Below are 57012 nucleotides of genomic sequence, written 5' to 3' on the forward strand. Positions count from 1 at the left end.
CGTGAACAGCTAGATGCCGTTATTAAGGCCTATGACGTCCGTGGCGTCGTGGGCGAAGATATTGATGAGAACTTCGTTCGTGACACCGGTGCTGCCTATGCCGCTATTTTGCGCGGTGAAGGGGAGACCAAGGTGGCGGTGGGGCACGACATGCGTCCTTCTTCACCGGCGTTGTCTGACGCTTTTGCGCAGGGCGTGGCTTCTCAGGGCTTGGATGTCATCAAGTTGAACCTGACTTCGACTGATGAATTGTATTTTGCGGCTGGTTCTTTGGATTGTGCGGGTGCGATGTTTACTGCCTCGCATAATCCGGCGAAGTACAACGGCATCAAGCTGTGCCGTGCGGGTGCTGTGCCGGTGGGGCAGGAGACTGGCCTGGAGGCTATCAAGGGCATGCTGATTGAGGGCGTGCCGGCCTTTGACGGCGAGCCTGGCTCTGTCAGCGAGCGCGAGGTGCTCCCGGACTATGCGGACTTCCTGCGTTCTTTGGTGCCGCTGGAGTCTTCACGTCCATTGGTTGTGGCGGTAGACGCTGCTAACGGCATGGGTGGCCATACGGTTCCGGCTGTGTTTGAGGGCCTGCCGTTTGATGTCCGTGATTTGTACTTCGAGCTGGATGGCACGTTCCCGAACCACGAGGCTAATCCGCTGGATCCGAAGAACCTCGTAGATCTGCAGAAGTTTGTCACTGAGCAGAAGGCTGATATTGGCCTTGCCTTCGATGGTGATGCGGACCGTTGCTTTGTGGTCGATGAGAATGGTGATGCTGTTTCGCCGTCAGCTATTTGTGCGTTGGTGGCGCAGCGTTACTTGCAGAAGTTCCCAGGTTCGACGATCATCCATAACCTGATCACGTCGAAGACGGTGCCGGAGCTGATTGCCGAAAATGGTGGCAGGGCTGTGCGTACCCGGGTGGGCCACTCGTTCATTAAGGCGCAGATGGCCAAGGAGAAGGCTGCTTTTGGCGGCGAGCACTCCGCACACTACTACTTCCAGGAGTTCTGGAATGCGGACTCCGGCATGTTGGCTGCGATGCACGTGCTGGCTGCTTTGGGGGAGACCGATAAGCCGTTGAGCGAGCTGATGGCTCAGTATTCGCGTTATGAGGCTTCCGGTGAGATCAACTCCACCGTGGCGGACCAGAAGGCTGCAACCCAGGCTGTGCTGGATGGTTTGGCGGACAAGATTGAGTCTGTCGACGAGTTGGACGGCGTGACCGTTGAGTTGAAGGGCACGGATGCGTGGTTTAACGTGCGCGCTTCGAACACTGAGCCACTGCTGCGTCTCAACGTTGAGGCGAAGACTGTTGATGAGGTCCAGGCCATCGTCGATGAGGTGCTTGGAATCATCCGCGCTTAGGCGCTTTCCCCGTGCGGGCGCCTTCGTGGCGACCATTCTTCTGTTGTTCGTACCGTTTCCTGTAAATAGCACCCTAAAATTGTGTGTTTTGGCCCGCTATTTGCAGGAAAAAGGCTCCTGGATGCCGCCACGATTGCCGCACATCTCGGTCCATAGAGCTCGTACCTTTCCTTGTGAATAGTGAAGCCGAACAGCTCATCTTTGCCTGCTTAATTGCAAGAAACGGTACATTTGCAGCGGCTGAGCCGCGCCGCCCCGGCTGCGCCGCAAAACACAAAAAGCGTCAGCATTGTGCTGGCGCTTTTATTCGGGAAAATTAGCCGCGGGAGTGGGAAACCATGTCCTCCCACTCGACGTACTTCTTGCGCTCGCGGCCCTCGGCCTCGCCGAGTGCGCGCTCTGCCGCATCGAGGTTCTTCCAGCCATCCCAGGAGAGGAACTCCACGCCCGCAGCCTTCAGGGTCTCCGTGATGTCCTCTTCGGAAGCGTGGGAGAGCTTGCCTGCCTCGGCGTCGTCAAGCAGCATGCCGATGGTCTCGGAGGCATCGGACTTGGTGTTGCCGATGAGGCCCACCGGGCCGCGCTTGATCCAGCCAGTGGCGTAGAGGCCAGGGACGATGGTGCCGTCGAGCTCGGTGACGTGGCCGCCGTCGTTGTTGATGACGTTCTTCTCGGAGTTGAAAGGAACGGTGTCGATAGCGTCGGAGCGGTAGCCCACAGCGAGGTAGACCGCCTGAACCGGCCACTCGGTGAACTTGCCGGTCCCAGAGACGGAGCCGTCGCCGTTGAGGGCGGTGCGCTCGGTCTTGATGCCGGTGACCTTGCCATTCTCGCCGAGGATCTCAACCGGCTGCTCGAACAGGTGAATCTGCAGGGTGTGTGGTGCTTCCTTCGGTTCGCGGATGGCGTAGCCCTCCAGGGTCTGGCAAACCAGATCCTGGGACTTAGAGTTGGCGCGTGCCTCGAGGGAAGCCTCGTCGTAGTCGATGTCCTCCGGGTCCACGACCACGTTGATGGTCGGGGAGTGGTCGAGCTCCTTGAGCTCCAGCGGGGTGAACTTTGCCTGTGCCGGGCCGCGGCGGCCGAAGACGCGCACGGTGTGAGCCTTGTTCTTGGACAGGGACTCGTAGACGTTGTCTGGGATCTCGGTGACTTTGAGCTCATCGCCGGTCTTGGCCAAGATGCGGGCGACGTCAAGGCCCACGTTACCCACGCCCACGACGGCTACCTCTTCAGCGGAGAGATCCCAGTCGCGGTTGAAGCGCGGGTTGCCGTCGTAGAAGCCCACGAATTCGCCGGCGCCGTGGACGCCCTCGAGGTCTGCCCCCGGCACGTCGAGGACGCGGTCTCCTACGGCACCGGTGGCGAAGACTACGGCGTCGTAGTGCTCTTTGAGCTGCTCGACGGTGAGGTCGCGGCCGATGTGCACGTTGGAGATGAGGCGGATCTGCTCGGTCTCCAGGACGCGGTGCAGGGAGTTAACGATGCCCTTGATGCGTGGGTGATCTGGGGCTACGCCGTAGCGGATGAGGCCGAAGGGAGCTGGCATCTGCTCGATGAGGTCGATCTGGACGTTGCCACCGGTCTTCTTGACCAGGATGTCAGAGGCGTAGATACCTGCTGGGCCAGCGCCGATGACGGCTACCTTCAGTGGGGCTTGCGACATGTGAGTAGTGGGCCTTTCCTCAAATCAATAAACAGCTAAAGAATTCGGTTACTGGTCGTAATACTAGCTGTTCTAGTTCTTTTAATGAATATTAGACTGATCAGTCTGCTAAAAGCGTGTGAGCGTGGGGTTTATTGAACCGCTTTCTGGAACGCTGGGCAACTTGATTATTTAGATTCTTCCAGCGTGGCGACGTTGTCCCAGCTCACAATGTAAAGAGTGGTGAAATTAATCCGTACCGCTTTGTCTATGGTTCCTAGACCGGTAGGTTTTTGTCATCCACGACGAAAGGCAAGTGTTCATCCCCATGACTACCGCAACGAAACCACAACGCAAGGCTCGTCCGCGCAAGCCCGAGGGGCAATGGAAGATTGACGGCAAGGAGCCGCTCAACACCGACGAGGAGATCAAACAGGAAGACGGCGGCCTGTCCGCTCGCCAGCGCGTCATCGATATCTACTCCAAGCAGGGGTTTAAGTCGATTCCGCCAGAGGATCTTGCCCCACGCTTTAAGTGGCTCGGCCTCTACACCCAGCGCAACCAGAACCTGGGCGGCGAGCTGACTTCTAAGCTGAGCAACACAGAGCTGCAGGACGAGTACTTCATGATGCGCGTGCGTTTCGACGGTGGCCGCGTGGACCCGGCCAAGCTGCGCACCGTGGGCGAAATCTCCCGCGACTACGCTCGCTCCACCGCGGACTTTACGGACCGCCAGAACATCCAGTTGCACTGGATTCAGATCGAGGACGTTCCCACAATCTGGGAAAAACTGCGCGCCGTAGGGCTCGATACGCTGCTGGGCTGCGGCGACGTCCCACGCGTCATCCTCGGTTCGCCAGTCGCGGGCGTGGCAGAAGACGAGATCATCGATGCCACCCCGGCAATCGACGACATTGTGGAGAACTACCTGCCACGCGATGAATTCCACAACTTCCCGCGCAAGTTCAAGACCGCGATTTCCGGCAACCGCCGCCAGGACGTCACCCATGAGATTCAGGACATTGCCTTCGTCGGCGTCAACCACCCTGAATATGGTCCTGGCTTCGACTGCTTCGTTGGCGGCGGCTTGTCCACCAACCCGATGCTGTCCCAGTCCCTGGGCGCTTGGGTCCCGTTGGAGCGCGTTCCTGAGGTCTGGGCAGGCGTAGCCCGCATCTTCCGCGACTACGGCTACCGTCGCAACCGCAACCGCGCCCGCCTAAAGTTCCTGGTAGCTGAGTGGGGCATCGAGAAGTTCCGCGAGGTCCTAGAGACCGAGTACTTGGACGCACCGCTTCTCGACGGCGAGCCACTCGTTGTAGAGCCCGGTTCCCGCGATCACTTGGGCGTGCACAAGCAACAGGACGGCAACTACTACCTCGGTGTGAAACCCACCGTGGGCCATGCCACCGGCGAGCAGCTAATCGCCATTGCCGACGTCGCTGAGAAGTTCGGTATCACCCGCATCCGCACCACGCCGATGAAGGAGCTCCTCTTCCTCGATGTCAAGGAAGAGGACATCCCGGCGCTTTCCCGGGCACTCGACGAGACCGGCCTGTATTCCCAGCCTTCCGAGTTCCGCCGGGGCGTCATCTCCTGCACGGGCCTGGAGTTCTGCAAGCTCGCGCACGTGACCACCAAGGCCCGCGCCATCGAACTCGTGGACATCCTCGAGGACACGTTGGGTGACCTGGACGTTCCGATATCCATTGCGCTCAACGGCTGCCCGAACGCCTGCGCCCGCTCGCAGGTCTCCGACATCGGCCTGAAGGGCCAGATTGTCACCGACGCTGACGGCAACCGCGTCGAGGGCTTCCAGGTGCACCTGGGCGGTGCGCTGGGCCTGTCCCCGGATTGGGGCCGCAAGCTGCGTGGCCACAAGGTCATTGCGGACGAGGTGCCTGACTACGTCATCCGCTTGGTTAACAAGTACAAGGAGCAGCGCGCGGAAGGCGAGCAATTCCGCCACTGGGTTCTGCGCGCCGCTGAGGAGGATCTGCAGTGAATTTCCGACGCAAGCCCAATCCCAACCGCAACCACCCCATGTACTGCCCGTACTGCGGGGGCACCGGGCTCTTCCCGGATGAGGAAGGGGAGTTTGCCTGGAAATGCACTGAATGCCTGCGGATTTTCTCCGTGATGTTTCATGGTCAGGACGACGCTCCCGTCGCCCCGGCGAAGACTGTTTCTTCCAACGAGGCGTTGCAGCGATCGCTCCAGCGTCGCGGCCACGTCACTGCGATCCCCAAGGAATAACCATGACCTCCCTCATCACGTTGTCGCATGGTTCGCGTCACCCGAAGGCGGTAGCTGGCATCGAGGCGCTTACCCAACGCGCCGCCGCGCTTGCCGACGTCGCGCACTGGCAGTGTGCGCACCTCGAGTTCAACGAGTCTGACCTCGCCACGGCAGCGCAGCAGCTCGCAGCGCGCGGGGAAACCGAGGCCGTGGTGGTGCCGCTGCTTTTTACTGAGGGCTACCACCATCGCGTGGACGTGCCGGAGGCCATCGCTGCGGCAGAGGAAGCCTCCGGGCTGCGCCTGCTGCGCAGTGACTCGCTGGGCACTGGGGCCGACATGGCGCAGGTGCTGGCGCAGCGCGCAGGCTGCCAACCACAGTGCGCGCCGATGACCGATCATTTGGTCATCTACTCGGTGGGCTCATCGAATCTGCAAACCAACCAGGCCATTGCGCGCCTAGCGGTGCGGGTGTCTGACTTGACCGGCGTGAGTACCTCAGTGGCTTTTGCTACACGGGGCGGTAGGGAAGACGTCGCCAAGCAGGCGCGTATTTATAGCTCGGTGCGGGTGCTGCCGCTGTTCGTTACTGAAGGTCTACTTCTTGACCTGCTCGCGGAAGCCCCAGCGCATGTAGACTCCCCGCTAGGCGTTGACCTTGCGGGAATCGTCTCCCACCGCTTTGTTCATGCAGCGGGCCTGCCTTATCAGACTCGACAGCTTGTACAGATCGGACGATAAAAGATGCGATCCCTCATTCTTATCGCGCTAACCGGTGCGGCGGCGCAGCTTGTCGACGGCGGAATCGGCATGGGTTTCGGCGTAACCTCGACCACCATTTTGCTGCTGGCGGGCCTAGGTCCTGCGCAGGCCTCCGCGGTGGTGCACACCGCTGAGCTGGGAACCACGTTGGTCTCTGGCTTGAGCCACTGGCGTTTTGGAAATGTGCATTGGCCTACGGTGTTCAAACTGGGTGTGCCGGGCGCCATCGCCGCATTCATAGGGGCAACGGTGCTCTCCAACGTTTCGACGGAATCGGCTGCGCCCATCACGACACTCATCCTCGTGGCCATCGGCGCGAACCTGGTGTGGCGCTTTTCCCGCCCGCGTCCTAAGCGCTCGGCATATAAGCGTCAGCACTCCACGGGCTTCCTTGTCGGCCTCGGCTTGGTAGGTGGATTCGTGGATGCGACAGGTGGCGGCGGCTGGGGGCCGGTTTCTACGTCAACGATGATGGCCATTGGGCGGGAGCAGCCGCGGCGTATTGTGGGCACGGTAAATACCGCGGAGTTCCTTGTGACCTTTGGCGCTACCGCTGGCTTCATCGTGGGGCTGTGGCACGAAATTGTGGCGCACCTGGCTGCGGTCATCGCGCTGCTCATCGGTGGCGCCATCACCGCCCCGATTGCGGCTTGGCTCATCTCGCGCGTTAACCCTGTGGTTCTGGGCGGGTTCGTGGGCACCGCGATTGTTGACCTGAACGTGGGCAAGGTCATCGGTGGCGCGGAGACCTACTTCGGCTGGGAGGTCGCTAGCTGGGTGATTCCGGTGGTGCAGGTTGCCATCGCTGTGGTCGGAATTGCGACCACCACGCTGGGCGCGCGCCGCACCAGGGCCGCGCGGGCGGCAGAGCTTGAAGCTGAAAACGCTGAGCGTGATGCGCACGCAGCGTTCCATGCACCGCGTGGACACTCGGCTCGCTCTGGTCGGGGATTCAAAGTCATCGCTGAACAGGAGCCAGAGGCTGATCACTGCGCGAAGCGGGCGTCGGTGCGCGCCCAATAGGGGCCCAATAAGGGGGAAGCTAAGTCGTAAGCCCCGCAACGTCTCCGATGACAAAGACGGCCGGCGGGGCAATGGTCGCGGACTCTACCGTCTCGCCGAGGGACCCGAGGGTACAGCGGAAGGTGCGCTCACCTTCCATGGTTCCCTCTTGGATGAAGGCGACTGGGGTCTGCGGTGAGCGTCCACCATCTTGTACTGCCTGGGCAATGGCCCGGGCATTTTTTACGCCCATGATGATGCTGAGGGTGGCGCCAGACTGCGCAAGCGCGCCCCAGTCCAACAAGGACTTGGGGTGGCCAGGCGGGAGGTGCCCAGAGACAACGGTGAAAGCGTGGACGACGCCGCGGTGCGTGACAGGCACGCCGGCAAGGGCGGGCACGGATACGGCAGATGTAACGCCAGGGATCACTTCCACAGGCAGCGAGGCGGCAGCGAGCGCCTGAACTTCCTCGAAGCCACGGCCGAAGACATAGGGGTCACCGCCCTTGAGGCGGGCGACCTTGCGGCCCGCACGGGCGTGCTCGATGAGCAGTTCGTTGATCTTTTCCTGTGAAGTCTGGCGCTGGTAGGGCAGCTTGGAAACGTCGATGACCTCTTTTGCGTCGACATCGCACAGTTTGTGCAGATCCTGGGTGGGGCCGAGATGATCTGCCAAGATGACATCGGCGTTCTGCAAGGCGTACATGCCGCGGACCGTGATGAGGTCCCATGCGCCGGGGCCGCCGCCTACCAGGACCACCGGGTGAATCTGCGGGGTGTTCGCTGTGCTCATGGTCATTAATACTAATCGCTGCAGGTCCGGCGGCTGAGTCCGGGGCTGTTGGCTGGACTTTTTCTCCCAACTTCCTGTCTGAGTGGCGTGAAAGCCTCTTTTGCGCTATCGATGTCGGCGTCGCGGGCTATGCTCGGGGCCATGGATAGTGGCTATTTTGACGGCGCGGCCTATGACCCAGAGACCGTGCGCTTTTTCGACGTCGCGCACGAGGGCGGCCAGGTTCGTGTTTTGGCGGGTGAGATCCAACAGCTCGCACAGCACCTCGGCGGAACTCAGCCGCGCTCGCTGGTCATCCTTCCCACCGAACAGGTGGCACGCGCTGCGGCCTATACAGCTGCGGGTTTGGCGGAGCCTTCGCGCGTGCCAGTCGTTGTGGCTGAGTCCCTGCCGCAATTTGTAGGTGCGCTGGACGTTGTCGTCGTTATCGGTGAGCGCGGCGAGTGTGATTGGGCCTCGCGTGCTCTGATTGCTGCGGATAAGAGAGGAGCCGCTACGGTCTTGGTCGGCCCCGCGCGTGGTCCCTTGTTGGAGGATGCGCCTGCGGCTACCCTGGTCGCACCGACGCTACCTACGGCAGAGGGGGCGTCGCCTGCACGCAGCATTGCTGCCCTTCATGCCATTCAAGCGGTCCTCGAAGAAGAAGGTGAGCTTGTCGCACGGCGCCTCGAAGAGGTGGCTGACGCAATCGACCGTGAACTCGAAACGCTTAGCCCTGAGCACGATTCTGCTACCAATCCGGGGCGCGCACTCCGAGAATTCGTTGAAGGGGCGCGAGTCGTTCATAGCTGCGGCTCTGATCCATATGCTTTCTCCGAAGAACGAGTCCGGGTTGATTTGGGCTCCTTGGTTGCTCGGATGGCGGCAGCTATTTGGGCTGCCCATGGACTAGGGGGCACGTACGTCGATGCGCAAGAGCTGCCGATGGTGATTGAACGAAATCAGCATTCTGGTGCAAATGCGATTCGTGACATCTTCTATGACCCCGAACTCGACGGGGGAGAGGAAACGGGTCCTTTGGTACCCTTGAAAATTGTCTTATGGGGCAAGGAAGAGGCGAACCTTCCCCACTCCATTGCCCAAGCAAGCAATGATCCTGAACCCGCGCTGGGTGATCTCGCCCGTGCGCTTCAGCTCATTACGCGGAGCTATGCCGCGACCGCCTACGAGATTTCTTAAAAGAAGGAAACACTTATGCAGCTGCTCAACAGCGCAACTCGAAACTATTCTTGGGGCTCCCGCACCATGATTCCGGAGCTCAAAGGCGAACCAGCGGCAGAAGCGCCTATTGCTGAGTTATGGTTCGGCGCTCACCCGGGTGATCCTTCGACAGTAGATGGCCAGCGTCTTGATGAAGTAATCGCCGCAGCACCCCGCGAGCAGCTAGGTGCGCGTGTCGAACAGACTTATGGGCAACGCCTTCCGTTCTTGTTGAAGATCCTCGCCGCAGAGGAACCATTGTCATTGCAGGCTCACCCTTCTAAGGCTCAAGCAGAAGAAGGCTTTGCCCGCGAGAACGCTGCAGGAATCGCATTGAACGCTGCGAATCGCAACTACAAAGATGACAACCACAAGCCTGAACTCATCGTGGCCTTGACCGAGTTCTACGCTATGGCAGGCTTCCGCCCACTTGAGCGCACGCTGGAGCTGTTCAAAGCGCTGGACTGCAAGCAGCTCGACCATTACTTGAGCATGTTGCTGCCAGATCCGGCCGCCGAATCTGAGAACCTGCGTGCGCTGTTTACTACGTGGATTACTATCCCAACTGCAAAGCGCAAGGAACTCATCGCTGCCATCGTCGAAGCTGGCGAGGCTCTCATCGCCCGCACTGCTGAGGATGGCGCTGAGGCATGGATGGCACGCGATATGCGTACGGTGATCAACCTCAACGAGCAATACTCCGGCGATATCGGTGTGCTCGGCGCACTGCTGCTCAACCACATTGTTCTCGCGCCGGGGGAGGCACTGTACCTGAATGCGGGTTCGCTCCATGCTTACGTTTCGGGATTGGGCGTGGAAATCATGGCGAACTCTGACAACGTTCTGCGTGGTGGCCTCACCCCGAAGTTCGTGGATGTGCCAGAGCTCGTGAAGGTCTTGACCTACGAATCTGTTGCGGACCCACGCGTGCAGCAGGTGGACAAGGCTGGAGCCCCCAACGTTAAGGGAGCCGAAGCCTGGTCCTATCCGGTACCGATCGACGAGTTCGCTCTTGACCGTGTGGAGCTAGGGGCCAATGATGAAGTTGAACTCGAGTTTGACGGTCCTGCCATTGCACTGTGCACCGGCGGAAGCGTTGAGCTTGAAGACGCAGAAGGAAATACCCAAACTCTTACTCCTGGCGGTGCCGAGTGGCTCCCCGCTGTAGAGGGTGTCGTAAAGGCGCGCGCCGCCCAAAGCGGAGCCGGCCAGCTCTTCGTCGCTCGCGTCTAGGCGCGTGCGCTTAGCCCGCTGCGGCGAACTCGTCGGCAATGGCGCGGGCGACCACTAGGTCTTCCCATGCCATGCCAGTGAACTTGAACACGACTGGTCGCTCACGAGAGATTTCTGCTTCGCCGCGAATGACCTGCGCCATGGTCAAGACGGCGCCGCGGTCGATAAAGCCCTCGGCCTCTGCTTGAACGACATCGCCGCCTTCTGCAAAGGTGGTCTCGACGTCCTCGACGATAATCGTTGCCGACCCCATAAGCTCACCCGAAATCTCACGGGCTTGCGGCGTGTGGGAACCCAACGCGATTATTATCGCGTCCCCGCGCACGTCGCCCAGCCCAAAGAGCGGCTCGGGGGAGTTGGTCGCGGTGATAACAAGTTCTGCGGCGGCTAGTGCTGCGGCGGCTTCGGGGCTGCCAGCAGCTAGCCACGTTGCGGCGTGGGCAAGCTGGGCGGGACGGTTCCTGCTGACAAAGCTAAACTCAACGGGCCTTTCTCGCAATGTCTCAATAAGCGTTGCCGCATGGTGACGGCCCTGCGGGCCGGTGCCAAAGATGACTACCTTGAGTGGGGCATCGGCCGAAGTCGCATTACTTCCGGGGCCTTCTAATAGATTGAGAACCGTAGCTACAGAAACAGCCGGCGTGCGGAGATTTGTAATGGCCTCACCCTCTAAGAGGTGGGAGGGGGAGAGGGTCTTGGGATCGAAGAGGACATATGTGCCTTGAATGCTCGGTAGCTCGGGGCGGTATCCGGGATCCGAAAGGGATAACAGCTTGATTCCGAATCCCAATTCCGGTGCAGTCGCGGGCATAATAAGGAAGTTACCGTGCTCAACTGGGATTGAGCTGCGTTGTGGATCGTTTCCTAGTTGCAAACCAGACTGCAGCGTTGAGCGCAACGCGTGCACAGCTTTGGCAGGGGGAAAGCGGCTTTGAATTTCTTCGGCGGTCAGTACGGTGAGAGGCATGCGAGTTCTCATTTTGAAAGGCAGGTTTAAGAAGCGGACTGCGCGGGTGCTTCTACGTTCGCAGGCTGCTCGGCAAGTTCATTGGGTTCCTACTCAGAGCCCTCCGCCGGTGAGTAATCGGTAGGTTCTTTCGGGGCATTGGGGTTAACCGGTTCCACGCTGGGTTGTGGCGCGTCAACGGTTCTGCCGTTTGCGTCAGTAGTAGGTGCTGGCTCAGATTCAGGAGCCGCTGTTCCATTCTGTTTGGTGGGATCATCCGCGGGCTCTGAAGGCTCAATAGGCTTGACGGCGGGCGGCTCAGAGTTGCTACCCCTCTTGCGCTTGTTCTCGTTGGGCACCGTGCGATTCGGTGAGGTTTCGGTAGGGGTTGCTGTATGGGGAGGAGCCGGGCTCGGTACAGCAGATTGCGTTGGCGATTCGGGTGCAGTAGCTGCGGATTCAGATGAACTGCTGGTTCCGAGCTGTGCGTTATTGGAAGGTTCTTGTCCCGTGCCGTAGTGGCTGTTGCCGCCATATTGCTGCGCGGTGGCGCGGCTTTGCGAAGAGAGATTTTCTGGGCGATAAACCGCCGTAGGGCCGAAATTAGCACCGGTGCCAGTGATGGCGTTGGGAGCTAGATATGGGTCATTCTGAAGAGCAACAGAGCTCTTCTTGGGAGCGCGCTTGGATGTGTGGCTGCTCGTTGTGGTCTGCGTAGTCTCCGCTTGGGTTGATTCGGTGTGGCCCACTGGGGTCATTGATTCGCTTTGGTTCTTTGCCATGGATGGTCCAGGCGCGGAGATTTTCCACACGCCAAGGCCGACGAAGACAGCAGAAAGGAGGCCGATGGCGATAAAGACATACACGCGGCGTGCATCGGTCTTCATGATGGCTTCCTTTCTTAAGATAAGAGGGCATTAATTTTTTGGTGTCGCTACGACACAACAACAAAGCAGCTGTTTAGACAACTTGGCGTCTTGGTTATTTAAAAATAGCACTCATGCAGCGGAAATGCTGTAAGGGTGCAGGGTGTGTAACAACTCGGTAACGACACTATCATGTAATCCTCGATAAGGGAATGCCTAGATGCAGCTGTGGCCAGTCCGAAGGCGGAAGATTGTGCCAGTTTAAGCCGTAGCATCGGGCACCTATGCTAGGCGGATGCAGCGAGAAGCAGATTTGTCGGCACTGACCTGTATGTTATGTGCCAGTGTGGCCTTTGCCCTATAAATTGACAGAGGAAATGCACTGACAAACCGAGAAGTAACGGCTAGATATAGAAGTAAACACCGCCAGAAGTTGCTCCACATTCTTAATTTCTGCGGTGGACACTCCACTTTTGATTACTCGGGATTGCTAGATTTCGGAATCGTTGATTGTCTAGCGGCTCTAAGAAAGGGAAATGCAATGAGCACTTGGGACGAGAACATCTTCTCAGACGACGTAAACGTAGATTTTCTGGATGAACTTGCGAACTTGGATGACGAAGACATTGTGGAGGCAGTCTCTGATGCCTGTGCACTGGCAACGTCCGGTGATGCGATCTCTGCAGATGAGGAACGGAACGCACAGGCGGCGGCGACAATCGCCGCTATCTGGGCCGGAGCGCCTTTCAGTGCGGGCGAGGTAGTTTCTTCCTACCCATTTATCCGCGGATTGGCCGGCTCCGGGGACGAGGCCCTAAATGAGCATGCCTTGGAGATTCTCGAGGCAGTCGAAGAAGACTATGACCTAGAGGCGTTCATCGAAGCGCTGTCTTAAGTCACCGGACGCATCGCCAAGCAGCGAAGGGCTAAACCAGAAATGTTAATCAGCATCGAGGGAATCGATGGAGCAGGCAAGAACACGCTAGTGCAGCGCATTAAGAAAGAACTTTCCGTTGAGGTTAACGTTCTTGGCTTCCCCCGTTATGAAGAGTCGGTTCATGCGCAGCTTGCGCAGGATGCTCTCTACGGCAGGATGGGCGATCTGACTGACTCTGCTTTTGCGATGGCAACCCTATTCGCCCTCGATCGCTTGGGTGCAAAGGAACGCCTGCTTGCAGCCCAGGAGAGCAAAGACTTGCTCATTCTTGACCGCTATGTGGCGTCGAATGCTGCGTACTCGGCTGCGCGTCTAGGCACCGACGAGGTCATTGATTGGGTCTTTGATCTGGAGTTTGGTCGCTTCGGCTTGCCAAAGCCGCAGCTGCAAATTTTCCTTGACACCGACGTCGAGCTTGCCGCCGCACGAGCGACTTCCCGTGCCGAGGAGGACTCGACCCGCGCCCGTGATCGATACGAAAAGGACAGTACTCTGCAGGCGAACACTGCGGCGGCGTATCGTCGATTAGCAGAGCGTAAGTGGGGCGGACAGTGGATCGCCACCGCTGATACCGATATGATTGTGCAATCTGTGAAGAAACTCGTGGAGGAGTAGGAATATGGCGCCGAAGATTCTGGTGGTTGACGATGATCCTGCGATCTCGGAGATGTTGACCATCGTTCTTGAGGCAGAAGGCTTTGAGCCTATTGCGGTAACCGATGGAAACGAAGCGGTTCCGGCTTTTCAAGAAAACGACCCAGACCTCATCCTGCTCGATCTCATGCTTCCTGGCATGAACGGCGTTGACATCTGCCGTGCTATTCGCACCGAGTCCTCGGTCCCGATTGTCATGCTGACGGCTAAGACCGACACTGTGGACGTGGTCCTCGGCCTCGAATCGGGAGCCGATGACTACATCACCAAGCCTTTCAAACCAAAGGAACTCATTGCGCGCATCCGTGCCCGCCTACGCCGCACCGATTCCGCGTCCTCCGGTGAGCTCATCGAGGTCGGTGACCTCGTGATCGACGTTCCCGAGCACACAGTAACCCGTGCAGGCGGCGAAGAGATCTCGCTGACTCCTTTGGAGTTTGACCTTCTTCTCGAGATGGCGCGCAAGCCGGGCCAGGTTCACACCCGCGAAGCCCTCCTCGAATCCGTGTGGGGCTACCGTCACGCCTCCGATACCCGTTTGGTCAACGTGCACGTCCAGCGCCTGCGTGCCAAGATCGAGCACGACCCCGAAGACCCACAAATTGTCCTCACCGTTCGCGGTGTGGGATATAAGACCGGCAAGACCGGCTCCGGGGAATAAAGAGGGCTTTCGCTATTTTTGAATGGTTTAGACGTTTTCGGGATCGTCTTGTAGACAAGTGGCGCACGTCGCTGCAGACTCGAGTCATCGGCATGATTCTCGTAGCCTCTACGGTGGTCATGCTTTTGCTCGGCTACGCGCTGGTATCAGTGCTTACTCAGCGTTTGGTGAGCCAGAAGGAAGACGCAGCCTTTCAAGAACTTGATCGCGCACGCGCAACGGTGGAGCAGCAAATCGACGCCACCGGAACAGCGAACTCGGTCCAGGTGCGCATCAACTCCGCACGGGCGTCATTGGGGCAGTTGTCCTCGGAGCTAAACGATCATCAGGAAACCTATGAAGCTGTTGTCGTCGTAGATAATGACGACGGAACCTTCACCACCTCTCCCGAAGGTTTCCGTATTCCGGAAGAGATGCGGACACTGGTTTCCAATGGGAATATTGCGCAGCAATATACAAGCATCGACCGCATCGAAGGGGAGACATATAACGCCCTGTTGGTTGGCACCCCCATCGATTCTGACATCCCTGATACCCAGGTTTATCTGGTGCTTTCCATGGAATCCGAGGAAGCCACCATGGCGTTGATGCGCGGTCTGCTCTCCGCTGCTGGTGTGGTGGTCGTGGTCCTCCTGGTAGGCATCGCATGGCTGGCAACGCAGCAAGTTATCGTCCCAATTCGTTCCGCTTCACGCATTGCGCAGCGTTTGGCTGCAGGCCATCTGCGCGAGCGCATGGTGGTTAATTCCGATGATGAGATGGGCCGCCTAGCAGCGTCCTTCAACGACATGGCTGACAAGCTATCGAAGCAGATTACCCAGTTGGAGGAGTACGGCGACCTGCAACGGCAGTTCACTTCCGATGTTTCGCACGAGCTGCGAACACCGTTGACGACAGTGCGCATGGCCGCAGATCTGATCGCCGCCGACTCGGATTCCATGGAACTGCATACCCGACGCGCCTCGGAGCTGATGATTCGCGAGCTCGACAGGTTCGAGGAATTGCTCGCCGACCTGCTGGAAATCTCGCGGCACGACGCCGGCGTGGCGGACCTGTCTGCCGCATCCCTCGATGTACGTTCGTGCGTCGATTCTGCGATGGCGCAGGTTGTGCATTTGGCTGAAGAACTTGACGTTGACGTGCAGATTAATATGCCTGCTGAGCCGGTGACCATCGAAGCCGACTCCCGCCGCATCGAGCGCATTCTGCGCAATCTCTTGGCCAACGCCATCGACCACTCCGAGGGAAAGCCAGTTGTGGTGGACATGGTTGCCAACGAAGAAGCGGTGGGTATTGCGGTCACCGACTCCGGCGTGGGGCTCAAGGAGGGGCAAGAGGAGTTGGTGTTCAACCGCTTCTGGCGCGCCGATGCCTCGCGTAAGCGCCATTCCGGCGGCACGGGCTTGGGCTTGGCGATTGCCCGCGAGGACGCCGTGCTGCATGGCGGTACACTCGACGCCATCGGTTATCTTGGCGTGGGCTCGCGTTTCAGGCTTATTGTCCCGCGCGTTCCGAACACTCCAATCGAATCCGAGCCAATCGTTTTGGAAGTTCCGCATGCCCCGTGCCCTGAACCTGACAACACAGAAGTCTTGGAACAGCAGGACGTTGGCATCATTTGGCCGTCGGAGCGCATGTCCCGGGATTTCGTAGAGGTTGAATCCGCAGTGCTTGACGACGCCCCCGAATCTGAAACCCATGCGGGGAAGACGCCGAACGCGGCGTCGTCAAGCAGCGCTAGTGAAGCAGAAAAGGAGCAGCGATGAGTAGCAGCCGTACCTCCCAGAAGCTGCGCTTTGTGCGTTCCTCGCGCAGCGTGCTGGCAGTAACTAGCGCCGCCTGTGTTTTTGCCGTGGCAGGTTGTTCGACACTGCCGCATAATACTTCACCGCAGGTTATTGGAACCTTTCAGAAGCGTATCGATCCACAAGTAGAAATCATGGGGCCGAAGGCAGGCGCAGACGCCGATCTGGTCCTGCGTGAGTTCTATACAGCCTCTGGTAAACCCGCCAGCAACTACGAGTCTTCCCGCAACTTCTTGGCGGACTCCATTGCTGAAACTTGGGACCCAACCGGCTCCATGCTCGTCGTGGATTCGATTGACATTTTGACCGTGGACAATGGCGCTGATCGCAGGACCTTTGACGTGCGCGGAAATGTGATTGGCTCCCTCGTCGATGGCGGCGCATATGTTCCGCGCAGCATTAAGTACGAGGCCACCATCAAGATGGAAAAGATTAACGATCAATGGCGCATCGTCGATCTGCCCGCTGGCCTGGTTATTGAGCGCAATGACCTGCGCAATAACTATCGTCCTTTGTCGCTGTATTTCTTTGGGCAGTCGGAACAGTCTTTGGTTTCTGACCGTCGGTGGCTCTACACCGGCCAGCAGTCGGTGGACACTGAGCTGGTCACGTTATTGTTGGAAGGGCCCAACAATGACTTGCGTCCTGCAATCTCCGATTTGGTCCCCGTCTCTGCAACCTTCCTCGGTAAAGAAGACGGAACTTATCGATTTAGCGGAATGAATTCGATGAGCCAAGAACAACGGTTGCGCTTTGCCGCCTCTTTGGTGTGGACGTTGAACAACGCTAACGTCGGCGGCAAGATCAAGGCCACCGCTGATGGCAGCCCGCTTATCGACGGCTTGGATGAGATGACGATCGATGACTTTGCGGAGTACAACCCGGGCAACCTCGCCAGCTCTGATGCTAAGCTTTATGCCATCAATAACGGTGCTTTGCTCGAGGTAAGCGGCGGCACGGCAGCGCCTTCTAGCACATCTTTGGGCCGTGCGAATAACCTCCAATCGGCAGATATTTCCGCAGAATCAATCGTTGCGGCGGTGCAGAAGAATTCCCAGACTGAGTATCAGCTCAAGTTGGGCAAGATGGGTGAGAATCTAAGCGACCATTTGAAGGCAAAGACGATTGCTCGCCCCACCTTTGAACCTAGTGGCCAAGCCATCTGGACCGTCGTCAACGGTGAGAAGGTAGTGCGGGTCGCGCGTTCCGCCGCGTCCGGTGAGATTTCCCAGTCTGAGGTTGATACCTCTGGTATGGATAATATCAATGGCGAGATCTCCGTCATTCGCTTGTCTGCCACCGGTGCTCGCGTTGCGATGCTCATCGGCGGCAACGTTTACATCGGTATCGTCGCTCGTGGTAAGAATAGCGACTACCATATCGTCAACGCCCACCAGGTGGGCTTGGAAATGCAGAATACGGCTCTGTCGCTCGACTGGATGAGTGATGGATCTCTGCTTGTGGGTACGAACAATACGAATTCCCCAGTGTGGCGAATTGAGCAAGATGGCTCTTCTGCCACCACGTTGGCTTCGGGAAACATCACAGCTCCGGTAGTTGCCGTGGCAGCTTCACCGACGACGCTCTACATCACCGATTCGCACGCGTTGTTGCAGTTGCCTGCGGAGAGCACTGACAATTCCTTCTGGCGTGAAGTCTCTGGTCTGCAAGGGCTTCGTTCTTCGCCTATCGTGGCCAAATAGTAAGCGCAAGAAAAGCCGGGGCGGGGGAGGACAGGCCACGGTGCGATAAGGGGAGGGCGTAGGTATGCGCAAGCGAAGGCTAGCAGCGCGGGCTTTGGAATTACTTGACGTGGTTGTCCCGCGTGAGTGCGCGGGGTGTGGCGGTGTGATTGTTGCGCCTGCGCTCATTTGTGAGCGGTGTCAGAAGCATTTGCGACTGCCACCGCGCCAGATCTCTCGTCCGGTTCCCTTGGGCTTGCCTGTCTGGGCAATGGGGCCGTATTCAGATGTGCGCCGCCATCTCATTGTCTCGATGAAGGAGCGGGGAAATCGTGCGGTGCGTTCCCATGTGGCGGCTGTGTACACAGCTGGTATTGAGTATTTGCGGGCGCGAGGGGAGATACCAGAAGAAATTGTCTTGGTGCCGGCCCCGACGAGGCTGAACTCCGCCCGCGCGCGTGGTGGGGATCCCGTGGAGCAAATCTGTGAAAAAGTAGCGGCGAGCTTGCCTCACATGCGCACGTGTACTGCTTTAAAGGTGAGGGAGCTGGCAGCGGACCAGTCTGATCTTAACGCAGGTCAGCGGTGGGAGAACATGCGTACTGCGGTGCATCTGACGCGGGCAGCGAGCCAGGTGGCGGGGACGCGCATAGTGCTTGTCGATGATGTGGTGACCACCGGTGCGACGCTTAGCGCTAGCGCCGCGCGGCTACGCGGTGCAGGGGGAGTAGTAGACGGTGCAATCGTACTGGCAGAGGCGTAGTTATGTGAGGTTCAGGGGTAAATTTGCGACCTAAAGGATCCCTTGGTTATGACCACTGGTAGCATGAAGGGTGTCACAGGGAAGCAGTGAAGTGGCTCAGGCAATTGCTGGAGATTCAAGTCCAAGCGAGAAAATGTCTAGAGTCCTTCAAACTGCGGAATGTGCAGTCATTCAGTCCCCACGAGATAAGGGAGGCAACTCAATGTCCCAGCCCACCAACGCTCAGGTTACAATCACCGGCCGTAACGTCGAGGTCCCAGATCACTTCCAGGAGCGCGTAACTGAAAAGCTGGCCAAGATTGAACGCCTTGACCCGACTCTGACCTTCTTCCACGTGGAGCTCCAGCACGAGCCTAACCCACGTCGTGAGGCAGAGTCCGACCGCATCCAGATCACCGCTACCGGTAAGGGCCACATCGCTCGTGCCGAGGCTAAGGAAGATTCCTTCTATGCTGCTCTGGAGACCGCTCTGGCAAAGATGGAGCGTTCTTTGCGTAAGGTCAAGGTTCGCCGCGAGAACGTCAAGTCCGGACACCGTGCACAGAAGGGCACCGGTGAACTTGCTGCTGAGATGGTTGCTGCAGCTGAGAACGAGCGCGCCAAGGAAGAGCGCTACATCGATCCTTATGCAGAGACCGTCGAGGACGTACGCCCAGGCCAGATTGTTCGTTCCAAGGAGCACCCAGCTACTCCGATGAGCGTCGATGAGGCCCTCAGTGAAATGGAGCTGGTCGGCCACGACTTCTACCTCTTCATCAACGAAGAGAACAACAAGCCGTCTGTGGTTTATCGCCGTCATGCATTCGACTACGGCATCATCTCCCTTTCTGAGGATGCTGGCGAAGCTTAAACGGCACGCCCCAACGCGGGTTTAAGCTCCTAGAGCTTCCCTCGCCCCCTGCCGCTCATTGCACAAGCGATGAAGTGGCAGGGGGTGAATTCGTTTTTGCGCAACGGTCTCGCCAGTTTTAGCTGTGCCGCCCAGAATTAGGGTCAGAATAAGGCTTTGTGGAGCGAGTGGGTACAATGACCTGAAGTTAACTATTTTGTCGCGACAAGAAGGACTATCTAGAAGTGTTTGGACTTTCCAAGCTGCTCCGTGCAGGCGAAGGACGTACCGTCAAGCGCCTTGCAAAGATGGCTGATGATGTTATTGCTCTCGAATCCGAGTACGCCGCGCTGACTGATGCAGAATTAAAGGCAAAGACCCAGGAATTTAAAGACCGTCTGGGCAACGGTGAAGAGATGAATGACATCCTTCTCGAAGCTTTCGCCACTGTGCGTGAAGCGGCTTGGCGCGTTCTGGACCAGAAGCACTACAAGGTTCAGATCATGGGTGGTGCTGCCCTCCACTTCGGCAACGTTGCCGAGATGCGTACCGGTGAGGGCAAGACGCTGACCTCGCTGCTGCCCGCTTACCTCAACGCACTCGAAGGTAAGGGCGTTCACATCGTTACGGTCAACGATTACCTGGCTAAGCGTGACGCCGAGATGATGGGCCGTGTGCACCGTTGGTTGGGTCTTAGCGTTGGTGTTATCCTCTCCGAGATGCGCCCTGCAGAGCGTAAGGAAGCTTATGCCTGCGACATCACTTACGGCACCAATAACGAGCTGGGCTTCGACTACCTGCGTGACAACATGGTGCGCTCGCTTGACGACGTCGTCCAGCGCGGCCACAACTACTGCATCGTCGACGAGGTGGACTCCATCCTTATCGACGAGGCACGTACCCCGCTCATCATTTCCGGTCCGGTCGACGGCTCTTCCCAGTTCTACAGCGTCTTCGCGCAGCTGGCGCCCAAGATGCGTGAGGGGATCCACTACGAGGTTGACCACAAGAAGCGGACCATCGGCGTGCTCGAGGAGGGCGTTGAGTATGTCGAGGATCAGCTCGGCATCGATAACCTGTACGCACCAGAGCATTCCCAGCTGGTGTCCTACCTGAACAACGCTCTGAAGGCGGAAGAGCTCTTCACCCGCGACAAGGACTACATCGTGCGTAACGGCGAGGTCATGATCGTTGACTCTTTCACCGGCCGCGTGCTGGCAGGCCGTCGCTACAACGAGGGCATGCACCAGGCCATTGAGGCCAAGGAAAATGTGGAGATCAAGAACGAGAACCAGACTCTGGCTACCGTTACTCTGCAGAACTACTTCCGTTTGTATGAAAAGATTTCCGGCATGACCGGTACCGCAGAGACCGAGGCAGCCGAGCTGCACTCCATCTACGGCCTCGACGTGGTGCCGATTCCGACCAACAAGCCGAACCAGCGTGCGGATCACTCCGACCGCATCTACAAGACTCAGGAAGCTAAGTTCGCTGCGGTTGTCGATGACATCGCTGAGCACGTTGCGGCGGGCCAGCCAGTTCTGGTTGGTACCACCTCCGTTGAGCGTTCCGAGTACCTCTCCCAGCTGCTGACCAAGCGCGGTGTGAAGCACTCCGTGCTGAACGCTAAGCACCACGAGGAAGAGGGCCAAATTGTTGCTCGTGCCGGCCGTCCAGGAACGGTAACGGTTGCGACCAACATGGCAGGCCGTGGTACCGATATCGTGCTGGGTGGTAACCCAGAGGTCATCCTCGATGAGAAGCTGCGTGAGCGCGGCCTCGACCCATTCGAGGATGAAGAGCGTTACCAGGAGGCATGGGATGCAGAGATTGAAGAGGAGAAGGAGCGTTCCAAGCGCCTCGGTGACGAAGTCCGCGAGGCTGGCGGCCTCTACGTCCTGGGTACCGAGCGTCACGAGTCCCGCCGTATCGATAACCAGCTGCGTGGCCGTACCGGCCGCCAGGGTGACCCAGGTGAGACCCGCTTCTACCTGTCCATGCGTGATGAGTTGATGGTTCGCTTCGTGGGTCAGTCCATGGAGAACATGATGAATCGCCTGAACGTGCCTGACGACGTCCCAATCGAGGCCAAGATGGTCTCTAACTCCATTAAGGGCGCGCAGGCACAGGTGGAGAACCAGAACTTCGAAATGCGTAAGAACGTCCTGAAGTACGACGAAGTCCTCAATGAGCAGCGCAAGGTTGTTTACGCTACCCGCCACGACATCCTCGATGCGGGTGACATCAAGGACAATATCCGCGACATGATCGATGACACCGTCTCGGCATACGTCGCGGGCGCTACGGCCACCGGCTACGTCGAGGACTGGAACCTGGACGAGCTGTGGAACGCGCTCGAGTCTCTGTACGGCCCGACCATGAGCCACGAGTCCCTCGTTGAGGGAACCGAGTACGGTTCCGCCGGCGAGCTCACCGCTGAGCAGCTGCGCGAGGCCCTGGTTGCTGACGCTAACTCTGAGTACGACAAGCTTGAGGAAGCTGTCACCGCGATTGGCGGCGAGTCCCAGATGCGCAGCACTGAGCGCATGGTCATCCTTCCGATCATCGATCAGAAGTGGCGCGAGCACCTTTACGAGATGGACTACCTCAAGGAGGGCATCGGCCTGCGCGCGATGGCGCAGCGTGACCCCCTGGTGGAGTACCAGAAGGAGGGCGGCGATATGTTTAACGCCATGAACGAAGGCGTCAAGGAAGAGACTGTGCGCCAGCTGTTCATGCTCCGCAAGCAGTTTAAGGCGCAGGAGGAAGCACAGGCAGCTGCTCCGACCTCGGACACTGCTGAGGCATAGTGCGAAGATAAGACGCACGTGCGACTTATTTAACTGAGTGCCTGGCCACATTTGTGGTCAGGCACTTTTAAGTTTTAGACAGATTCCTATAATCTGGGACAAAGATATTTAGAAATTCATTTTCGATCGCCTTTTACCCCTGAGGAGACTGTCGTGCGACGTCGTTCATTGCGCCTAGGTTTGTCGGCATTTTTGTCGGCTACTTTGTTAGGCGGTACGGCGCATGCCTACGCGGTTGTGGATCAAGAGCCACGCACGTGCCACCAGTACCTAGCGGCGGCTGGAAGCGATGAGCTCTTCCCCTCTGAGGAGCAAGAAAAGCTCACTGTTGAAGATTGCCTGAAACGCATCGAAGAGGGACAGTCAGAAGAAGGGTCAAAAATTCCTCCGGCTGGTCGAATTGGCGTGCTTTTTAGTGGTATCGCTTCGATACTGACGGCGGGCATCGGCGTTTGGACCTCATTGGATTGGACCGACATCCTAATTCGGCTGGGTTCCTTGTAACTACCCTCGGAAATTGTGTCCGAGAGTAAGCATTCTGAAAGCCGTTAGCCGGTTGTGCTGGTATGAGCCAGTGAAACCATGGCGGTTTTCTCCAAAGTCGACGGACCCAAAGAATTCACCATTGGCTCGTGCATGCAGGCTGCGCATACGCACGGGTACAACTTGATCCTGTGGGCGATGGTTGAGCGCCCAAGCACGTAGGTGAACTTTGATGTCACGGTTGTACTTCGTACCCTCGAGCTGGTGCAAAGGGCGAAGGCCGCCTGTGGCTTCCAGAGCGATGGCTACAAGTTCCAGAATCTCTTCACGCTTGGAGAGAGCCTCCGCGCTTGGCTGATGTGCGTAGCGTATCCGGTCAGGCGCAGTGTAGAGCTTCAGGTAGCTGAAGCCGGGAATTGGGGCGTACATTCAAAAAGCCTTCCTGCAAGGGGGACAGGAGGCGAACGCACCATCATTGTGCCATGAGAAGCGGCCGAGCGCCTAGCTGTGAGTTTTCTGTGAGGGGTGGGCGCGATATTTTTGTGTTTTAGATATACTTTTGGGCGTTAAAAACTAACTCCTACTCAACAGCAAAAGGACTTTCTAGATGCGCGGTCTAATCGTAGATTTCGTTGGTGTGCTTGATGGCACCGAGGAAGACGTCAAAAGGTGGCGTTCTCTGTTTGCGGCAGCGAAGGCCAACGGCGTAGCAACCGCAATTTTGTCTAATGATCCAGGCGGCCCAGGTGCAGAGCACATCCGCGAGTGGGAGTACCGCGGAATCGTCGATGCCGTGGTTCTTTCTGGTGAGGTCGGCGCTGAAAAGCCGGAGCTCGCAGCCTTCCAAGCGGCGGCGGATGCCATTGAGCTGCCGATCAATGACTGCGTCATGGTGGATGATTCCATTTTGAATGTTCGCGCAGCCGTTGATTTTGGCATGGTGGGCATGCTCTACACCGTTTTTGAGCGCACCAGCGTTGAGGTACAAGCCGTGTTCGATATTGAAGGTGAGTTCTAAGTGTCCAAAGTTCGCGTCTACTTGCCCGCAACTTTTGCGATGCTAAGTGAGCTGAAGGAAACCGGTCAGCTCGCTGCGCGATCTGGTTGGGGATTCACCGTTACTCCGGCTTTGCGTGAGTTCTACACTGAGGGCGACGAAGAAGAGATTGCGTACTCCGCTTTTCTGGAAGCCTCCATGGCCTCGTTGCGTCTATTGGCTATCGGTGATGAGGAAAGCTTCCCGCATCGCCGTGTAGTTATTTCTGTCGATGTTGATGATTCCGTGGTCACCCCGCATCCAGACATGGGAGACCCAGTTGTGAAGCTCGACCCGGCAGTCATTACTGAATCCCATGTACAGGCGATCCATGTGGACGTCGAGGAATCGGAAGAGGCCACCGCAAAGGCGATCGAGGTCATCGACAACGCTGACTTGGGCGACGAAGACGCGGAGCTTGCAGTAGGAGACGCGCTGGACAACTTCATGGCTTTCTATGATCCCTCAGAGCTTCCATTCCTTGTAGAGCTGCTCTAACACAGGACTACATATTTCTTCAGCTCGGTCGAAGGAGCCCAGCGGAAAAGCCGGGCAAAAGGCTCTGGCTTAAAAGTTGGCTTAAAAGTTGGCTAGTTCTCCCACTCCACGTTGGTGCGCAGGGCCGCTAGGAGCTTGCGGACCGCGTCACGACGACGAGCCGACGCTGAATCCTCGTTGATGTTGAGGTCCAAGCCGCACTCGGGGTCGGCTGGTGGGCCAACGTGTGTGCAGCCACGGGGGCAATCTTCAATTGCGGCTGCTAGGTCGTCGAAGACACCGAGGATGGTGTCGGCGTCGACGTGCGCTAAGCCGAAGGAACGAATGCCCGGTGTATCGATGATCCATCCGCCGTGCGGACACGTCTCCTTGGGTAACGGCAGGGCAACAGACTGCGTTGAGGTGTGACGGCCCTTGCCCACAGCTGAGACCTCACCGGTCTCGCGCTGGGCGTCTGGCACAAGACGGTTAACAAGGGTTGACTTGCCCACGCCCGAATGGCCGATCAGCGCGGTGACGTGTCCATCGATGACGTTGTGGACGGCATCCAGGCAATCATCGACGCCGGCTTCCACCACCGTGACGTCTAGGTCCGCGAATTCAGCCGCAAACGGGGAAGGATCGGTGAGATCCGTTTTGGTCAGGCACAGGACCGGGTGCACGTTGCCGACGAAGGCGGCGATGAGTGCTCGTTCGACAAAGCCCGACCGCGGTGGGGGATCAGCGACTGCGGTAACGATGAGCATGCGGTCCGCATTGGCTACGACGATGCGCTCATAAGGGTCGGTGTCATCCGCGGTGCGGCGCAGCACCGACGTGCGATCTTCTAGCTTTACGATGCGGGCCAGCGTGTCCTTGCGGCCGGTGGTATCGCCGACGACGCCTACACGGTCACCCACCTCGACAGCGGTGCGGCCTAGCTCGCGGGCGCGCATAGCGGTGACTAGCGGGCCGTCGTCAAGCGCTACGCCCCACCGTCCGCGATCCTTGGTCACCACCATGCCGAACCTGGCGTCCTTGTGCTTGGGGCGGTCCTTCGTACGCGGGCGGGAGCCTTTGCCAGGACGGATTCGGACATCGGACTCGTCATAGGAGCGAGCGTTCCTAGCCACGGTTTCCCTCCAGCATCTGCTCCCACATGCCGCTAAAGCCTGGCAAGGTCTTGGACGTGGTCTCGATGTCCTCGACCTCCACGTCTGGCACGCGCAGACCGATGATGGCGCCAGCGGTAGCCATGCGGTGGTCGGCGTAGGAATGCCACTTTCCGCCGTGGAGGGGTGCGGGTTCGATAAGCAGGCCGTCGTTAAGCTCAGTGACGTTGCCGCCTAAGCCGTTGATTTCCGCAGCGAGTGCAGCAAGCCTATCGGTCTCATGCCCGCGCAGGTGTGCAATACCAGTAAGCCGGGAAGGAGTGTCCGCCAGAGCGCATAGGGCGGCGACAGTAGGCGTGAGTTCGCCGATGTGGCCCATGTTGAGCTCAACGCCGTGGATCTGGCCATCAGATGCGCCAATCACCGTCACGGCGTCCGCGGTTTGCTCGATGTGCGCGCCCATGGTGGTGAGGATGTCGCGGATGGCATCGCCCGGCTGCGTGGTTTCCTCTGGCCATTGGGGGATGGTGATGCGGCCACCAGCGACTGCTGCCGCGGCCATAAATGGGGTGGCGTTAGATAGGTCAGGCTCGATGCGCCAGTCTCGCCCCGCGATTGGCCCTGGGTGAACCGTCCATTTGTTCTGGCCTTCTTCGACCTCGATGCCGGCCTCGCGCAGCATCGCGCACGTCATCTCGATGTGCGGCAGGGACGGAAGGGGACCGCCCTCGTGCTTTACGGTGATGCCCTTTTCAAAGCGCGCACCGGAAAGTAGGAGTCCGGAGACGAACTGGGAGGAGCCGGAGGCGTCGACAGTAACTGCGCCGCCTTCAGGGACGGCCAAGGACGTGATGGTAAATGGCAAGCTATCGCCTTCTACCTCGACGCCGAGATCGCGCAGCGCATTCAAAATGGTGGACATGGGGCGCTGGCGGGCCTGTGGGTCACCGTCGACATGAACGGGTCCGTTCGCAAGTGCTGCTACAGGTGGCAGGAAACGCATGACTGTGCCGGCTAGGCCGCAATCGATGTTTGCACCATGCAGTGGCCCAGGGGTGACGTGCACATCGTTGCCTACGTGTTCAAAGGCGACGCCCATGTTGGTCAATGCCGCCTCCATGAGGCGGGTATCGCGTGATTGCAGAGGATAGCGCAGGATGGACGGCCCGTCTGCCAACGCCGCCAGAATGTAGGCGCGGTTGGTAATTGACTTAGAACCCGGCACGGGCTGTTCCCAGTCCAGGGGAGCGGATGCGAGCGGGGCGGACCAATACAAAGACATGTAGTCCATAATAAAGGGCATGTGCGGAAGATTTGTTTTGTTTACCGAGTCTCTGCTCGATGAAGTAGGCAAGTGGGAGGGAATCGAGGAAGTTCACGCTCCCGAAGGGCTGCCCCCTGCGCGCTATAACATTGCGCCTACCCAGCCGGTAGCCATCGTGCGCGTCCAAGAGCGCGCTGCGCGTGTGGAGCCTGCACGCTGGGGCCTGCTTCCGCATTGGAAGAAGGACTTGGATGGCTCACCCCTGTTTAACGCGCGCGCTGAGACCGTGGCTACCAAGCCTTCCTTCCGTGAGGCCTTCAAGCACAATCGCTGCATCATTCCGCTCGATGGTTATTACGAGTGGAAGGCTGAGAAGCCAAGCCCCGGCGGAGGGGTAAAGGTGAAGGGGAAGAAGACTCCGTACTACGTGACCGGGCCGGAAGGCATGTTGTTTGCCGCTGGGCTGTGGGCGACTGGCATGGAGCGGCTTTCGGCCACAATGATCACCACGGAAGCCACCGAAGAGATGGCGTGGCTGCATGGGCGCCTGCCTAAGTTTCTGACTGCGGAGGAGATCGGCGCGTGGCTGGCAGGTGAGCCGCTGCTAGAGCCATCCAACGTGACTGGGTTTGAGGCGCGTCCCGCAGACCCTGCGGTGGGTAACGTGCGCAACGATTACGCGGAACTCATCGCTGAGCAGCCGCCGACGTCGTTGTTCTAGGAGTCGGCCACGAGGTCGGCAAAGGTGACGTCGAGGACTTGAGGGAGAGCCTCGGCGTTCATTTCAATATCGAGGCCACGGCGCCCGCCGGAGAAGAAGATGGTGTCGAAGAGGATGGCCGTCTCATCCATTGCGGTGGGGAGCACGTTCTTTTGGCCCAACGGGGAGATGCCGCCGGGGATGTAGCCGGAAGACTTGGAAGCGTCCTTGGGATCGGCCATGGTGGCCTTTGAAGCCCCAAACACCGCTGCGGCCTTCTTGAGACTCAACTGATGGGAGACGGGCAGGACACAGACTGCGAGTTCCCGCTTTGGTCCCTTGCCTGCGGTGAGATCGATGACCAAGGTCTTGAAGATACGTTCGGGATCAATTCCTAGTGCTTCTGCCGCGTGATCACCGAAGTGATCGGAGCCACCTTCAAAAGTAGACACCTCGTGCGGGATACCTGCTTCTTCCAGAAGCTTGAGAGCCGGGGTAGCAGAGTGCGGTGTTTTCTTCGACTTGGACATAAACGGCATATTAGTAGGCGGCTTAAACCAAGCAGTTAGGATGGTAGGCGTGGCTACAGAAACGATAAGTGCCAAGGAGCGCCAGCGCCTCTTTGAGGAGCAGGCGCTACCTTTGCTCGACCAGCTCTACGGTGGCGCCATGCGGCTGACCCGTAATCCGCAGGATGCCGAGGATCTCATCCAAGAGACCTACCTTAAGGCCTATAACAATTTTGGTTCCTTTAAACAGGGCACCAATTTGAAGGCATGGCTTTACCGCATCATGACCAATACCTACATCAACTCCTATCGCAAGGCTAAGCGCCGTCCGGCGGAGTCTTCTGCAGATGAGCTCAGCGATTTTCAGCTTTACACGACCTCAGGACATGATTCAACGGGCCTTGAGTCAGCAGAAGTTGAGGCGCTCAAACTCATGCCGGACTCGACGATTTCTGAGGCAATGAATGACTTGCCTGAGGACTATCGCATGGTGGTTTACTACGCCGATGTTGTGGGATTGGCGTACAAAGAGATCGCCGAAATCATGGATACGCCCCTCGGAACGGTGATGAGTCGACTCCACCGTGGAAGAAAATTGCTACGCGTTGCGTTGAAGGACGTAGCAAGAGAAGTAGGCATCGGTCTCAATCACCCAGACATGGAGGAGAAGTAATGAGCAACGCGACAGGAAACAACTGCGGTGCGTGTAATTCTCCCGAGGTCCAGGCACTATTCTGCGAGCTCTTGGATGAGCGCACGAGTTATGCGCGAGCCCTTGAGATTCGCGAGCACATTGCTAGGTGCGACGAGTGCCAGTCCCGTCTAGAAAGCGAAGAAGTGGTGCGCGCCCTGGTGCGGAAATGTTGCTCTGGTACTAAAGCGCCGCAATCGCTGCGCCGACGCATCACCGTGGAAATTACTCACACTGAGGTGACCTGGGGCTAGAAGCGTCAACTCCGGGCGCAGCCCAAGCCGCAGAAGACCGGGGCGTAAAGCAAAAGGCTCGCTCCCACGAGGGGAGCGAGCCTTTATGTGCTGCTTATTTATGCGCTAGGACGCTTGCCGTGGTTTGCACTCTTCTTACGGCGATCCTTGCGCTTACGACCACGCTTAGACATGGGCGGCCTCCTTGCTAATAGGTGAGCGGATAATTTACTTACCCACTGACTTTAGTGTTTGGATACACCGGTGGGGAAATCGGGCTAGGTTTATTGAATTTTCTTGAGTCTTAGACGGTGACTCGTGCGCGGCCGCGACCGCGGTTGCGACGACGCTTGAGAGCGCGGCGCTCCTCTTCGGACATACCGCCCCAGACACCAGCGTCCTGGCCGGACTCAAGTGCCCACTTCAGGCAGGAAGTGGCAACTGGGCAGCGATTGCAGACCAGCTTGGCCTTTGCGATTTGGGTAAGTGCAGGGCCGGAGTTGCCGACTGGGAAGAACAGCTCTGGGTCTTCGTCGCGGCAAACGGCTTCGTGGCGCCAATCCATGATTGAAATCTCCTAACAAAATTTAGACAGCATGACATATCCTTGCAGCCCATGGGAATGGGGCACAGCAAATGTCGGGGAAGAAAGTAAATCGGTCTGCGTTCAGTGGGGCTCTGTCTCGAGGTAGAGCCAGCGTCGACGCCGCCATGATTTACTTGGTGTTTACTCGAAGTTTTCTCCAAGTTACGGACCGCTTAAACGGCTCGTTGTTTTGCTACTTGAAAATCATGACATGTTTACCTCGATCCCGCTAGGGTTCGGGGGTAAATTGTGGCAAAGCTCACTATGCTTAGGGCGAGTGAGACGCAAAAAGGGGCGATAGTTTTCCTGTAAGAAATCTGTCAGAACTTCGATAAGCAGGATCTTTAGCATGTTTTTGGTGAGTGTGGTGACTTGGATCGCGTCAAATCCGGGTAGGTGGGTTTGCCCCCGAAGCGAAGCGGGGATGAGTTTTAGCCTTAATTAAGTGTTTCCTGAGCGTCGGTGGGCGAAGGTCTGGTGTTGGGTTTCGGTATTCAAATTAGAACGAGCCAAAGCCTTAGGAATCGTTCGGCTTAGGTAAACTGTGGCCCGTGAGTGAAGAGAATAAGAAGAAGTCATCTGCACGCGCGCAAGCCCAAACGGCAGCAAAGAACAATCCGGTAGGCGCTCCGCTTTCCGTCCTTGTGGCCGCCGGAATCGCAATTGTGCAGTCTGTAGCTGTAATGGCTTTTGGCATTTTTCTTATCGTGCGCGAACTCAGCGGCGCCGAGAATGCTTCGATGGTTTCTGAGGCGGGCGCGCTGAAGTTCGTTGGACTCGGAACAGCCATCTTTATCTTCATCGTTTTCGGCTTCGTTATCATCGGTTCTCTCGCCTTTGTCAAGGGAAAGCGATGGGGAAGGGGAGCCGTAGTCCTCGTTGAATTTATCCTGGCGGCCAGCGCATTTCAGATGTTTAGTGGCGGCTCGTCAGTACTTGGCACAATAACGCTGTTGAGCGCTATTGCTGCCTTGTACTTCCTGATGTTCGTCCCGGCTTCGTCCCAGTGGGCAGAAGCCAACTTCTGATTTAGCAGACGCTACTAGAGTGCGGTGAGCCCAACAGCGGTTTCGCCCCGTTGTTCAACGATGGTGGTTCCTGCGATCGTCAAAAAGACAGGGCCGGTGTAGCCGCCACGATCAATCTTGATGGTCCGCTCGGTCTTACCTGTGGACCAATCAACTACAGCGATGCCCTTTTCAGTAGGCATGAGCAAGCGCTCGCCGAGAGCAACACCGGTGCCGATGGCATCCTCTAGAACATGGTCAACCTTCAATTCCGAAGGAGTAAACAGGTACAAACGCTCTCCATCGAACCAAGACATGTGGTGTGGCAGGTCAGCTGTCGCTGGAGCATAAGGCGTGGAAGCGTTAGTCACATCTGGTGATGCGGCGACTTCAGTAGAGGCGATTGTATTGCCGGACTTGTCATAAGACTCAATACGCGGCTTTTCGCCTGGCTGATAAACCGCGGCGGACTCCTGGCCTACTGCGACCAATCGGGATCCCTCGTTGGCCATTCCAATGTTGGCGGTGACCTCAGGTTTGCGCGAATCCTCTGGGGTGGCGCCTACCAGGCGCAGCCACGTAACTGAGGCGTCATCGGGGCAGGTTTCAGTTAAGGCGAGGTTTTCGGTTCGAGTGAGGGCCGAATTGATGCTGCAGTCCTCATGCTCCTGCATGTCGGGCTCCTGCTTTGCCTGCACGTCACCGTATTCGATGGTGCGCACCATGTCTGAGCGCCACAGATCAATGCGATCTGTAGACACCGTGCCCACACGGTCGTTGGAGGAGATCGGAATGACCTCTTCAGAGTTAATCGCGCTGCGGGTATCGGAGTATTGGCCCGTTGCGGCATTGATAGCTACGGTGTCACCGCATCCAGCATTGTTACGGTACGTTGCTACAACCTTGTCCCACGCGCTACCCAATGAACACAGCTCTGTGTTTTTGCGGGTGTAGTGCCATTTCTCCTTGCCGTTTACATCAGAAGCAATGATCGTATCGCCTTCGTGGGTGATCAGAAGCCCCTGGGAGGCGAGTGCACGATGCTGTCCGGGAACCGTCTGGTTGGGTAGCTCGAAGGCAATTTTGAAATTTTTAGGAGCTTGCGCAAGGACTTCTACCTGGTCAGGCGCAGCGGTAGCCACGGGAGCGAGTTCGGAGTCGCGAATATCGGCGGTGAAATATGCACCTCCCACAGCGATAGCGCAAACGGCGGCGATAGCGCCGGTTATCTTCCAGTCAGTCGCGGTGGCGCGAAGGATGGGGGTCTTGCTCATCGGCGGTGGCTCCTTGAACGGCGAGTTCGGGTTGTTGTGGCGTGGGTCTTTGGGGTATCCCGCAACTTAGCTGTCCCGATAACCTTTGTCGCAGGGCCAACTGATTCTTTAACTCCCTCCGGGAAGCCTAAAGCTGCGGAGAGTTCCGGGGAGGTGCTAAACCACTGAGGTGGCTCAGGTTCGCCGAGGCCAAGCTCGTCATTGATTACTTGCCACTTGCCGAGCTCGTCATAGCCTACGAGCGTAACAGCGGTGCCGGTGTGCCCTGCGCGGCCAGTGCGTCCGATTCGGTGCACGAAGGTCATAGGATCATCTGGAACCTGGTAGTTGATGACGTGAGTGACGTCGTCGACGTCGATACCGCGCGCTGCCACGTCGGTCGCGACTAGGATTTCCACCTTGCCCTCGCGGAAAGCATTGAGGGACTTTTCGCGGGCGGCCTGACCCAGGTCACCGTGCACTGCGCCGACCCGGAAACCACGGCGTGCGAGCTCATCCGCTACCTCGGCAGCGGAGCGCTTGGTGCGGGCGAAGATGATGGTCTTGCCGCGGCCTTTAGCTTGTAGCGCGCGGGAGATGATGGCGAGCTTGTCCATGCGGTGTGCCTGGAACGTGACTTTGCGGGTGGACTCGTGCGTTTGGTTCTCGTCACCAGATTCCGCCCGGATGTGAATAGGCCGGTTCATGAAAGTGCGTGCGAGCGTCAGGATAGGGCCGGGCATCGTGGCGGAGAAGAGCATGGTTTGGTGTTTGTTGCCATGCAGCAGTTCGAGGATTTTCTCGATGTCCGGCAAGAAGCCTAGATCGAGCATCTCGTCGGCTTCATCCAAAACCAAGATGGCCACGTGGTCGAGCTGGAGATGGCCCTGCTGTGCCAAGTCCAAAAGACGGCCGGGAGTGCCGACGATGACGTCGACGCCCTTTTCCAAGAGCTTGATTTGCTCCTCATACGGCCGGCCGCCATAAATGGTAGCCAGGCGCAGCGGGAGGTTCTGAGAGGCCAGGGTGAGGTCTTCGCCGACCTGGACGGCTAGCTCACGAGTAGGGACCACAATGAGGGCGCGCGGGGTGCCGTCGAGTTCTTCAATATCAGCGTCATCAAAAACGCGATCGAGCACAGGGACGCCGAATCCCAGCGTCTTACCCATGCCGGTGCGTGCTTGGCCAATGAGGTCTTGTCCGCCCAGCGCGATCGGAAGAGTGAGCTCTTGAATCGCAAACGTGCGCACAATACCGCGGCTGGCCAGGGCATCTACGATCTCTGCTGCCACTCCAAGGGCGGCGAAAGTAGGTGGTTGCGTGGTCTCAGACTGTTGAAATGACACACCTCGATAGTAGCGGGTGGGGCTATAGTGGGGCCATTAGAACCAATTCGAGCACAACTACCTCTCGCAAGGAGAATACAAGAAACATGGATATTAAGATCGGATTCGCAGACACCGCTCGTGAGCTCGTCATCCGCGCGGATGGTACTCAGGAAGAACTGGCCGCAAAGATTAATGGTGCACTTGCTGACAACTCCACCCTGGAGCTGGAAGATTCCAAGGGACGCAAGTTCATCGTCCGCACTGACCGTGTGGTTTACGCAGAGATCGGCGTCGCCAAGGCACACACCGTCGGTTTTGCAGGTGCCTAAACCTCGATACTCATGATGCGTCCGCATTCATAGTGCCGCATCGACTTCACTAAGGCTTCTGGCTTCTAGCCGCGTGAGTTAGAGCACGAATTAGAGAAGGCGCATCCCACAGCAGAGTAATTCCGCTCGAGTGGGGTGCAGAAGGTAATCTATTTCCTTATGGAATTACCTGTGGATAACTCGCAACGCGCCCCACGTCATCCGCATCGCAAACCCGAACAAAGCAATTGGTTAGTAAGGTTTGCTCACGAATACGGCTGGTGGCGCGTTGTTGCGATTCCCGTGATGATAGTGCTGACTATCTGGGTTATCGCAGACGTGATTGACGCGACCACAGGCACGGACGGCACTCAGGTCGCGCAGACCAGTCAGTCGCCGCAGCCCGAGCCTTCCGAGAAGCTGGGCCCCGACCCAGCTGATGCCGGTGACATAAAGGCAGCCAAGGACCAACTTCCCGCAGGCGGTGACTTCACCGAAGCTGGCGATGACACCTACCGTGATGCGGGTCCAGCCGGCGCACACGCAGGCAAAGGCGGCAAAACCGTAGTTCGCTACTCCGTGGAGATCGAAAACGGCGTTAACACTATTGCCTATGGCGGCGACTCCGCCTTTGCGGCTATGGTCGATGCCACCCTCGGTGATCCACGCGGTTGGACCTCAACCGGGGATTTCGAATTCATTCACGTTGCGGCCGACGATAAGCCTGACACGCGGATTCGGCTGACTTCTTTGGCCACGACTGCGAAGCTGTGTGGCGCGCAGCTCAACACCGAAACGTCGTGTCATACCGGCATCACTGGAGAGTCCACGGTGAACCTCAACGAGTCCCGCTGGGTACGCGGCGCCGTTCCTTTTGAAGGCGACCTTGGCAATTACCGCCAGTACCTCATTAACCACGAATTTGGCCATGCAATCGGTTACGCTTCCCACCAGGCCTGCGGCGGCGAAGGCAAGCTCGCTCCCGTCATGATGCAGCAGACGCTGAGCTTAAATAACGCCGAGTTGCACGAAAAGGACTCCAAAGAGATCTACCCTGATGAGGATGTGACCTGCGAGCCCAACCCGTGGCCTTATCCGAATCCACGCATCAAGGATCCGCACAATCCGGAATAGGAGAACCCAATGTTGCTTCCCCCAGAACACGTGTTGTCCGCCTTCCACGCGGAGGCGAATTTCCGCCAGATCCGCGGCGAGGTCTTGGGTCCGGAATGGGACCACGGTATCAAGGTAGGCGACGTCGTCTATGCCCGTGCCAATGAATGGTCGGGGTGGTCCGCCAAGGTCCGGGAGAAGATGTCCTTAGCGGGTGCACGAGTCGTGCGTCCGGTGCTTACGACTGACGCGCGCTATACCGCTGCTGGGTGGAAGGCCAATCAGTACGTTCCTGGCCAGCTGCGCGGACGCGTTGATGAGACTGCGCAAATGGCGTTGCGTTTGAACGAAGCGATGTCAACCGTGCCTCTGCCCAACGTGGGGCAGCGCGACGACGTATTCGCACGTGCTGAGCGTGCCGCGTGGGATGAGACGGGGGAGGCCTATTCTGATGCCGACCTCGCAGGAATTCCGGTAGGTATTGCGCACGTCGATGTTCTCGGAACCACCATCTTTGCGGATACAAATCCGCCTGCGCTTGTCGACGTCGTGCCATCCGCGGCGCCCCGTCCAGTTGGCTGGAGCGCCGCGCTGGTCATCGTCGATGGCCTCATCGCGGACGTTGTGGATGACGGCATCTGCAACCGCTTTGGGCACGTTCCAGGAATGTCCCAGCTTCTGCTGCGTGCCTCGGCTTATCGCCGTTACGTCAATAACCTGCACCCGCAGTCGAAGACGACCACGCGTTCGAACATTGAAAGGGTTGAAGCTCTGCTCGTGTCCAGGTCATCTGAAATACTGAACGGGTGAGTTACGATCCCCGTTCTACCGCCCGCGCAGGCGTCGTCTTGCCGCCTTCCCCTCAAGTCCGTCTAGTCCCGCGTACTTCCCAGCGCAGCTCGCGTTCCTGGGATTTTCCGCTGCCTGAAACAGGCAGATGGCGCGTGACGGGTACGGCGGGTTCCGGTGTCTCGAGCCTGCTTGTCGACGTTGTCTTGAACAAGCTGAGCTCCGGCGCTGACCCCTCGGGGATCTTGGTGGTCTCCACCTCGAAGGAATCTGGTTCGATCCTGCGGCGCGAGCTGGCGCAGCACTTGGAAGATTACGCGGCGCAGGCATCGATGGTGCGCTCGGTGCACTCCTTGGCCTTCGCACTGCTGCGGACAATCTCAGAAGAAGAGATTCGTCTCATCACCGGCGCTGAGCAGGATGCGGTCATCCGTGAACTACTGGAGGGCCAAGCAGAAGAGAATCGTGGTAGCTGGCCCGCGGAGGTCCGCCCAGCCATGACCTTCGTGGGGTTTGCCCGGCAGTTGCGTGACTTGCTGCTGCGTGCCATCGAGCGTGGCAAGGGCCCGCATGAGCTCATGGAGTTGGGGCAAAAGTACCAGCAGCCTATGTGGACCGCGGCAGGCGAGTTCCTACTCGAGTACGAACGCACGCAGCAGCTGGCTGGTCTGCATTCTTACTCTGCAGCAGAGCTCGTCAACGAGGTCTTGTTGCACTCGGAGTTGGTGGAGAAGCATCCGTGGCACACCATCATCGTGGATGATGCGCAGCTGCTGGACCCGACCTCGGGCAAGCTCATCGAGGGGCTCTCTTGCAGCACAGAGCTGACTGTGGTGGCGGGGGACCCTGACCAAGCCGTCTTTGCTTTCCGAGGCGCCAACTCGGAGTTCTTGACCTCCTTCCCAGCGGAACATGAGCTGGTGTTGGAGGAACCTCGGCGTCGTCCAGCGCCTGCATGCATCAGCATCGTGGATTCGCGCTCGACCCTGCGCGACGTTGTTGCGGATGCTGTCCGGCGCCGCCATTTGGAAGATGAGGTGCCGTGGCGGGAGATCGCGGTGATTGTGCGTTCTACTGGTGACATTGGCCAGGTGCGCAGGACCCTCCTGGCGGCCGGCGTGCCGGTGCACATCAACCCCACGGACGTTATTTTGGCGGAGCAGCGCCTAGTCAAGTCTATTTTGCTGGCGCTGCGCGCATTGGACCATGAGTTGAGCAACACCGAGTTGGAGGAGCTTGTCACGGGACCTGTCGGTGGTGCGGACCCGGTGACGTTGCGGCGCCTCATTCGTGGACTGCGTAGGTGGGCGCCGCAGTCCCGCGGTATCGATTCCTTGCGGGCGCTGTTGGAAGGCGAACTGCCGGACTTTAGAGGTCTGCTTACCGAACGCGAACAGACCATCCTGGAGCGTATCCGCTCGATCCTGGATGCAGGCCGTGCAGCACTGCGTGCACAGGCCTCTATCGAGGAAACCCTGTGGGAAGTGTGGAACGCCACTGGCCTCGACGCGCGTTTGCAGGCCGCGGCCTTGCGCGGTGGTGCCACGGGCTCGCAGGCAGACCGCGACTTGGACGCGATGATGTCGCTCTTCGACGCGGCCGGTGACTATTCGGAGCGCCGTCCTGGTGCGTCCCTGGAGGCTTTCCTGCGGCATATCGAGGAACAGGAGCTACCTACGGGCGTGCGTGATCGCCGAACCGCAATTCCGCAGGCGGTAGAGGTAATTACCGCGCACGGTGCAGTGGGACGCGAGTGGGACACCGTGGTTATTGCAGGTGCGCAGGAAGGAACCTGGCCCTCGTTGGGCGAGACCGGTTCCGTCTTTGGGCAGGAGGATCTCATCGACTTGCTGGATAAAGGCATCGCGCCGGGCACACCGGTGAGTCATGTGGCCAGCCGCTTGAGGGAGGAGCGCCGCTTGTTCCACGTCGCTACCACCCGTCACCGCAGGCGCCTGCTCATCGCAGCTGTCGACGCCCCCGAGGCCGCTGTGCCTGAGGAACCATCCCGCTTTGTGGGGGAGTTTGCGCTGAGCGGCTCTGTCGACGTTCCTGGTGCGCAGACGCGCCGGGAGGCAACCAAGCGCCTGCGTGCGGCACAGTTGCCGCGGGAGCTCGGCCTTGCAGTCCCCGAACCTGCGCCGGTGTCGGTGCGTGCGGAACGCGAGATCGACCCACTCGATGTGGCTGTGCTTTCGGTGCCGTCCTTTGTGGCGCAGTTGCGTCGGGTTGTGGTGAGCGCTTCCAGCGGTGAGGCAGAGCGCAGTCAGGCAGCCCGCCAGTTGGCGCGCTTGGCTAAGGCAGGAGTACCCGGTGCCCATCCAGAGAGCTGGTGGGCTGCGCGTTCGGTGGCCACGGATGTCCTTGCAGACATGGAAGAGGCCGTGGCGGTGGGGCGCGTTTCGCCGTCTCGTGTCGAGGCCTTGCTGAATTGTCCGCTCAGCGCCATCTTGGGCAACCTCGCGGAAGAGGAGTCCACGCCGATGCACCTCATTCGCGGCACCATGGCGCATGCCTACCTAGAAGCGTTGGGCAGGGGAATCGAACCTGAACTGGGTAAGAAAATGGTTATGGAGGCTTTTGCTTCCATCGTGGATGGGCCCGGATGGAAGATGCGCAGCGATATGGCTGCCTTCGAGCGGCTTATCGACCGCACCCACCAGTGGGCTATGAACTCCGAGTCCTCCTTTGAGCTCATTGGCGTTGAGGTTCCCGTCTCCGTGGAAGTCCTGCCTGGCATTACCGTTGCTGGTTACATGGATCGCCTAGTCAAGGCTGGGGATGACTACATGGTGGTTGACCTCAAGACGGGCAACAGCGCTGTGACCGCAAAGCAGGCCAAGGAAAATCCACAGCTGATGACGTATCAGTTGGCTTTGGAACGCGGTGAACTTGTCGGTGTTGTGGACGCAGACGACGCGGAAGCAGGGGAGAACCCCGGCTCTTCGCCGGTCATCCGTACTGGTGAAGGCTTGCCGCGTGGTGGCGGTGTATTGGTCTATCCCGCCCATGACAGCGTCAAGATCACAACGCGCGACCAAGCAGCGGTGCCGCCGGAAGAGCTTGCGGCCTTCGCCGAAAAGCTGCCGGCGCTCGTTGCAGAATTACATAGTGAGCGCTTGACCGCGCGCGAGAATGATTCTTGTGATCGCTGCGCTATTCGCTCTATTTGCCCAGTACAAGCCGAGGGAAAGCAGGTCTCTGATGAATTCGCAGTCTAATCTTCTCAGCCCGGCAGAGCTTTCCACGGCCCTGGGCAAGGCGTTTCCGCCGACGCCGGAGCAAGCCAGGGTAATCGAGGGCGAGCTCGGACCAAAGCTCGTGGTGGCGGGTGCCGGTGCGGGCAAGACCGAGACGATGGCTTCGCGCGTGGTCTATTTGGTGGCCAACGGCATGGTGGCGCCGGAAAAGGTCTTGGGTCTGACGTTTACCCGCAAGGCCGCGCAGCAACTCGAGCAACGTATTCGCAAGCAGCTCATCAAGTTGCGTGACTCGGGAATCGTGCAGCCTGGTACGGCCGCGGCCGAGGCTTTGGAAAATATCGCGCCAAAGGTTGCCACCTATGACTCCTACGCGGGTGACTTGGTGCGTGAATACGGTTTGCTCATGCCTGTGGAGCCGACAGCGCGCATCATTACCGATGCTGAGCGCTACGCCATCGCACACGACGTGGTGGTCAATTACGGCGGCAAGCTGTCGGCCTCGCAATCGTTGGGCCACGTGACGGATACCTTGCTCAAACTGGCGCAGGCCATGGACAACGGCTTGTTGGACCCAGACGAGATCCGCGAGCATGCACGGATTTTCACAGCCACCGCTTATGACCTAGAAAAGACTAGGAGGAATGGTCCGGAGTTTACCCGTGATCTCCAGAAATTCCTTGATAAGCAGCAGTTGCGCGTGGAGTATCTGCCACTGGTGGAGGCCCTCAAGGAAGAGCAGGCCGCTCGTGGCGTGATTACCTTCGGTGAGCAAATGGCTATTGCCGCGGCCTTAGCGGAGAGCCATCCGCAGGTGGGCGAGCAGCAGAGCCAGCGATTCAACGTCGTCATGCTGGACGAGTACCAGGACACCTCCCATGCTCAGCGCGTGTTGCTGCGCTCCTTGTTCGGCGGGGTCCGCCCCGATGTTTCGGTGACCGCAGTGGGCGACCCTATGCAGTCCATTTATGGCTGGCGCGGTGCCACGGCAGAAAACCTTGCTGCCTTCGTTGAGGACTTCCCTCAATCAGACGGTTCGCCGGCGCCGAAGGATCAGCTCACCATTTCGTGGCGTAACCCGCAGCAAACGCTGACGCTGGCTAACGACGTCGCCGGGCACCTGTTTGCGGAAACCGGCGGGCCGCGCCCAGTTGATGAATTGTCGCCGCGCGATAACGCCCCAGAAGGCGAGGTGAAGTTGGCCTACTTCGCCAGCGAAAACGAGGAACGTGAGTTCGTAGCGAATCACCTCAAGGCGCAGCTGGATGCGTGCGAGGATCCGAGCCGCTTTAGCGCGGCGGTTCTAGTGCGCACCAACAAACAATCGCCGCTCATTTCTCAAGCCTTGGATGCAGTCGGCGTGCCCAATGAAATCGTTGGTTTGGGCGGACTGCTTTGGCAGCCTGAGATCCAAGACCTCATTGCTGTAGCGACCATTCTCCTGCGCCCGCAGGACACCAATGCTGCCTTGCGCGTTCTCACCGGCCCGATGTGTGGGCTGGGTGTGAAGGATCTCAAGGAGCTGCTGGCTCGCCAACGCAATCTGGCGGGGGCAAGTGATGAATCCGCAGGCCGTCTTCGCTGGGAAGGCGGCGATCCTGTCGAGCACCTTGCCGCGCAGCTGGCTGAACTCACCAAGGAGGACACGAGCCAGGTCTTGGGCCTTGCCGACGCCCTCGCAGATTTGGGAGAGCGGGAGCGCTACAGCGCGGCTGGCCTTGCTCGCATGGAAGAGCTTTCAGCGAAGCTGCGTCATCTGCGTACCTACTCGCTGAGCAAGTCACTGAGCGATCTCTTTGCAGACATCGAGGCGATGTTTAATATTCGCACCGAGGTGCTGGCAAACGGACAGCAGGGCGGGACGACGCACCTTGATACATTCGCCGACATTGTCGCCGGATTCCATGGGGACTCCTTGGGCGCACTTCTGGACTACCTCTCCATGGCGCGTGAGCACGAAGACGGACTGACCCCGGGCGAGGTTCCAGCTGTTGACGGTCGCGTGCAAATCATGACCGTGCACAAGTCCAAGGGCCTGGAGTGGAAGCACGTGTGCGTGCTACACGCTGACTCCAGCAGTTACAAGGCCCAGGCGGAGACCTTCCTCACGCTCGTGGAAAAGGCGCCCACTGATGCGGACGTCATTGAGCTTGAGCCCGATGCTGTCAAGCGCTCGGCATTTGGAAAGGCCTGCGAAGCCTATAAAGAATCGGTCCGCCAGAACCAGCGGGAAGAGGCTGCTCGCCTGTTCTATGTTGCGATGACGCGTACCGAGTCCACCCTGACCGTTACTGGTTCAGGCACCAACCGCAAAGGTGGCAAGGCACAAAAAGGACCTTATGAATACCTGGAGCTGTTGCGCGAGAAACACTCGGACCTGGTCAGCCACTGGGACGTTCCAGCGACTCCTGAGGAGGCCGAGGCGCTCACCACCCTTCGTGAGGGCACGTTCCCGTCGCTGCGCGCTAACCCGGATGCGCTGCGCGGTGCTGATCTCGTGCTGGACGCAATGGAGGAGCTGCCGACATTGCGGGCGGGGGAGACCTTCGAGTTGTGGGAGCAAGAAGCCGGAGCCCTCATCGAGGAATACGCCGCGCTTAAGGCCCCTGTGGTTGATGTGGAGCTGCCGACTGAGCTGACCGCCTCCGACATGGTGTCTTTGAGCTCCGATCCCATTCAGTTCGCGCGCCGCCAACGCCGCCCAGTGCCCTTCAAGCCGAACGCCTACGCGAAGCGCGGTACCGCCTTCCACGCGTGGCTGGAGGAGCGGTTCGGTTCGCCAGCCTTGCTGTCTGAAAACGAGCTGCCTGGTTCTGATGAGCAGCCAGAGCAAGACCTGGAATCACTAAAGGATGCATTCTTGAACTCGCCGTGGGCGCAGCGCACCCCAGAATATGTCGAAGCACCCTTTGAAATCACCATCGGTGAGTCGGTCGTCCGCGGCCGAATGGATGCCGTATTCCGTGAAGCCGACGGAACCTGGCTCATCGTGGACTGGAAGACTGGCCGTCCGCCTGCCGGTGCAGCGATGCGCGCCGCCGAGATCCAGCTCGCCGTCTATGCAGAGGCTTGGCGGCGAGTACATAAGGCGGCGAATGTACGCGCTGCTTTCTTCTATGTCCGTGATGGTTATTTCTTCGAACCGCGTAATTTGCCCACTGGAAAGGAGCTAGTAGAACTCCTTGAATCGTCAGTTTCAGGTCAGGCGGGCTAAGGTATTGAGCCGGTCCGGAAACCGAGTCATCGGGTCATCGCGGTCTATGCATTCTGTCCGCTGTGCAAAATCGTTTAGACTCGGAGAACCCCGGATCGCTCAACGAGGTAAGTAATAAAAGGAAGACAGAACTTCAGTGCCGAAACAAAGTGCGAAGCGCATTAGACGCCGCTTCAAAGCGCGCTTTATGCCGCAGATTGAGCTGACTTCACAGCCCGACCACGCACTCATTGACGTGATCACTGTTCCGCGTGCGGTCAGCGACAGCCCGTGGAGGCAGCTGGGCAGCCGCGTGCTGTGGGCTCTAGCGCTTCTGGTTTTTGTCACCGTCGTGGTCTACTTCGATGGCGACGGATATAGCGAGGACCTGTCGCTGCTCGATGCTTCCTATTACGCAGCGGTCTCCCTGACCACAGTGGGCTATGGTGACATCGTCCCGGTCACGCCGCAAGCTCGCTTCATTAACCTTCTGATTGTCACGCCAGCCCGCCTGGTCTTCCTTGTTTTGTTGGTCGGCGCAACGTTGTCAGTGCTGACAGACAAAGCACGCCGTACATTTGAAATCCAGAATTGGAGAAAGCAATTGCGCAACCACACAGTTGTCATCGGTTACGGCACCAAGGGTGCGGGAGCGGTCGCTGCTTTGCTGGCTGATGATGTCCCGGCTTCCCAGATCGTGGTCATCGATACCAATCGAGCCTCCCTGGCCAACGCAGAGCACCACGGCCTGGTCACCATCTATGGCTCCGGCACCAAGCAGGACGTCCTCCGCATCGCGGGCGTCGAAAATGCCTCCTCTGTGGTGGTCACACCGTCCACAGACGATACCGCTGTGCTGTGTACTCTGTCGGTCCGCGAGCTGAACCCGAGGGCGAAGATCGTGGCCTCCGTGCGTGAGTCCGAGAACCGCCACCTGCTGCGCCAGTCCGGTGCCGATTCCGTGGTTACCTCCGCCGAGACCGCCGGCCGCCTGCTTGGTCTTGCCACCGTGACGCCGACCGTGGTGGAGATGATGGAAGACCTGCTCTCCCCGAACGAGGGCTTCTCCGTTGCCGAGCGCCCCGTGCGCGAATTTGAGGTTGGCTCCAACCCGCGCCACCTCGCTGACATCGTGCTTGCTGTGCTGCGAAACAACGAGCTACACCGCGTCGATACCGCCGATGCTTACTCGCTTAAGCCTGGCGACCGCCTGCTCTACATCAAGCACGAGATGGAGCAAGCCAACGAAGAAGAGGACGAAGAAGAATAGTGTTTCTGCCTGTCACCGAGACCAACCGCGTACCAGTTGATTTCCAAGGCGCCCCGGTCTTGGTCGCAGAACCAACCGGCCCCATCCTCGTTGAGGTAGGGGCCTTTCAGGCTTTTTCGATGCCCGAGGAACAGGCCAAGGTGTTAGGAACGCTGCGTGACGCCACATTCTTCGCCGACCACCCTGAGATCCTCAAAGCCATCCACTTGGTGCGCAATCGTCGAGAGCTGCGCTTCGACCCACGAACCGGACGGGAACTGGAGTATCCTGCCCCGGGCGTCGTCGGGCGCGATGCCCACAACGAGCACCGAATTGTGTTTCCCCGCCTTGATCCCGCAGTGATTGGAATCATCCACCTAGCCGGCACGGACAAGATTCTGTTGGCCAAGAATCGGATGCGTAATAGCTTTTATTCGCTCATCGCCGGCTACGTCGATGCTGGAGAGAACCTCGAGGAGGCTTTCACCCGGGAGGCCCTTGAGGAGACCGGAATGCGCGTGCGCGAGGTGCGCTACTGGGGCTCACAACCCTGGCCCCCAAGCGGCTCGCTTATGGTGGGCTTTTCCGCGGTCACGGACGATGTCCGGGCCGTTTGCGATACTGATGGGGAATTGGAAGAGACCCGTTGGGTTAGCCGGGCTGAGTTGCCTGAGCTGACCATTGCCCGGAAGGGCTCGATTGCACACACGATGATTATGGAGTGGTACCACGGTGAATAGGCCGGATTTGTCCCTGTTGGATGAGGACCAACGCGCTGCCGCGACCGCCCCACGCGGACCGGTATGCATCTTGGCGGGTGCCGGTACAGGTAAGACGCGTACCGTGACCTACCGCATCGCCAACATGGTGGACCAGGGCTTCGTTAGTCCGCAGCGCATCCTCGCCGTCACTTTCACCACGCGTGCGGCGGGGGAGATGCGCGATCGCCTCAACCAGATGGGCGTCGGTGGCGTGCAAGCCCAGACCTTTCACGCGGCGGCGCGTCGCCAGCTGCGCTACTTCTGGCCACAGGTCGCAGGCGACCTTCCATGGGAGCTGTTGGATAACAAGTTTTCCGTGGTCGCGCGGGCTGTGCGTTCACTGAACTTGGACAATTCCAAGGACTCGATTCGTGACTACTTGAGCGAGATCGAGTGGGCCAAGTCTTCTCTCATTGGTGCCGATTCTTATCCGGAGGTCATCGCCACCACCGACCGTGAAGCACCCACAGATCCTGCGAAAGTGGCGGAGGTCTTTCGGCGTTACGAGCAGCTCAAGTCCACGCAGGACCGCATGTTCTTAGACTTCGACGACCTCCTCATGCATATCGCCGGGGCAATCGAGAACGTGCCCTCGGTAGCCGAGGTCTTCCGCGAGCAGTACCGCACCTTCGTCGTTGACGAGTACCAGGACGTCACGCCCTTGCAGCAGCGGGTCCTCAATGCGTGGTTGGGAGACCGAGACGATCTCACAGTGGTCGGTGACGCCAACCAGACGATTTACTCCTTCAACGGCGCTTCGCCGGACTACCTGCTCAACTTCTCTCGCACGTATCCCAATGCGACCATCGTGAAGCTTCAGCGAGACTACCGTTCCACGCCACAGGTCACGGATTTGGCTAACCGCGTCATCGCTAAAGCTACGGGTCGCGCGGCGGGAACCCGCCTGGAGCTGCAGGGTATGCGCGATCCCGGTCCTGAACCCACGTTCAAGGCCTATGAGTCGGAAGAGATCGAGGCGAAGGAAGTAGCAGGCCAGATCCTGACGCTCCTCAACAAAGGTGTGAAAGCATCAGAGATCGCCGTGCTCTACCGCATTAACGCGCAGTCGGAGCAGTTTGAGCAAGCGCTTGCCGACGCCGGCATTGTCTACCAGGTCCGCGGTGGTGAAGGGTTCTTCCGTAGGCCGGAGATCCTCGAAGCCATTCGCGTCCTCATCGCGGCTACTCGCCGTGATGACCTGCCAGCAGACCCGGTGGCGATCGCGCACGCCGCGTTCGTCGAGTTGGGACTTACTCCTACCGAGCCGCAGGGTGCGCAGGCGCGTGAGCGCTGGCAGTCTCTCAATGCGTTGGTGGATCTCATTGCGCAGATCGTGAACGACCACGAAGGAATCGATCTCAACGGGGTCCTCGGCGAGCTGCATCGTCGCTCCGAAAACAAACAGAATCCCACGATGGAAGGTGTCACCCTCGCCACCATCCACGCAGCTAAGGGCCTGGAATGGGATGCGGTCTTTCTGGTTGGGCTCACTGAGAAGCTCATGCCCATCAACTACGCCATCAAGGCGGGCGACGAGCAGGTGGAAGAAGAACGCCGCCTGTTCTACGTGGGCATTACCCGTGCACGTGAGCACCTTGCATTGTCGTGGGCCTTGGCTAAGACGACGGGCTCGCGTGCCTCGCGCGAGCGCACCCGCTTCTTGGATGGATTGGTGCCGGGGATCGAGGAAACGCCAGGCAGCGGGCGCCGGTACCGCCAGCGCAAGTGCCGAATTTGCTCGGCTGAGTTGACGAGCCCTGCTGAGAAAGTTCTGGGCCGACACGAGTATTGCGAGTATGAGGGCGATGAAGAGGTCTTCTCCGCGCTGCGCGCCTGGCGCGCGAAGACCGCTCGCGAAGCGAAGGTTCCGGCCTACGTGATTTTCTCCGACGCCACGCTGCAGGCGATTTCAGAAGCCCTGCCAGCAAGTGAGGCCGAGCTGCTCGACATCTCGGGCGTGGGGCCCTCGAAGCTGGAGCGTTATGGCGCGGAGGTCCTGCAAATCATCGCTGCGTTGCGTTCCTAATCGCGGCCGCACGGGAGCCTGTGCTGCCGTCCACCGCAAATACCCAGACCTGGGAACCCAGAACCCAAGGTCGCGGAAAAGCGTGCCAAGCGCCCAAGCGATCGCGACCAGCAGGACTGGGGGCCCAGGCCTGGGGATTTAGGAAAGTCCGCACGTGGCCCCTGTGCGAGCGCGGCTTGGACCGGCGCATAGCGCTACCGATTGCGTTTCGTTTCGAAGCAATAGGGGCACTTCGGGTGCTCGATAACTAGCCGGTATTGGTGATGCCCGTAGAGGTCCACCTCAAGCTGCTCGCCCGGCATCACCCGCGAGCTTTTCGCACCAGGCGGCGACGGCCATCCAGCAAGACGCCTGACCAACACCGCGGACTGTACCGCCACTGCCTGCGCCACAAGGTCATCGGTGTTTCTGTCTGCATCAGCCAGCTGGCTGACCACTTGGTGCCATTGCCCATCCACGTCGATGCGGTGTAGATGCGCGCACATGGGGCAGGGGCCGCGGCCGTCGACGTGCACAGGCCCAATGACTCCGCGCGAATCGACCAGCGAGACCGGCAGGAATGTGCCCTTGCACTTGCTGAGTGCAGCAGCGAGGTTCACGGGTTCATGCAGCATGTCAGCCGCGACAACAGGGAAGTGCTCACTGACGCTTGCGATGTAGGAATACATATTCTCTGATTCCAGCGGATTGCGCAGGATGAATCCAGCATTATGAAATACCGTGCGCAGAGTTTGCGCCAGTGCACTGGAACCCAACACCACCACGCTTTGACGCGGTTGCTCCGGCCAGAGGATGTTGTAACAGATGAGGTCTTCAATGAGCGTGCGCGCAGCCGCATCGTCCATACCCGCGCGGACCAGAAGCCGCTCAACGCTCTCTCGAGTCATCGGCTTACTTAGGAGGTTTAAGGCCTCAACAATCTGCATTTCTACCTCGACGACTCCCACTCGCGTGGCATCCATCCCGAACTGGATCACCCCAGGCTCGCGTTCCACCACGGCAACTCCCGGCGCGAGTGAATAAGTTGTCATCGTTGAGACAGCGTGCGTTTCCCCTGCCATGCTTTCCCCCTAAAGCTGTGCGCGTGAGAATATTCCAACACAAGTACAATCACCTGTCATGTCGAATCAACAGCCCGCCCGCGAGTCCGCCCCAGAAGTGCGCGTGATTCGCTCCGCCAAGCGCAAGCGCACAATCCAAGCACGCATGGTAGACGGGGTATTGGAAGTTCGCATTCCGGCCTGGATGTCTGCCAAGGAAGAACAGAAAGCGGTCACGGATATGCTCGCCCGTGTTGAACGCAAGCACACCTCGTCGCGGCGTTCCGATGCAGATCTGGAAGAACGCGCCGCGGAACTCAACAAGCTTTACCTAGGTGGCCAGGCCAAGGTGGGTTCCATCCGGTGGGTCAGCAATCAGAACTCGCGCTGGGGCAGCTGTACGACGTCCACTGGAGACATCCGGATCACGGATCGGCTCAAGGACGTGCCGGAGTATGTCCTCGATTCCGTCATCATCCATGAGCTCACGCACACATTTATCCCCGGGCACGGGCCGCGCTTTTGGGAGTGGGCAGATCGCGCGCCAAAGGCGGAACGGGCCAAGGGATACTTAGAGGCCTACCAGCGCTTTGGCTGATAGGCCTCTAAAAGAGCAGCGGTGCGGCGAGATTACTTCTCGGATTCGGGGCCGTTAGGACCGTCGGTCTCGTCGCTTCCGTCCTGCGTATCCTTGCCGTCTTGCTCGCGAAGCATTTCTTCCAGCTTGGCAAACTCTTCTTCGAAGCCGGAATCGGGGGCGTCGTCAAGCAGGCTATCGATGAACGAAGCAGGGTTGTCGATTTGCTCTGCGGTAGGCAGGAAGTCTGGGTGGTCCCAGGCCTTGTCGCGCTTTGCGGCGCCAACCGCGACGGTGGTGCGGCGCCACAGCTCCGCAGCGGCGTCGACCTTTGGGGCGGAGAGCTCAATGCCCACGACCTTGGAGATGGCCTGCTCCGCGGAACCGCCCGTAGCGCGGCGGTGTGCCCATGCCTCATTCATGGTAGAGGTGGACGGGATACGCTCGCCCAGCGCTTCATTGACCACGTGGTCAACCCAGCCCTCGACCAGAGCAAGCAGCGTTTCTAGGCGGGAGACCGCACCTGCGTTGCGGGAGGTGATGCGCGGGGTGAGGTCCATCCCCTGCAGCTTGCTCATCGCGTCCTGGATAGCTTGTGGGTCGCCGGACTCCAGGTTGAGCTCGCGGGTGGCTTCCTCGATGTGGGAAGTGTCAATGACCAGGCCAATGGCGTATTCCTCAACAGAGGAGACCAGGCGCTCCACCAGCCACGGAACGTGCTTAAACAGGCGCTGGCGGGCGGCCTCTCGCGCGCCGATGTAGACCAGAATCTCCTGGCCTGGAACGTTGAGGTCGCGGGCGATCTTCTGGATGTTGTGCGGCAGCAGAGCCGTGGTGCCGGCAGGGGAGACTGGCAGACCGAAGTCAGAGCCGGTCAGTGCCTGAGCGGCAAGGTCACCAAGCGCGCGGCCTAGCTGCATACCGAAGTTCATGCCTGACATCTGGTTCATCATGTTTGCCATCGGGCCCATCATCTCGCGGGCTTCTTCAGGCATGGACTCCAGCTGCGCGTTGTTCATGTGCTGCGCCACCGGGGTGACCAGGCGCTGCCACATTGGAATGGTTGCCTCCAGCCACTCGGTGGAGTTCCATGCCTTCACTGCACCAGAGGCGGTGGGGAGATCGGTGGCGTCGTCAAGCCATAGCTCCGCCAAGCGGACGGCCTCTGTGACAGCGTTGATGTCAGCGTCGCTTACTTCTTTGTCAGTCGAAATCTGCTGCAGTGCGATGCGCTTTGCCATCTCGTAGTTGACTGGGCCGGCACCTTCCGCGGAGTTCATTGAGGAACCCATGCCGGAGAGCATCTGACCAAATTGGTTCAGGAGATCTCCTAAACCACCGCCTGCGGCGCTTCCACCGAAGCCGAAGGCGCCAAACGGGTTCTGGTCGCGGCGTGAGTTTTCATCATCGCCGTCGTCGTTATTGGGGAAAGAAAAGCCGAATCCGTTGCTCATGGGCTCTAATCTACCGGCAGGCGGCGGCTGGATTCCATGAACAACGCAACGCTGACAGCGAACACGAATGAAAACCATAACGAAAAACGTTGTAGGCTGTTTCATCGTGAATTCACCTGAAAACCGTCGACTTCGCACCCTTGCCTGGGGCGCCATCCCCGTCGTAGTGCTCGGTGCTGCATTGAGCATCGACCACATCCCCGGCACGGATGTTGCTCTGACCGTTCCTTATGCCGCGGAAGGGCCCGGACCCACCGTGGACACTTTGAGCGAGGTCGACGGTGCTAAGGTCGTGGATGTGACTGCTCCCAAGACTTATGAGACCTCGGGACAGCTCAACATGACTACTGTCTCGGTGCGTACCAACATGACGCTGGCGCAGGCCCTGGGTCGGTGGATCATGACCGATGACACCCTCGTGCCCATTGATACCGTCATCCCCCAAGGAAAAACGGATGAAGAAGTCAACGAGTCCAACAAGCAGGCTTTTACCCAGTCGGAGGCCGCGGCAACGGTCGCTGCGATGAACTACCTCAAGGTCCCGGTCAAGATCGTCGTGGCGCAGGTGCTCAAGGACGCGCCGGCCACTGGGGTGGTTAAAGCCGAAGACATCATTACCTCCGTCGATGGCAAGGACGTCAGCGAGCCGGGCCAGGTCCAAGAGCTCGTGCGTGCCAAGAAACCTGGCGACAGGATGGAGCTCGGCATCGAGCGCAAGGGCAAAAAGCTCACCGAGGAAATCACCCTTGGTTCTCATCCGGATGATGACAGCGTCGCTTTGCTCGGCATATCCATGACATCGCAACCGAAGGAGGACATCAAGGTCCAGTACAACCTCCAGGACATAGGTGGTCCTTCCGCTGGCATGATGTTCACGCTCGCCGTAATCGACAAGCTTTCCGAAGGCGAGCTCAACGGCGGAAAGTTCGTGGCTGGTACCGGAACGATCAACGAGGACGGCACGGTGGGCCCCATTGGCGGCATCGTTCACAAAGTAGAAGCTTCCAAACAAGCCGGTGCGGAGCTCTTCCTAGCCCCGGCGGATAACTGCGCGGAGGCCACGAGCCGCGACACTGGCGACATGGTGGTGGCCAAGGTCGAATCCATCGACGACGCCATCGCGGCCATGGACAACTTTGCCCACGGCAAAAAGGTCGAAACCTGCGGCTAGATTAAGCCAGGCCGCAGACTAGATAAGGCCAAGCTCCTTGAGGCGGTCCTCAGGATCATCTTGATCGGTGGAGATCATCTGCTGCATCACTAGGCCCTCTTTGTTGTCCACCACGGTCAAGATAGCGGTGTTGCCCAGCATGGACCAGCCGACGACGCGGTCGCCCTCATCCTTGATGACGCGGGAAGAGCGCAGCTCAGTGAGTACCTGTGTGGTTTGCGCGGCCTTCGACTTGTTCTTGAAGAACTGGAACTGGCCCACCTTGGAACCCGAGCAGTTATAGGAGTCCTCCACACCGTTGGGGTCGCAGCGGTCAAACTGCTGGAAGATCTCCACTGGGATGAGCTCACCGAAGGTCTTGTAGGCCTCTTCCACTGGCTTTGCTAGCTTCTTGTCCGTCTTTGCGCTTCCACTCTCGTTGGCGGATTCGCTCGCGGTTGCGCTGGCGGAAGGATCAGCAGATTCTGATTCTGCGGCTTTGCTGGTGGCGGATTCGGCGCTGGACTCCGCGCTTTCTTCGGTAGTGGGAGCTGCGCTTGACGACGTCTCCTTCGCCGGGGTTTCCTTCGCCTGAGCGGTGGTCTCGGGGGGCTGCGGAGCAGGCGCCTCCTCTTTGTCGCCGCAGGCCGTTAACACGCACGTCGCAGCCACACAGGCTGCCGCGACTCGGGCTGAGCGGGTTAGCGAGGCAAATCGCACGAGGAGACTCCTTTAGTTTTTGAAACACTTAAAAGAACAGTTTAGTCCAGTTCATCCGGATCTTGTTCCAGTCCGTAGCGCAAAGCCGCGATGACGCCTGGGGCAACCTCAGGACCGCCCCGCAGCTGGATGTCATCTTCCGCAAATGGGCCAGCTGCCTCCAGCTCTTCCTCGGTGGGACGCAGCTGCAGCAGGGTAAGCTCCACGCCTTCCTCGCGAAGAACGCCGGAGAAGAGGCGAGCGGGACGAGGAGCGGCGTCGCCAAGCGCAGATGCGGAGGTATCGCGGAACTTGATCTCCTGTGCCAAGACGACCCCCGCGACCTCGTGCGGCCACGCTAGGCGCGCCACGTAGTCGGCGAGTTGCTCGGAGCCTGGTTCGATGTTGTCTGGAATGTTGTCCTGGACAATGAGCGTTAGGGGAGAGGCATCCTCTTCGTTGAGTTCGGCTAGTTGGTCAGCAACCAGTGAGGTGGGAACCAAAGCAAACAAAGTTGGGGGTGCATCCCAGCCCTCGGCGTGCACGAATTCGACCGCCTCACGCATGGCTTTGTTTAATGCTGGCTGAGAAACCTCGGGGGAACTCATAGGACTCCTTATTCGTTAACTGTGTATTGCTTCCCTAAGCTGGAAGACTATACCGCTTATATTCGCACGACTTTGATTGGAGCTGGCGTTGGCCTCTGGACTTTCCCAACCCGCTGCCCCAATGAAGCGCCCGCCCCGGCTTCTCTCTTGGGCTGTCGCTATCATTGCTGTTCTTCTATTTGTAGGCCCCATGTTGGTGGGCTTCTATACCGATTGGAAGTGGTTCGGCGCAATTGATTACCGTGGTGTTTTCACCACGACCCTCGTAGCGCGCATTGTTCTGTTTATCCTCTTTGCGGTGGTTGCCGGGGGCGTGGTTTTCGCCGCCGGCTTCGTGGCGTGGCGGGGCCGTCCAGACAGTATTGACTTCAGCGACCTGAACTCGCCGGTGTACCAATACCGCCGCTCGATTGAAAAGACCATGGGCCTATTCCTCAAGGTCATCCCGATCTTGGTGGGTGCGGTCGCTGGCCTGCTGGGCCAGGCTTCCTGGCGCGAGTTCATGCTCTTCCTCAACGGCCAGGACTTTGGCGTCAAGGATCCACAGTTCCAGCGTGACTTGGGCTTCTACGCGTTCCAGCTGCCGGTATGGAACATCGTGGTCAGCGCGTTCTCCATGCTGCTCATGGTGTGCTTCCTGTTGGCGCTGTTTAGCCACTACATTCTCGGCGGCATCCGCATTGGCAATCGCGCAGCTGGTGTGCGCGGTTCTATCTCGCGCCCGGCTCGCTTGCAGCTTGCTGTCACCGCCGGACTGTGGATGATCCTGCAGGTTGTAGGCTATTGGCTCGACCGCTACCAGCTGCTGTATAACCAGCACTCGCTGTTTACCGGTGGCTCCTACACCGACATCAACGCGTACCTGCCGGCCAAGATCATCTTGATGGTCATCGGCGTGTTCGTGGCCGTGGCCATCTTTGCGGCAGTGGTTATTAAGGACCTGCGCATCCCTGCGCTTGCTGTGGTTCTCATGCTGCTGTCCTCGCTTACCATTGGCCAGGCTTGGCCGTTGATGATGGAGCGTTTCTCCGTCACGCCAAACCGCCAGGCCAAGGAAGCGGAGTACATTTCTCGCAACATCGAGTCCACCCGTTACGCCTATGGGCTCACCGACGAGAACGTGACTTACGAGGAGAACTGGGGCGCAGGCGATGTCTCCGACTCCAAGGTCGCGGCGGACACCTCGACGATTTCTAACCTGCGTCTTCTGGATCCGGACATCATTGCCCCGACCTTTACCCAGATGCAGCAGCTGAAGAACTTCTACGGCTTCCCAGAGACGCTGGCCATGGACCGTTACACCATTGACGGCCAGGTCCGTGACTTTGTGGTCGCAGCCCGCGAACTCGACCCGAACGAGTTGCAGGACAACCAGCAGAACTGGTTGAACCGCCACACCGTGTACACGCACGGCAACGGCTTCGTGGCTGCGCAGGCGAACACCGTGGATGAGGTTGCCCGAGATGCAGGTTCCGCGCGTGGTGGTTTCCCCATCTTCACGGTCTCCGATCTACAGACCCAGCAGGGCAAGGAGAACGAGGGCGAGGGCGAGACCCAGGACGCAGAGAAGTCCTTGGGCATCAAGGTTGACCAGCCGCGTATCTACTTCGGCCCGGTCATCGCTAGCGCACAGGATGGCCGCGATTACGCCATCGTGGGCAAGACCGGCAACGACTCGGTTGAGTATGACACCGATTCCACGACCTACACCTATGACGGTAAGGGCGGCGTGCACATCGGTAATTTCTTCGACCGCACCGCATATGCGTTGAAGTACCAGGAGATGAACCTGCTGCTTTCTGACCGCGTTGGTTCCGAGTCGAAGATTCTCTATGACCGTGACCCGCGCGAGCGCGTGGAGAAGGTTGCTCCATGGCTGACCACTGACTCCGCTACCTACCCGGCTGTTATCGACGGCCGCATCAAGTGGATTGTCGACGGTTACACCACCCTGGATTCCCTGCCTTATTCTCAGCGCACCTCGCTGACTGAGACCACCCAGGACACCCAGAACCCAAATGGCACCAACCAGCGTCTTATCAACGAGCAGGTGGGCTACATCCGCAACTCGGTCAAGGCCACTGTCGACGCCTACGACGGCACCGTTGATCTCTACGAGTTCGACACTGAGGACCCGGTCTTGAAGGCATGGGAGGGTGTGTTCCCGAACGTGGTGAAGCCGGAGGCTGAAATCTCCGACGAGCTGCGCAACCACTTCCGCTACCCGGAGGACATGTTCAAGGTGCAGCGCAACCTGCTGGCTAAGTACCACGTTTCTGACCCAGGCGTGTTCTTCAACAACGACGCATTCTGGTCCGTGCCGGAAGACCCGACCGCTGGCGAATCCCGCGGTTTGAACCAGCCGCCGTACTACGTCATGGCCTCTGACCCGAAGACCGGTAAGCCAAGCTTCCAGCTCATCACGTCTTACCGTGGCCTGAACCGTCAGTTCTTGTCCGCGCACATGGCTGTGTCCTCGGATCCGGAGAACTACGGCAAGATCACCGTCAAGGTGCTGCCGACGGACACGCAAACCCAGGGTCCGAAGCAGGCACAGGACGCCATGATGTCTTCTGACCAGGTCGCTCGTGACCGCACGCTGTGGGAGGGCTCTAACGACCTGACCAACGGCAACCTGCTGGCACTGCCGGTGGGTGACGGTGAGATTCTCTACCTAGAGCCGATCTACTCGCAGCGCAAGGACCAAGAGTCTGCGTTCCCGAAGCTGCTGCGCGTACTTGTCTCCTACAAGGGCCGCGTGGGCTATGCGCCGACCATTGGTGAGGCTCTCGACCAAGTGGGCATTGATCCGAAGGCAGCCCAGGACATCACTGAGATCGACGGCGACGGCACTGTGAAGAACACGCCGAGCGACTCGAAGGATGACAAGAAGTCTGGCGAGGATGGCAAGGCTTCGGCACCTGCATCTGCACCTGCTGCATCCAACGAGGCTGAAGCAATCGACGAAATCAACACCGCACTCGACAACGTGGAGAAGGCCCGCAACGGCTCCTTCGAGGAGTACGGTAAGGCCCTCGACGAGCTCGACAAGGCCGTTGAATCCTACAAGCAGCTGCAGTCCAAGTAGCGTGCCATAGCGAAAAACATACTAAAGGCCACCTGCCCAGCGGATTTGGGTGTGTGGCCTTTGGTGTGTATAGTTACATGAGTCGCCAACGAAAGCGGTTAGCAAAAGCTTTAGCCGTTAACGTTAAGCGCAAGATGTTTAGAAGTACATCTCGACGCGGGGTGGAGCAGCTCGGTAGCTCGCTGGGCTCATAACCCAGAGGTCGTAGGTTCGAATCCTGCCCCCGCTACCAACTTCTAATGCCCTAGCAGCGGAATCGTTGCTAGGGTAATTTTTGTTTTCCCATTTTGGGCAAAGGGTTAAGTATCAATCAACGCAGGCGCGAACTGCTACTCTGAACATTCCTATCAATGTCCGCATCCCCACGTGTGTGAAGCCGCTCGTTGGGCGCGGTTTTCAACGAGCTAGATACCCCGCACCTGTGGCCCGCATTGCTCGCGTGGGTCGGGACTGGATGCAATGTTGTAGACGAACACGGTGTGCCCGCTATCAGCGACTTCTGCGAGCGCTATTGCAGGCAGTGGAAGTCCTGGCGGGACTTTGCTGCCGAAGAGCGCGTGCAGCCCGTGGGCATGTCTGGATGGGACGAACTTGCCCAGTGCTACTTCAACTACGATTCCTTCTTCAACGACCTGCGGTTCGACTACAGCTGCGCGGATGCCTCTGAGTTTGGCGAAGGCTAAGGAGCGTACGTCTTCCACAACTTCTAGCCAGCAAGAATCGAAATAGCCCATGCGCCTTACGGCGTATGAGGTTTTATTTTCCAGCTAGGAAGCCTTTTCTATGGCTTGAGAGTAGAGCTCGAACAGATGCTCAACGATGGTTTTCTCTTCGCATCCAGGTTCTAGACCGTAGGCACGCTCGACGGCTGCATCCAGTGCCACGTGAGCCTTGGTGAGCTCGGGGTACATCCAGTCATTGTCGGGGTCATACATCTGCGCGATGGTCGAGTCTGGGTACTGGGCGCGTGCCTCGAGCACGGCCTGGCCGAGCTGGGCAATTTCCGCTTCCTGTTCGGGCGTGACGTCTGGCCAGATGAAGTTGTTGTAGACCACACCCGCAGAGTAGCTGTAATCCGACTTCAGGCGCACGCCTACGACGCGCATCCAAGCATTGTGAAGCCGAGAATGAAGCACTCCAAAGTGATACTTGGTTGCTTCAGGAATCAGCCGCACCTTGTCTGAAGCTAGTGTTTCGGGTTCGAGATAACCAATAGGGATATAGCGTCGCCGTTCTGATGAAACTTGTGGTATGAGCAGCGAAGACCCTTCGGGGATGCACTGCACATGGAATCGAGTCGGAGTCTCTGCAACCTTCCGGGTGGGGGCGCTCTTGCTATTCTCGCGGAATTTCCTAACTGCGTTGACTCGCTCGATTACCTTGGGCATGTCTTGCAGCTCGGCTGCCTTCGTCGCTCCAAGCCACATTACCCAGCGCTCGGTTCCTCTGATGAACTCGCGGGACCCGTACCAACGGTGGAAGAATTGCTTTGCCTTGGGCTCGGCGTCCAAGAACTTCGCCTTTTCTTCCGGCGTGAATAGGTAATTGCCATCATCAACGGGTTTGTTTCCGATTGACATGAGCGGGACTTTGCACAACGGCTTGGAACGGTTCCACACGAAGACCTCAGGCGCGTCTTTGAGGTAAGCATTCAACTGCGTCGGGTGGCTTATTTCAGGCTCACCCGTAACCGTGGGGTAGTGGAACAGTGTCTTCGGCCCGCCGAGTTTGGAGAAGCCGACGATGACACAGAACACCGCTGCTTGGTCTGCTGCGCCGTTGGTCCATTTGAACGTGTCGTGAGCAAAGTCGATGCGAATGCCCATGTCCCATAGTGGACTCCATACGTTAGCTACCTGTTCGCCTTGGCAGATGCTGTTGGTCGAGACGAAGGCGGCACGGATGTCGTGGTCACCCAGGTACTCAGCGGCCTTGGCGTACCAACCACCCACGTAATCGATGTTGCCCAGGTTCTTTGTCGCGCCGATGGACTTGAACGCCGCCTGCAGCTCCGCCTTCTGCTCCTTGGACTGGTTACGCGCGCCCAAGAACGGCGGGTTTCCGATGGTGTAGCTGCACTCGCTCGGGTCGAGTACGTCAGCCCAGTCGAGCTGCAGTGCGTTGCCAAGAACAATGTTTGCAGAGTCGCGTAGCGGCAGGTTGTCGATGTTTGCCGAGGTCAGAATCTCAGTCTCTGCGTCTGCTTGCAGCTTGGCAATCCAGAGCGCAGTTTGCGCGACCGATACTGCGAAGTCGTTAATCTCGATGCCGTAAAACTGGCTAATATGAACTTGGAGCTGCGAGGACTCGCCGCCGAAGTCGAGTGCGGTCTGGTCATTGGCCAGCTCAGAGAGAACCTTGTTTTCCAAGCGGCGCAGGCTGATATAGGTCTCCGTGAGGAAGTTGCCCGAACCACACGCTGGGTCGAAGAAGGTCAGACCGGCCAACTTGTCGTGGTAGCGCTTCAAGTTGTTGCGCCGCTTGACTGCACCAACGCCTGGTTCGTTGATGATGCTTGCCAGCTCGTCAGTCAGCGCGTCCAGGAATAATGGGTCGATGACCTTATGGATGTTTTCGGGACTCGTGTAGTGCATACCGCCCGCGTGACGAGTCTCGGGGTTCAGCGTGGACTCGAAGACACCGCCGAAGATGGTCGGGCTAATTTGTGACCAGTCAGTATCCGCCGACAACTCGGAGATCAGTAGCTCACGAATTTCATCTGTGAAGTTGGGAATCTCGATATCGGCATCAGTGAACAAGCCACCGTTGACGTAGGGTATGACAGTCAGAGACTGTTCGTCGTACGGGTCACGCAGATCCATGGGAGTATCTAGCTGCTTGAACAGCCGCTTGAGCGCGAGACGCATTGCGGGCGCGTTGACTGGAGCTAAGTA

General features: G+C 58.8%; 51 protein-coding genes and 1 tRNA gene (2 of these 52 running past the window's edge). 35 read left to right on the forward strand and 17 right to left on the reverse strand.

Going from position 1 to position 57012, the window contains the following annotated elements; all coding sequences use genetic code 11:
* On the forward strand, positions 1 to 1359 hold the 3' portion of the coding sequence (locus HMPREF3148_RS11135; RefSeq protein ID WP_049063007.1) for a phosphomannomutase/phosphoglucomutase. It extends 9 nt beyond the left edge of the window; the window shows 1359 of its 1368 coding nt (coding positions 10-1368); its start codon lies beyond the left edge, outside the window; its stop codon occupies positions 1357 to 1359.
* Between the two features lie 316 nt (positions 1360 to 1675).
* On the opposite strand, the gene HMPREF3148_RS11140 is transcribed toward HMPREF3148_RS11135, so the two are convergent.
* The gene (locus HMPREF3148_RS11140) at positions 1676 to 3025 is read right to left on the reverse strand and encodes an FAD-dependent oxidoreductase (RefSeq protein WP_049063004.1); all 1350 of its coding nucleotides are present in this window, start codon (positions 3023 to 3025) and stop codon (positions 1676 to 1678) included.
* A 307-nt stretch (positions 3026 to 3332) separates the two neighbouring features.
* Here HMPREF3148_RS11140 and HMPREF3148_RS11145 point away from each other — a divergent pair, with 307 nt between their 5' ends.
* The 4 genes from HMPREF3148_RS11145 to HMPREF3148_RS11160 are packed head-to-tail and all read left to right on the forward strand — an operon-like array spanning position 3333 to position 7026.
* Positions 3333 to 5009, forward strand: coding sequence for a nitrite/sulfite reductase (locus HMPREF3148_RS11145; RefSeq protein WP_049063003.1), 1677 nt, complete (start codon positions 3333 to 3335; stop codon positions 5007 to 5009).
* Positions 5006 to 5260, forward strand: coding sequence for a hypothetical protein (locus HMPREF3148_RS11150; RefSeq protein ID WP_046645119.1), 255 nt, complete (start codon positions 5006 to 5008; stop codon positions 5258 to 5260). Before HMPREF3148_RS11145 ends, HMPREF3148_RS11150 begins: the two co-directional genes overlap by 4 nt.
* 2 nt (positions 5261 to 5262) lie before the next feature.
* Positions 5263 to 5982 (forward strand): sirohydrochlorin chelatase, encoded by a 720-nt coding sequence (locus HMPREF3148_RS11155; RefSeq protein WP_049063001.1) that lies wholly within the window; start codon positions 5263 to 5265, stop codon positions 5980 to 5982.
* Positions 5983 to 5985: 3 nt separating this feature from the next.
* Positions 5986 to 7026: a sulfite exporter TauE/SafE family protein gene (locus HMPREF3148_RS11160; RefSeq protein ID WP_070509140.1), complete on the forward strand. Its 1041-nt coding sequence runs from the start codon at positions 5986 to 5988 to the stop codon at positions 7024 to 7026.
* Between the two features lie 19 nt (positions 7027 to 7045).
* On the opposite strand, the gene cobA is transcribed toward HMPREF3148_RS11160, so the two are convergent.
* Positions 7046 to 7804: a uroporphyrinogen-III C-methyltransferase gene (cobA, locus tag HMPREF3148_RS11165; RefSeq protein WP_053093403.1), complete on the reverse strand. Its 759-nt coding sequence runs from the start codon at positions 7802 to 7804 to the stop codon at positions 7046 to 7048.
* Between the two features lie 135 nt (positions 7805 to 7939).
* On the opposite strand from cobA, the gene HMPREF3148_RS11170 reads away from it, so the two are divergent.
* Entirely contained in the window at positions 7940 to 8977 is a 1038-nt protein-coding gene (locus HMPREF3148_RS11170; protein ID WP_049146886.1) for a MurR/RpiR family transcriptional regulator, read from the forward strand.
* Between the two features lie 15 nt (positions 8978 to 8992).
* Complete coding sequence (gene manA, locus HMPREF3148_RS11175) at positions 8993 to 10231, forward strand: mannose-6-phosphate isomerase, class I (protein ID WP_005528160.1); 1239 nt, start codon at positions 8993 to 8995, stop codon at positions 10229 to 10231.
* A 10-nt stretch (positions 10232 to 10241) separates the two neighbouring features.
* Here the strand turns inward: manA and HMPREF3148_RS11180 are convergent, their stop codons facing one another.
* Both HMPREF3148_RS11180 and HMPREF3148_RS11185 read right to left on the reverse strand, forming a co-directional pair.
* On the reverse strand, positions 10242 to 11198 hold the full coding sequence (locus HMPREF3148_RS11180) for an ornithine cyclodeaminase family protein (protein ID WP_070509141.1): 957 nt from the start codon (positions 11196 to 11198) through the stop codon (positions 10242 to 10244).
* Between the two features lie 89 nt (positions 11199 to 11287).
* Positions 11288 to 12064: a hypothetical protein gene (locus tag HMPREF3148_RS11185; RefSeq protein ID WP_070509143.1), complete on the reverse strand. Its 777-nt coding sequence runs from the start codon at positions 12062 to 12064 to the stop codon at positions 11288 to 11290.
* 520 nt (positions 12065 to 12584) lie between these two features.
* On the opposite strand from HMPREF3148_RS11185, the gene HMPREF3148_RS11190 reads away from it, so the two are divergent.
* From HMPREF3148_RS11190 to HMPREF3148_RS11230, 9 genes are all read left to right on the forward strand, one after another.
* On the forward strand, positions 12585 to 12938 hold the full coding sequence (locus HMPREF3148_RS11190; RefSeq protein ID WP_049062996.1) for a DUF4259 domain-containing protein: 354 nt from the start codon (positions 12585 to 12587) through the stop codon (positions 12936 to 12938).
* Positions 12939 to 12980: 42 nt separating this feature from the next.
* Complete coding sequence (locus HMPREF3148_RS11195) at positions 12981 to 13595, forward strand: dTMP kinase (protein ID WP_049062994.1); 615 nt, start codon at positions 12981 to 12983, stop codon at positions 13593 to 13595.
* A 4-nt stretch (positions 13596 to 13599) separates the two neighbouring features.
* Positions 13600 to 14295, forward strand: a complete 696-nt coding sequence (gene mtrA, locus HMPREF3148_RS11200) for an MtrAB system response regulator MtrA (RefSeq protein ID WP_005528165.1) — start codon at positions 13600 to 13602, stop codon at positions 14293 to 14295.
* A gap of 92 nt (positions 14296 to 14387) precedes the next feature.
* Entirely contained in the window at positions 14388 to 16061 is a 1674-nt protein-coding gene (gene mtrB / locus HMPREF3148_RS11205; protein WP_046645112.1) for an MtrAB system histidine kinase MtrB, read from the forward strand.
* Positions 16058 to 17803, forward strand: coding sequence for an MtrAB system accessory lipoprotein LpqB (gene lpqB, locus HMPREF3148_RS11210; RefSeq protein WP_049151890.1), 1746 nt, complete (start codon positions 16058 to 16060; stop codon positions 17801 to 17803). Before mtrB ends, lpqB begins: the two co-directional genes overlap by 4 nt.
* Positions 17804 to 18296: 493 nt before the next feature.
* On the forward strand, positions 18297 to 18545 hold the full coding sequence (locus HMPREF3148_RS14095) for a ComF family protein (protein WP_223197292.1): 249 nt from the start codon (positions 18297 to 18299) through the stop codon (positions 18543 to 18545).
* Positions 18546 to 18747: 202 nt separating this feature from the next.
* Entirely contained in the window at positions 18748 to 19395 is a 648-nt protein-coding gene (gene hpf / locus HMPREF3148_RS11220) for a ribosome hibernation-promoting factor, HPF/YfiA family (RefSeq protein WP_005528170.1), read from the forward strand.
* Between the two features lie 224 nt (positions 19396 to 19619).
* Positions 19620 to 22184, forward strand: coding sequence for a preprotein translocase subunit SecA (secA, locus tag HMPREF3148_RS11225; RefSeq protein ID WP_049062990.1), 2565 nt, complete (start codon positions 19620 to 19622; stop codon positions 22182 to 22184).
* 153 nt (positions 22185 to 22337) lie between these two features.
* Complete coding sequence (locus HMPREF3148_RS11230; protein WP_100619417.1) at positions 22338 to 22688, forward strand: hypothetical protein; 351 nt, start codon at positions 22338 to 22340, stop codon at positions 22686 to 22688.
* Here HMPREF3148_RS11230 and HMPREF3148_RS11235 read toward each other — a convergent pair whose 3' ends face one another.
* Positions 22689 to 23096, reverse strand: a complete 408-nt coding sequence (locus HMPREF3148_RS11235; protein WP_005528173.1) for a hypothetical protein — start codon at positions 23094 to 23096, stop codon at positions 22689 to 22691. It abuts the gene before it with no gap.
* A 178-nt stretch (positions 23097 to 23274) separates the two neighbouring features.
* Between HMPREF3148_RS11235 and HMPREF3148_RS11240 the strand changes: the two genes are divergently transcribed.
* Positions 23275 to 23685 (forward strand): HAD-IA family hydrolase, encoded by a 411-nt coding sequence (locus HMPREF3148_RS11240; RefSeq protein WP_005528174.1) that lies wholly within the window; start codon positions 23275 to 23277, stop codon positions 23683 to 23685.
* Positions 23686 to 24201 (forward strand): DUF6912 family protein, encoded by a 516-nt coding sequence (locus HMPREF3148_RS11245; protein WP_034656578.1) that lies wholly within the window; start codon positions 23686 to 23688, stop codon positions 24199 to 24201.
* 92 nt (positions 24202 to 24293) lie between these two features.
* On the opposite strand, the gene rsgA is transcribed toward HMPREF3148_RS11245, so the two are convergent.
* Together rsgA and aroA are read right to left on the reverse strand one after the other, a co-directional pair.
* Complete coding sequence (rsgA, locus tag HMPREF3148_RS11250; protein ID WP_049151889.1) at positions 24294 to 25313, reverse strand: ribosome small subunit-dependent GTPase A; 1020 nt, start codon at positions 25311 to 25313, stop codon at positions 24294 to 24296.
* Positions 25306 to 26595 (reverse strand): 3-phosphoshikimate 1-carboxyvinyltransferase, encoded by a 1290-nt coding sequence (gene aroA, locus HMPREF3148_RS11255; RefSeq protein WP_049151888.1) that lies wholly within the window; start codon positions 26593 to 26595, stop codon positions 25306 to 25308. The genes rsgA and aroA overlap by 8 nt, the downstream gene beginning before the upstream one ends.
* Between aroA and HMPREF3148_RS11260 the strand changes: the two genes are divergently transcribed.
* The gene (locus HMPREF3148_RS11260) at positions 26594 to 27277 is read left to right on the forward strand and encodes an SOS response-associated peptidase (protein ID WP_005528178.1); all 684 of its coding nucleotides are present in this window, start codon (positions 26594 to 26596) and stop codon (positions 27275 to 27277) included. The two genes, aroA and HMPREF3148_RS11260, sit on opposite strands and share 2 nt — an antisense overlap.
* Here HMPREF3148_RS11260 and ybaK read toward each other — a convergent pair.
* On the reverse strand, positions 27274 to 27795 hold the full coding sequence (ybaK, locus tag HMPREF3148_RS11265; RefSeq protein ID WP_005528179.1) for a Cys-tRNA(Pro) deacylase: 522 nt from the start codon (positions 27793 to 27795) through the stop codon (positions 27274 to 27276). The genes HMPREF3148_RS11260 and ybaK overlap by 4 nt on opposite strands.
* Positions 27796 to 27826: 31 nt before the next feature.
* On the opposite strand from ybaK, the gene HMPREF3148_RS11270 reads away from it, so the two are divergent.
* Both HMPREF3148_RS11270 and rsrA read left to right on the forward strand, forming a co-directional pair.
* A complete protein-coding gene (locus HMPREF3148_RS11270) occupies positions 27827 to 28438 on the forward strand; it encodes a sigma-70 family RNA polymerase sigma factor (protein ID WP_005528180.1) in 612 nt (203 codons plus the stop codon).
* The gene (rsrA, locus tag HMPREF3148_RS11275) at positions 28438 to 28710 is read left to right on the forward strand and encodes a mycothiol system anti-sigma-R factor (RefSeq protein WP_005528181.1); all 273 of its coding nucleotides are present in this window, start codon (positions 28438 to 28440) and stop codon (positions 28708 to 28710) included. Before HMPREF3148_RS11270 ends, rsrA begins: the two co-directional genes overlap by 1 nt.
* A gap of 98 nt (positions 28711 to 28808) precedes the next feature.
* On the opposite strand, the gene HMPREF3148_RS14275 is transcribed toward rsrA, so the two are convergent.
* A complete protein-coding gene (locus tag HMPREF3148_RS14275; protein WP_096030696.1) occupies positions 28809 to 28883 on the reverse strand; it encodes a 50S ribosomal protein bL37 in 75 nt (24 codons plus the stop codon).
* A gap of 110 nt (positions 28884 to 28993) precedes the next feature.
* On the reverse strand, positions 28994 to 29254 hold the full coding sequence (locus HMPREF3148_RS11280) for a WhiB family transcriptional regulator (protein ID WP_005528182.1): 261 nt from the start codon (positions 29252 to 29254) through the stop codon (positions 28994 to 28996).
* 572 nt (positions 29255 to 29826) lie between these two features.
* Between HMPREF3148_RS11280 and HMPREF3148_RS11285 the strand changes: the two genes are divergently transcribed.
* Positions 29827 to 30303: a hypothetical protein gene (locus HMPREF3148_RS11285; RefSeq protein WP_005528183.1), complete on the forward strand. Its 477-nt coding sequence runs from the start codon at positions 29827 to 29829 to the stop codon at positions 30301 to 30303.
* A 14-nt stretch (positions 30304 to 30317) separates the two neighbouring features.
* Here HMPREF3148_RS11285 and HMPREF3148_RS11290 read toward each other — a convergent pair whose 3' ends face one another.
* Positions 30318 to 31556 carry an Rv3212 family protein gene (locus HMPREF3148_RS11290; RefSeq protein ID WP_049151886.1) on the reverse strand — a complete coding sequence of 413 codons (1239 nt, stop codon included), beginning with the start codon at positions 31554 to 31556 and terminating at the stop codon, positions 30318 to 30320.
* Positions 31553 to 32881 (reverse strand): DEAD/DEAH box helicase, encoded by a 1329-nt coding sequence (locus tag HMPREF3148_RS11295; protein ID WP_049151885.1) that lies wholly within the window; start codon positions 32879 to 32881, stop codon positions 31553 to 31555. The genes HMPREF3148_RS11290 and HMPREF3148_RS11295 overlap by 4 nt, the downstream gene beginning before the upstream one ends.
* An 86-nt stretch (positions 32882 to 32967) precedes the next feature.
* Here HMPREF3148_RS11295 and HMPREF3148_RS11300 point away from each other — a divergent pair, with 86 nt between their 5' ends.
* The 8 genes from HMPREF3148_RS11300 to HMPREF3148_RS11335 all read left to right on the forward strand — a co-directional run bounded on the left by HMPREF3148_RS11300 (position 32968) and on the right by HMPREF3148_RS11335 (position 45502).
* On the forward strand, positions 32968 to 33192 hold the full coding sequence (locus tag HMPREF3148_RS11300; protein WP_046645102.1) for a DUF3107 domain-containing protein: 225 nt from the start codon (positions 32968 to 32970) through the stop codon (positions 33190 to 33192).
* Positions 33193 to 33351: 159 nt separating this feature from the next.
* Entirely contained in the window at positions 33352 to 34305 is a 954-nt protein-coding gene (locus HMPREF3148_RS11305) for a DUF3152 domain-containing protein (protein ID WP_049063010.1), read from the forward strand.
* Positions 34306 to 34314: 9 nt separating this feature from the next.
* Positions 34315 to 35094, forward strand: a complete 780-nt coding sequence (locus HMPREF3148_RS11310) for a hypothetical protein (protein WP_049158699.1) — start codon at positions 34315 to 34317, stop codon at positions 35092 to 35094.
* On the forward strand, positions 35091 to 38294 hold the full coding sequence (locus tag HMPREF3148_RS11315; protein ID WP_239294811.1) for an ATP-dependent DNA helicase: 3204 nt from the start codon (positions 35091 to 35093) through the stop codon (positions 38292 to 38294). The genes HMPREF3148_RS11310 and HMPREF3148_RS11315 overlap by 4 nt, the downstream gene beginning before the upstream one ends.
* Positions 38278 to 41487 carry an ATP-dependent helicase gene (locus tag HMPREF3148_RS11320; RefSeq protein ID WP_049192719.1) on the forward strand — a complete coding sequence of 1070 codons (3210 nt, stop codon included), beginning with the start codon at positions 38278 to 38280 and terminating at the stop codon, positions 41485 to 41487. The genes HMPREF3148_RS11315 and HMPREF3148_RS11320 overlap by 17 nt, the downstream gene beginning before the upstream one ends.
* A 187-nt stretch (positions 41488 to 41674) precedes the next feature.
* Positions 41675 to 42736, forward strand: a complete 1062-nt coding sequence (locus HMPREF3148_RS11325; protein WP_100622449.1) for a potassium channel family protein — start codon at positions 41675 to 41677, stop codon at positions 42734 to 42736.
* Positions 42736 to 43455, forward strand: coding sequence for an NAD(+) diphosphatase (locus HMPREF3148_RS11330; RefSeq protein ID WP_049192722.1), 720 nt, complete (start codon positions 42736 to 42738; stop codon positions 43453 to 43455). The genes HMPREF3148_RS11325 and HMPREF3148_RS11330 overlap by 1 nt, the downstream gene beginning before the upstream one ends.
* A complete protein-coding gene (locus HMPREF3148_RS11335; RefSeq protein ID WP_070509144.1) occupies positions 43448 to 45502 on the forward strand; it encodes an ATP-dependent DNA helicase UvrD2 in 2055 nt (684 codons plus the stop codon). The genes HMPREF3148_RS11330 and HMPREF3148_RS11335 overlap by 8 nt, the downstream gene beginning before the upstream one ends.
* Positions 45503 to 45696: 194 nt before the next feature.
* Here HMPREF3148_RS11335 and HMPREF3148_RS11340 read toward each other — a convergent pair whose 3' ends face one another.
* Positions 45697 to 46563 carry a hypothetical protein gene (locus HMPREF3148_RS11340; RefSeq protein ID WP_005528205.1) on the reverse strand — a complete coding sequence of 289 codons (867 nt, stop codon included), beginning with the start codon at positions 46561 to 46563 and terminating at the stop codon, positions 45697 to 45699.
* 58 nt (positions 46564 to 46621) lie between these two features.
* Here HMPREF3148_RS11340 and HMPREF3148_RS11345 point away from each other — a divergent pair, with 58 nt between their 5' ends.
* Positions 46622 to 47140, forward strand: a complete 519-nt coding sequence (locus HMPREF3148_RS11345; protein WP_005528207.1) for a M48 metallopeptidase family protein — start codon at positions 46622 to 46624, stop codon at positions 47138 to 47140.
* Between the two features lie 32 nt (positions 47141 to 47172).
* Here HMPREF3148_RS11345 and HMPREF3148_RS11350 read toward each other — a convergent pair whose 3' ends face one another.
* Positions 47173 to 48573: a zinc-dependent metalloprotease gene (locus HMPREF3148_RS11350; RefSeq protein WP_070509146.1), complete on the reverse strand. Its 1401-nt coding sequence runs from the start codon at positions 48571 to 48573 to the stop codon at positions 47173 to 47175.
* 67 nt (positions 48574 to 48640) lie between these two features.
* Here HMPREF3148_RS11350 and HMPREF3148_RS11355 point away from each other — a divergent pair, with 67 nt between their 5' ends.
* The gene (locus HMPREF3148_RS11355) at positions 48641 to 49744 is read left to right on the forward strand and encodes a YlbL family protein (RefSeq protein ID WP_236081503.1); all 1104 of its coding nucleotides are present in this window, start codon (positions 48641 to 48643) and stop codon (positions 49742 to 49744) included.
* Between the two features lie 18 nt (positions 49745 to 49762).
* Here HMPREF3148_RS11355 and HMPREF3148_RS11360 read toward each other — a convergent pair whose 3' ends face one another.
* A complete protein-coding gene (locus HMPREF3148_RS11360; RefSeq protein WP_049146537.1) occupies positions 49763 to 50443 on the reverse strand; it encodes a hypothetical protein in 681 nt (226 codons plus the stop codon).
* 41 nt (positions 50444 to 50484) lie between these two features.
* Positions 50485 to 51030, reverse strand: a complete 546-nt coding sequence (locus HMPREF3148_RS11365; protein ID WP_049146534.1) for a PPA1309 family protein — start codon at positions 51028 to 51030, stop codon at positions 50485 to 50487.
* A 121-nt stretch (positions 51031 to 51151) separates the two neighbouring features.
* On the opposite strand from HMPREF3148_RS11365, the gene HMPREF3148_RS11370 reads away from it, so the two are divergent.
* The 3 genes from HMPREF3148_RS11370 (at position 51152) to HMPREF3148_RS11380 (ending at position 54801) form a co-directional block, all read left to right on the forward strand.
* Positions 51152 to 54118 carry a UPF0182 family protein gene (locus HMPREF3148_RS11370; protein WP_049151879.1) on the forward strand — a complete coding sequence of 989 codons (2967 nt, stop codon included), beginning with the start codon at positions 51152 to 51154 and terminating at the stop codon, positions 54116 to 54118.
* A gap of 155 nt (positions 54119 to 54273) precedes the next feature.
* Positions 54274 to 54350, forward strand: a tRNA-Met gene (locus HMPREF3148_RS11375).
* A 247-nt stretch (positions 54351 to 54597) separates the two neighbouring features.
* Positions 54598 to 54801: a hypothetical protein gene (locus tag HMPREF3148_RS11380; RefSeq protein WP_129721050.1), complete on the forward strand. Its 204-nt coding sequence runs from the start codon at positions 54598 to 54600 to the stop codon at positions 54799 to 54801.
* An 84-nt stretch (positions 54802 to 54885) separates the two neighbouring features.
* On the opposite strand, the gene HMPREF3148_RS11385 is transcribed toward HMPREF3148_RS11380, so the two are convergent.
* Positions 54886 to 57012 carry the 3' portion of a class I SAM-dependent DNA methyltransferase gene (locus HMPREF3148_RS11385; RefSeq protein WP_070509150.1) on the reverse strand. Its footprint extends 681 nt past the window's final position, so the window shows 2127 of its 2808 coding nt (coding positions 682-2808); its start codon lies off the right edge, out of view — the gene reads right to left on this strand; its stop codon occupies positions 54886 to 54888.

The sequence above is a fragment of the Corynebacterium sp. HMSC05D08 genome (assembly GCF_001807215.1).
Lineage (GTDB): Bacteria > Actinomycetota > Actinomycetes > Mycobacteriales > Mycobacteriaceae > Corynebacterium > Corynebacterium striatum.

Excerpts from the sequence above, each read along its gene's own strand:
- ybaK (WP_005528179.1), bottom strand. The coding sequence starts at position 27,795 with ATGCCGTTTATGTCCAAGTCGAAGAAAACACCGCACTCTGCTACCCCG.
- HMPREF3148_RS11345 (WP_005528207.1), top strand. The coding sequence starts at position 46,622 with ATGTCGAATCAACAGCCCGCCCGCGAGTCCGCCCCAGAAGTGCGCGTG.
- HMPREF3148_RS11350 (WP_070509146.1), bottom strand. The coding sequence starts at position 48,573 with ATGAGCAACGGATTCGGCTTTTCTTTCCCCAATAACGACGACGGCGAT.
- cobA (WP_053093403.1), bottom strand. The coding sequence starts at position 7,804 with ATGACCATGAGCACAGCGAACACCCCGCAGATTCACCCGGTGGTCCTG.
- HMPREF3148_RS11260 (WP_005528178.1), top strand. The coding sequence starts at position 26,594 with ATGTGCGGAAGATTTGTTTTGTTTACCGAGTCTCTGCTCGATGAAGTA.
- HMPREF3148_RS11270 (WP_005528180.1), top strand. The coding sequence starts at position 27,827 with ATGGTAGGCGTGGCTACAGAAACGATAAGTGCCAAGGAGCGCCAGCGC.
- aroA (WP_049151888.1), bottom strand. The coding sequence starts at position 26,595 with ATGCCCTTTATTATGGACTACATGTCTTTGTATTGGTCCGCCCCGCTC.
- HMPREF3148_RS11355 (WP_236081503.1), top strand. The coding sequence starts at position 48,641 with ATGAAAACCATAACGAAAAACGTTGTAGGCTGTTTCATCGTGAATTCA.
- HMPREF3148_RS11280 (WP_005528182.1), bottom strand. The coding sequence starts at position 29,254 with ATGGATTGGCGCCACGAAGCCGTTTGCCGCGACGAAGACCCAGAGCTG.
- HMPREF3148_RS11340 (WP_005528205.1), bottom strand. The coding sequence starts at position 46,563 with ATGGCAGGGGAAACGCACGCTGTCTCAACGATGACAACTTATTCACTC.
- HMPREF3148_RS11310 (WP_049158699.1), top strand. The coding sequence starts at position 34,315 with ATGTTGCTTCCCCCAGAACACGTGTTGTCCGCCTTCCACGCGGAGGCG.
- rsrA (WP_005528181.1), top strand. The coding sequence starts at position 28,438 with ATGAGCAACGCGACAGGAAACAACTGCGGTGCGTGTAATTCTCCCGAG.
- lpqB (WP_049151890.1), top strand. The coding sequence starts at position 16,058 with ATGAGTAGCAGCCGTACCTCCCAGAAGCTGCGCTTTGTGCGTTCCTCG.
- HMPREF3148_RS11325 (WP_100622449.1), top strand. The coding sequence starts at position 41,675 with ATGCCGCAGATTGAGCTGACTTCACAGCCCGACCACGCACTCATTGAC.
- HMPREF3148_RS11300 (WP_046645102.1), top strand. The coding sequence starts at position 32,968 with ATGGATATTAAGATCGGATTCGCAGACACCGCTCGTGAGCTCGTCATC.
- HMPREF3148_RS14095 (WP_223197292.1), top strand. The coding sequence starts at position 18,297 with ATGCGCACGTGTACTGCTTTAAAGGTGAGGGAGCTGGCAGCGGACCAG.
- HMPREF3148_RS11180 (WP_070509141.1), bottom strand. The coding sequence starts at position 11,198 with ATGCCTCTCACCGTACTGACCGCCGAAGAAATTCAAAGCCGCTTTCCC.
- hpf (WP_005528170.1), top strand. The coding sequence starts at position 18,748 with ATGTCCCAGCCCACCAACGCTCAGGTTACAATCACCGGCCGTAACGTC.
- HMPREF3148_RS11305 (WP_049063010.1), top strand. The coding sequence starts at position 33,352 with ATGGAATTACCTGTGGATAACTCGCAACGCGCCCCACGTCATCCGCAT.
- manA (WP_005528160.1), top strand. The coding sequence starts at position 8,993 with ATGCAGCTGCTCAACAGCGCAACTCGAAACTATTCTTGGGGCTCCCGC.
- HMPREF3148_RS11140 (WP_049063004.1), bottom strand. The coding sequence starts at position 3,025 with ATGTCGCAAGCCCCACTGAAGGTAGCCGTCATCGGCGCTGGCCCAGCA.
- HMPREF3148_RS11160 (WP_070509140.1), top strand. The coding sequence starts at position 5,986 with ATGCGATCCCTCATTCTTATCGCGCTAACCGGTGCGGCGGCGCAGCTT.
- HMPREF3148_RS11170 (WP_049146886.1), top strand. The coding sequence starts at position 7,940 with ATGGATAGTGGCTATTTTGACGGCGCGGCCTATGACCCAGAGACCGTG.
- HMPREF3148_RS11155 (WP_049063001.1), top strand. The coding sequence starts at position 5,263 with ATGACCTCCCTCATCACGTTGTCGCATGGTTCGCGTCACCCGAAGGCG.
- HMPREF3148_RS11365 (WP_049146534.1), bottom strand. The coding sequence starts at position 51,030 with ATGAGTTCCCCCGAGGTTTCTCAGCCAGCATTAAACAAAGCCATGCGT.
- HMPREF3148_RS11145 (WP_049063003.1), top strand. The coding sequence starts at position 3,333 with ATGACTACCGCAACGAAACCACAACGCAAGGCTCGTCCGCGCAAGCCC.
- HMPREF3148_RS11195 (WP_049062994.1), top strand. The coding sequence starts at position 12,981 with ATGTTAATCAGCATCGAGGGAATCGATGGAGCAGGCAAGAACACGCTA.
- HMPREF3148_RS11235 (WP_005528173.1), bottom strand. The coding sequence starts at position 23,096 with ATGTACGCCCCAATTCCCGGCTTCAGCTACCTGAAGCTCTACACTGCG.
- mtrB (WP_046645112.1), top strand. The coding sequence starts at position 14,388 with ATGATTCTCGTAGCCTCTACGGTGGTCATGCTTTTGCTCGGCTACGCG.
- HMPREF3148_RS11370 (WP_049151879.1), top strand. The coding sequence starts at position 51,152 with ATGAAGCGCCCGCCCCGGCTTCTCTCTTGGGCTGTCGCTATCATTGCT.
- HMPREF3148_RS11190 (WP_049062996.1), top strand. The coding sequence starts at position 12,585 with ATGAGCACTTGGGACGAGAACATCTTCTCAGACGACGTAAACGTAGAT.
- HMPREF3148_RS11320 (WP_049192719.1), top strand. The coding sequence starts at position 38,278 with ATGAATTCGCAGTCTAATCTTCTCAGCCCGGCAGAGCTTTCCACGGCC.
- HMPREF3148_RS11185 (WP_070509143.1), bottom strand. The coding sequence starts at position 12,064 with ATGAAGACCGATGCACGCCGCGTGTATGTCTTTATCGCCATCGGCCTC.
- mtrA (WP_005528165.1), top strand. The coding sequence starts at position 13,600 with ATGGCGCCGAAGATTCTGGTGGTTGACGATGATCCTGCGATCTCGGAG.
- HMPREF3148_RS11290 (WP_049151886.1), bottom strand. The coding sequence starts at position 31,556 with ATGAGCAAGACCCCCATCCTTCGCGCCACCGCGACTGACTGGAAGATA.
- HMPREF3148_RS11240 (WP_005528174.1), top strand. The coding sequence starts at position 23,275 with ATGCGCGGTCTAATCGTAGATTTCGTTGGTGTGCTTGATGGCACCGAG.